This window comes from Geodermatophilus marinus (assembly GCF_003428645.1).
Taxonomy (GTDB): domain Bacteria; phylum Actinomycetota; class Actinomycetes; order Mycobacteriales; family Geodermatophilaceae; genus Geodermatophilus.
This window is the reverse complement of record NZ_QVQH01000008.1, coordinates 112505-169560: the sequence shown is the minus strand read 5'-3', so window position 1 is coordinate 169560 and position 57056 is coordinate 112505. Positions and strand designations below refer to the sequence as shown.

50 protein-coding genes (2 of these 50 running past the window's edge) are annotated in these 57056 nt (G+C 76.4%); 29 read left to right on the top strand and 21 right to left on the bottom strand.

Annotation, left to right across the window (positions count from 1 at the left end):
- From mmsA to araA, 6 genes are all read left to right on the top strand, one after another.
- On the top strand, positions 1-90 hold the end of the coding sequence (gene mmsA, locus D0Z06_RS11585) for a multiple monosaccharide ABC transporter ATP-binding protein (protein ID WP_117377531.1). Its footprint begins 1449 nt before the window's first position; the window shows 90 of its 1539 coding nt (coding positions 1450-1539); its start codon lies off the left edge, out of view; its stop codon occupies positions 88-90.
- Positions 87-1334 carry a multiple monosaccharide ABC transporter permease gene (gene mmsB / locus D0Z06_RS11580; RefSeq protein WP_117377530.1) on the top strand — a complete coding sequence of 416 codons (1248 nt, stop codon included), beginning with the start codon at positions 87-89 and terminating at the stop codon, positions 1332-1334. The genes mmsA and mmsB overlap by 4 nt, the downstream gene beginning before the upstream one ends.
- Positions 1335-1417: 83 nt before the next feature.
- Positions 1418-2437, top strand: a complete 1020-nt coding sequence (locus D0Z06_RS11575; RefSeq protein WP_233517612.1) for a LacI family DNA-binding transcriptional regulator — start codon at positions 1418-1420, stop codon at positions 2435-2437.
- Positions 2438-2574: 137 nt separating this feature from the next.
- The gene (locus D0Z06_RS11570) at positions 2575-4278 is read left to right on the top strand and encodes a xylulokinase (protein WP_117377529.1); all 1704 of its coding nucleotides are present in this window, start codon (positions 2575-2577) and stop codon (positions 4276-4278) included.
- The gene (locus tag D0Z06_RS11565; protein ID WP_233517611.1) at positions 4275-4970 is read left to right on the top strand and encodes an L-ribulose-5-phosphate 4-epimerase; all 696 of its coding nucleotides are present in this window, start codon (positions 4275-4277) and stop codon (positions 4968-4970) included. The genes D0Z06_RS11570 and D0Z06_RS11565 overlap by 4 nt, the downstream gene beginning before the upstream one ends.
- Before the next feature lie 11 nt (positions 4971-4981).
- Positions 4982-6496 (top strand): L-arabinose isomerase, encoded by a 1515-nt coding sequence (gene araA / locus D0Z06_RS11560; RefSeq protein ID WP_117377528.1) that lies wholly within the window; start codon positions 4982-4984, stop codon positions 6494-6496.
- 197 nt (positions 6497-6693) lie between these two features.
- On the opposite strand, the gene D0Z06_RS11555 is transcribed toward araA, so the two are convergent.
- Both D0Z06_RS11555 and D0Z06_RS11550 read right to left on the bottom strand, forming a co-directional pair.
- Positions 6694-7914 (bottom strand): arginine deiminase, encoded by a 1221-nt coding sequence (locus D0Z06_RS11555; RefSeq protein ID WP_117377527.1) that lies wholly within the window; start codon positions 7912-7914, stop codon positions 6694-6696.
- A 37-nt stretch (positions 7915-7951) separates the two neighbouring features.
- On the bottom strand, positions 7952-8428 hold the full coding sequence (locus tag D0Z06_RS11550) for a DUF7144 family membrane protein (protein WP_199522257.1): 477 nt from the start codon (positions 8426-8428) through the stop codon (positions 7952-7954).
- A gap of 145 nt (positions 8429-8573) precedes the next feature.
- Here D0Z06_RS11550 and D0Z06_RS11545 point away from each other — a divergent pair, with 145 nt between their 5' ends.
- Together D0Z06_RS11545 and D0Z06_RS11540 are read left to right on the top strand one after the other, a co-directional pair.
- On the top strand, positions 8574-9341 hold the full coding sequence (locus D0Z06_RS11545) for an SDR family oxidoreductase (protein ID WP_117377526.1): 768 nt from the start codon (positions 8574-8576) through the stop codon (positions 9339-9341).
- Between the two features lie 3 nt (positions 9342-9344).
- Positions 9345-9971, top strand: a complete 627-nt coding sequence (locus D0Z06_RS11540; RefSeq protein WP_117377525.1) for a hypothetical protein — start codon at positions 9345-9347, stop codon at positions 9969-9971.
- A 78-nt stretch (positions 9972-10049) separates the two neighbouring features.
- On the opposite strand, the gene D0Z06_RS11535 is transcribed toward D0Z06_RS11540, so the two are convergent.
- The gene (locus D0Z06_RS11535; RefSeq protein ID WP_158579955.1) at positions 10050-13439 is read right to left on the bottom strand and encodes a BTAD domain-containing putative transcriptional regulator; all 3390 of its coding nucleotides are present in this window, start codon (positions 13437-13439) and stop codon (positions 10050-10052) included.
- A 180-nt stretch (positions 13440-13619) separates the two neighbouring features.
- Here D0Z06_RS11535 and D0Z06_RS11530 point away from each other — a divergent pair, with 180 nt between their 5' ends.
- The gene (locus D0Z06_RS11530) at positions 13620-15086 is read left to right on the top strand and encodes an FAD-binding oxidoreductase (protein ID WP_117377523.1); all 1467 of its coding nucleotides are present in this window, start codon (positions 13620-13622) and stop codon (positions 15084-15086) included.
- 271 nt (positions 15087-15357) lie between these two features.
- Here the strand turns inward: D0Z06_RS11530 and D0Z06_RS11525 are convergent, their stop codons facing one another.
- Positions 15358-17070 carry an FAD-binding oxidoreductase gene (locus tag D0Z06_RS11525; protein WP_117377522.1) on the bottom strand — a complete coding sequence of 571 codons (1713 nt, stop codon included), beginning with the start codon at positions 17068-17070 and terminating at the stop codon, positions 15358-15360.
- A gap of 16 nt (positions 17071-17086) precedes the next feature.
- Between D0Z06_RS11525 and D0Z06_RS11520 the strand changes: the two genes are divergently transcribed.
- Positions 17087-18637, top strand: a complete 1551-nt coding sequence (locus D0Z06_RS11520) for a glycerol-3-phosphate dehydrogenase/oxidase (protein WP_304999757.1) — start codon at positions 17087-17089, stop codon at positions 18635-18637.
- Between the two features lie 52 nt (positions 18638-18689).
- Here the strand turns inward: D0Z06_RS11520 and D0Z06_RS11515 are convergent, their stop codons facing one another.
- Entirely contained in the window at positions 18690-19775 is a 1086-nt protein-coding gene (locus D0Z06_RS11515; RefSeq protein ID WP_158579954.1) for an aromatic acid exporter family protein, read from the bottom strand.
- A 99-nt stretch (positions 19776-19874) separates the two neighbouring features.
- On the opposite strand from D0Z06_RS11515, the gene D0Z06_RS11510 reads away from it, so the two are divergent.
- The gene (locus D0Z06_RS11510) at positions 19875-20672 is read left to right on the top strand and encodes a methyltransferase domain-containing protein (RefSeq protein ID WP_117377593.1); all 798 of its coding nucleotides are present in this window, start codon (positions 19875-19877) and stop codon (positions 20670-20672) included.
- A 145-nt stretch (positions 20673-20817) separates the two neighbouring features.
- Here D0Z06_RS11510 and D0Z06_RS11505 read toward each other — a convergent pair whose 3' ends face one another.
- Positions 20818-21645: an NAD(P)-dependent oxidoreductase gene (locus tag D0Z06_RS11505; RefSeq protein ID WP_158579953.1), complete on the bottom strand. Its 828-nt coding sequence runs from the start codon at positions 21643-21645 to the stop codon at positions 20818-20820.
- Between the two features lie 32 nt (positions 21646-21677).
- Between D0Z06_RS11505 and D0Z06_RS11500 the strand changes: the two genes are divergently transcribed.
- Positions 21678-22127: a MarR family winged helix-turn-helix transcriptional regulator gene (locus D0Z06_RS11500; protein WP_158579952.1), complete on the top strand. Its 450-nt coding sequence runs from the start codon at positions 21678-21680 to the stop codon at positions 22125-22127.
- Positions 22128-22196: 69 nt separating this feature from the next.
- Here the strand turns inward: D0Z06_RS11500 and D0Z06_RS11495 are convergent, their stop codons facing one another.
- On the bottom strand, positions 22197-22952 hold the full coding sequence (locus tag D0Z06_RS11495; protein WP_117377518.1) for a MerR family transcriptional regulator: 756 nt from the start codon (positions 22950-22952) through the stop codon (positions 22197-22199).
- 305 nt (positions 22953-23257) lie between these two features.
- Here D0Z06_RS11495 and D0Z06_RS11490 point away from each other — a divergent pair, with 305 nt between their 5' ends.
- The 8 genes from D0Z06_RS11490 to D0Z06_RS11455 all read left to right on the top strand — a co-directional run bounded on the left by D0Z06_RS11490 (position 23258) and on the right by D0Z06_RS11455 (position 29955).
- Complete coding sequence (locus D0Z06_RS11490) at positions 23258-23899, top strand: ABC transporter permease (protein WP_117377517.1); 642 nt, start codon at positions 23258-23260, stop codon at positions 23897-23899.
- Positions 23892-25073 (top strand): ABC transporter ATP-binding protein, encoded by a 1182-nt coding sequence (locus D0Z06_RS11485; protein WP_199522256.1) that lies wholly within the window; start codon positions 23892-23894, stop codon positions 25071-25073. The genes D0Z06_RS11490 and D0Z06_RS11485 overlap by 8 nt, the downstream gene beginning before the upstream one ends.
- Entirely contained in the window at positions 25070-25897 is an 828-nt protein-coding gene (locus D0Z06_RS11480; protein WP_233517610.1) for an ABC transporter permease, read from the top strand. The genes D0Z06_RS11485 and D0Z06_RS11480 overlap by 4 nt, the downstream gene beginning before the upstream one ends.
- A complete protein-coding gene (locus D0Z06_RS11475) occupies positions 25897-26874 on the top strand; it encodes a glycine betaine ABC transporter substrate-binding protein (protein WP_117377516.1) in 978 nt (325 codons plus the stop codon). The genes D0Z06_RS11480 and D0Z06_RS11475 overlap by 1 nt, the downstream gene beginning before the upstream one ends.
- A gap of 25 nt (positions 26875-26899) precedes the next feature.
- A complete protein-coding gene (locus D0Z06_RS11470) occupies positions 26900-27496 on the top strand; it encodes a DinB family protein (protein ID WP_117377515.1) in 597 nt (198 codons plus the stop codon).
- Between the two features lie 317 nt (positions 27497-27813).
- On the top strand, positions 27814-28008 hold the full coding sequence (locus tag D0Z06_RS11465; protein ID WP_117377589.1) for a hypothetical protein: 195 nt from the start codon (positions 27814-27816) through the stop codon (positions 28006-28008).
- Entirely contained in the window at positions 28001-28723 is a 723-nt protein-coding gene (locus D0Z06_RS11460) for a hypothetical protein (protein WP_117377514.1), read from the top strand. The genes D0Z06_RS11465 and D0Z06_RS11460 overlap by 8 nt, the downstream gene beginning before the upstream one ends.
- 326 nt (positions 28724-29049) lie before the next feature.
- Positions 29050-29955, top strand: a complete 906-nt coding sequence (locus D0Z06_RS11455) for a haloalkane dehalogenase (RefSeq protein ID WP_117377513.1) — start codon at positions 29050-29052, stop codon at positions 29953-29955.
- 16 nt (positions 29956-29971) lie between these two features.
- Here the strand turns inward: D0Z06_RS11455 and D0Z06_RS11450 are convergent, their stop codons facing one another.
- Together D0Z06_RS11450 and D0Z06_RS11445 are read right to left on the bottom strand one after the other, a co-directional pair.
- On the bottom strand, positions 29972-31438 hold the full coding sequence (locus D0Z06_RS11450; RefSeq protein WP_117377512.1) for a diguanylate cyclase domain-containing protein: 1467 nt from the start codon (positions 31436-31438) through the stop codon (positions 29972-29974).
- A 125-nt stretch (positions 31439-31563) separates the two neighbouring features.
- Complete coding sequence (locus D0Z06_RS11445; protein WP_233517609.1) at positions 31564-32163, bottom strand: TMEM165/GDT1 family protein; 600 nt, start codon at positions 32161-32163, stop codon at positions 31564-31566.
- Between the two features lie 355 nt (positions 32164-32518).
- On the opposite strand from D0Z06_RS11445, the gene D0Z06_RS11440 reads away from it, so the two are divergent.
- Entirely contained in the window at positions 32519-33595 is a 1077-nt protein-coding gene (locus tag D0Z06_RS11440) for an MFS transporter (protein WP_233517608.1), read from the top strand.
- Here the strand turns inward: D0Z06_RS11440 and larC are convergent.
- The 3 genes from larC to D0Z06_RS11425 form a co-directional block, all read right to left on the bottom strand.
- Entirely contained in the window at positions 33588-34760 is a 1173-nt protein-coding gene (gene larC / locus D0Z06_RS11435) for a nickel pincer cofactor biosynthesis protein LarC (protein WP_117377510.1), read from the bottom strand. The two genes, D0Z06_RS11440 and larC, sit on opposite strands and share 8 nt — an antisense overlap.
- A 136-nt stretch (positions 34761-34896) precedes the next feature.
- Positions 34897-37521, bottom strand: coding sequence for a diguanylate cyclase domain-containing protein (locus tag D0Z06_RS11430; RefSeq protein WP_233517607.1), 2625 nt, complete (start codon positions 37519-37521; stop codon positions 34897-34899).
- Positions 37522-37628: 107 nt separating this feature from the next.
- Complete coding sequence (locus D0Z06_RS11425; RefSeq protein ID WP_117377508.1) at positions 37629-39281, bottom strand: GGDEF domain-containing protein; 1653 nt, start codon at positions 39279-39281, stop codon at positions 37629-37631.
- A 117-nt stretch (positions 39282-39398) separates the two neighbouring features.
- Between D0Z06_RS11425 and pheA the strand changes: the two genes are divergently transcribed.
- Entirely contained in the window at positions 39399-40337 is a 939-nt protein-coding gene (gene pheA, locus D0Z06_RS11420) for a prephenate dehydratase (protein WP_117377507.1), read from the top strand.
- 477 nt (positions 40338-40814) lie between these two features.
- On the opposite strand, the gene D0Z06_RS11415 is transcribed toward pheA, so the two are convergent.
- The gene (locus D0Z06_RS11415) at positions 40815-42950 is read right to left on the bottom strand and encodes an MMPL family transporter (protein ID WP_233517606.1); all 2136 of its coding nucleotides are present in this window, start codon (positions 42948-42950) and stop codon (positions 40815-40817) included.
- A 65-nt stretch (positions 42951-43015) separates the two neighbouring features.
- Here D0Z06_RS11415 and D0Z06_RS11410 point away from each other — a divergent pair, with 65 nt between their 5' ends.
- Entirely contained in the window at positions 43016-43483 is a 468-nt protein-coding gene (locus D0Z06_RS11410; protein ID WP_117377505.1) for a MarR family winged helix-turn-helix transcriptional regulator, read from the top strand.
- A 121-nt stretch (positions 43484-43604) separates the two neighbouring features.
- Here D0Z06_RS11410 and D0Z06_RS11405 read toward each other — a convergent pair whose 3' ends face one another.
- The 4 genes from D0Z06_RS11405 to D0Z06_RS11390 form a co-directional block, all read right to left on the bottom strand.
- Positions 43605-43934 carry a GroES family chaperonin gene (locus D0Z06_RS11405; protein ID WP_233517605.1) on the bottom strand — a complete coding sequence of 110 codons (330 nt, stop codon included), beginning with the start codon at positions 43932-43934 and terminating at the stop codon, positions 43605-43607.
- A gap of 58 nt (positions 43935-43992) precedes the next feature.
- Complete coding sequence (locus D0Z06_RS11400) at positions 43993-44340, bottom strand: metallopeptidase family protein (protein WP_117377504.1); 348 nt, start codon at positions 44338-44340, stop codon at positions 43993-43995.
- A 10-nt stretch (positions 44341-44350) separates the two neighbouring features.
- Positions 44351-45784, bottom strand: a complete 1434-nt coding sequence (locus D0Z06_RS11395) for a GuaB1 family IMP dehydrogenase-related protein (protein WP_117377503.1) — start codon at positions 45782-45784, stop codon at positions 44351-44353.
- Between the two features lie 80 nt (positions 45785-45864).
- Positions 45865-46167 (bottom strand): lipopolysaccharide assembly protein LapA domain-containing protein, encoded by a 303-nt coding sequence (locus D0Z06_RS11390; RefSeq protein WP_117377502.1) that lies wholly within the window; start codon positions 46165-46167, stop codon positions 45865-45867.
- A gap of 162 nt (positions 46168-46329) precedes the next feature.
- Between D0Z06_RS11390 and serS the strand changes: the two genes are divergently transcribed.
- The 5 genes from serS (at position 46330) to D0Z06_RS11365 (ending at position 52358) form a co-directional block, all read left to right on the top strand.
- On the top strand, positions 46330-47625 hold the full coding sequence (serS, locus tag D0Z06_RS11385) for a serine--tRNA ligase (protein ID WP_117377501.1): 1296 nt from the start codon (positions 46330-46332) through the stop codon (positions 47623-47625).
- Positions 47622-48551, top strand: a complete 930-nt coding sequence (locus D0Z06_RS11380) for an HAD family hydrolase (RefSeq protein ID WP_117377500.1) — start codon at positions 47622-47624, stop codon at positions 48549-48551. Before serS ends, D0Z06_RS11380 begins: the two co-directional genes overlap by 4 nt.
- The gene (locus D0Z06_RS11375; RefSeq protein ID WP_117377499.1) at positions 48544-49347 is read left to right on the top strand and encodes an HAD family hydrolase; all 804 of its coding nucleotides are present in this window, start codon (positions 48544-48546) and stop codon (positions 49345-49347) included. The genes D0Z06_RS11380 and D0Z06_RS11375 overlap by 8 nt, the downstream gene beginning before the upstream one ends.
- Positions 49348-49590: 243 nt before the next feature.
- Entirely contained in the window at positions 49591-51219 is a 1629-nt protein-coding gene (locus D0Z06_RS11370; protein ID WP_117377498.1) for a HAMP domain-containing methyl-accepting chemotaxis protein, read from the top strand.
- 188 nt (positions 51220-51407) lie between these two features.
- The gene (locus D0Z06_RS11365) at positions 51408-52358 is read left to right on the top strand and encodes a slipin family protein (protein ID WP_117377497.1); all 951 of its coding nucleotides are present in this window, start codon (positions 51408-51410) and stop codon (positions 52356-52358) included.
- Here D0Z06_RS11365 and D0Z06_RS11360 read toward each other — a convergent pair.
- Both D0Z06_RS11360 and D0Z06_RS11355 read right to left on the bottom strand, forming a co-directional pair.
- The gene (locus D0Z06_RS11360; RefSeq protein WP_117377496.1) at positions 52327-52521 is read right to left on the bottom strand and encodes a DUF1707 SHOCT-like domain-containing protein; all 195 of its coding nucleotides are present in this window, start codon (positions 52519-52521) and stop codon (positions 52327-52329) included. The genes D0Z06_RS11365 and D0Z06_RS11360 overlap by 32 nt on opposite strands.
- A 13-nt stretch (positions 52522-52534) precedes the next feature.
- Positions 52535-53092 (bottom strand): bacterial proteasome activator family protein, encoded by a 558-nt coding sequence (locus D0Z06_RS11355; RefSeq protein WP_117377495.1) that lies wholly within the window; start codon positions 53090-53092, stop codon positions 52535-52537.
- Between the two features lie 88 nt (positions 53093-53180).
- On the opposite strand from D0Z06_RS11355, the gene D0Z06_RS11350 reads away from it, so the two are divergent.
- Positions 53181-54404, top strand: coding sequence for a cysteine desulfurase-like protein (locus D0Z06_RS11350; RefSeq protein WP_117377494.1), 1224 nt, complete (start codon positions 53181-53183; stop codon positions 54402-54404).
- Between the two features lie 394 nt (positions 54405-54798).
- Here the strand turns inward: D0Z06_RS11350 and D0Z06_RS11345 are convergent, their stop codons facing one another.
- Together D0Z06_RS11345 and D0Z06_RS11340 are read right to left on the bottom strand one after the other, a co-directional pair.
- Positions 54799-55791 (bottom strand): NAD(P)H-quinone oxidoreductase, encoded by a 993-nt coding sequence (locus D0Z06_RS11345; RefSeq protein ID WP_117377493.1) that lies wholly within the window; start codon positions 55789-55791, stop codon positions 54799-54801.
- 305 nt (positions 55792-56096) lie between these two features.
- Positions 56097-57056, bottom strand: the 3' portion of a protein-coding gene (locus D0Z06_RS11340; protein ID WP_117377492.1) for a 4-coumarate--CoA ligase family protein. Its footprint extends 639 nt past the window's final position; only the last 960 of its 1599 coding nucleotides appear in the window; its start codon lies beyond the right edge, outside the window; the stop codon is at positions 56097-56099.

Here is a 57056-nt window from a genome sequence, read left to right as displayed (position 1 = left end):
GGCCGGATCACCGGTCAGCTGCCCGTCCGCGAGGCCACCCAGGAGAACCTCATGGAGCTCATGACCAAGGAGAAGGAGCTCGCCGGATGACCAGGACCGCTCCTCCCCAGAACGAGGACGTCACCCCCGCGGCCTCGCCGGCCCGCTCGCTGCACACCGGCAGCAGCAACGTGCGGGACCTGCTGTCCCGCAACCTCCGGACCAGCGGCATCTACATCGCCTTCGTGGCGATCGTCGCGCTGTTCGCCGTGCTCACCGGGGGCACCCTGCTGCAGCCCGGGAACATCACCAACATCATCCTGCAGTACTCCTACATCCTGGTGCTGGCGATCGGCATGGTCATCGTGATCATCGCCGGGCACATCGACCTCTCGGTCGGGTCGGTGGTGGCGCTGACCGGTGCGGTCTCGGCGGTGCTGGTCATCCGCGAGGGGCTGCCGTGGTGGGTCGGCGTGCTCGCCGCGATCGCGGTGGGCCTCGCCGTCGGCGCCTGGCACGGCTTCTGGGTGGCCTACGTCGGCATCCCGGCGTTCATCGTGACCCTCGCCGGCATGCTGCTGTTCCGCGGTCTGACGCTGCAGGTGCTGGACAACATCTCGCTGTCGCCGTTCCCGCGGGAGTACACGCGGATCGCCGCCGGCTTCCTCAACGGCCTGCTCGGCGGGTACGGCTACGACGCCTTCACCCTGCTCATCGGGGCGATCGCCGTGGCCGGCTACGCGGTGAGCCAGTGGCGCGCCCGCAGCGCGAAGATCCGCTACCAGCAGCCGGTGGAGTCCTTCCCGCTGTTCGTCACCAAGATCGTCGTGGTCGGGGCCGTGGTCATGGCCTTCGCCTGGCAGCTGGCGCACGCCCGCGGCCTGCCGATCGTGCTGATCATCCTGGCGGTGCTGATCCTCGCCTACGGGCTGATCACGAAGAAGACCGTGTTCGGCCGGCAGGTCTACGCCATCGGCGGCAACCTGGCCGCCGCGACGCTCTCGGGCGTCAAGGTCAAGGCGGTCAACTTCTGGATCTTCGTGAACATGGGCTTCCTGTCCGCGATCGCCGGGATCATCTACTCCTCGCGGTCCAACGGGGCCCAGCCCGCGGCGGGCAACATGTTCGAGCTCGACGCGATCGCCGCGGCCTTCATCGGTGGCGCCGCCGTCACCGGTGGTGTCGGTACCGTCGTGGGAGCCATGGTCGGCGGCCTGATCATGGCCGTGATGAGCAACGGCATGCAGCTCATGGGGGTGGAGCAGCAGATCCAGTCGGTGGTCAAGGGCCTGGTCCTGCTGCTGGCCGTCGCGTTCGACGTCTACAACAAGCGCCGCGCCGGCGCCTCCCGCTGATGTCCGTCGCGGCCCCGCGGGGCACCCGCGGGGCCGCTCCGGGCGGGGGGCGGCCCGCGGCGGCCCGGAGAGGGGGGACGGCGGTGCACCCGCGCGGGCTGGCGATGTCCGACGTCGCCGCGCGCGCCGGGGTGTCCCACCAGACCGTCTCCCGGGTCATCAACGGCCACCCGAACGTCGCCCCGCACACCCGCGAGCGGGTGGAACGGGCCATCCGCGAGCTGGGCTACCGGCCCAACACCGCGGCCCGGGCCCTGGTCACCGGCTCGACCCGCACCTTCGGGTTCGTCGCGGTGAACATCAACCAGTACGGCCCGGCGCAGACGATGGTCGGCCTGGAGAAGGCCGCCCGCGCCGCGGGGTACTCGCTGTCGGTCACCGTCCTCGACGAGGCGACCGCGGACGCGATGCGCGACGCCGTCGACCGGCTCGTCGGGCAGTCGGTCGACGCCGTGGTCGCCCTGGGCACGTACGACGACGCCGCCGAGGCGCTGCACGAGATCTCCGCACCCGTGCCGCTGGTGTCGGTGCAGAGCGGTGGCTCGGCGGTGGAGCCCGCGGTCGGCGTGGACCAGGTGGCCGGCGCCCGCCTGGCCACCCGCCACCTGCTCGACCTCGGCCACCGGACCGTGCACCACGTGACCGGCCCGGCCGACTCGCAGGAGGCCCGCGACCGCGTGGCCGGCTGGCGGGCGGAGCTCACCGCGGCCGGGGCCGCGGTGCCCGAGGTGCTGCAGGGGGACTGGACGCCGTCCTCCGGCCACGCCGCGGGCAAGCGGCTGGCCGAGCGGGTACGCCGGGGCGTCGACGTCACCGCCGTGTTCCTGGCCAACGACCAGATGGCCCTGGGCCTGCTCGCGGCCTTCCACGAGGAGGGCCTGGAGGCCCCGCGCGACGTCAGCGTCGTCGGCTTCGACGACCTGCCCGAGGCGCCGTACTTCACCCCGCCGCTGACCACGGTCCGCCAGGACTTCGCCGAGCTCGGCCGTCGTGGCGTCGCCCTGGTGCTGGCCCGGCTCGAGGGGCGCGAGCTGCACCCCGACCCGGTGCCGCCCAGGCTGTTCGTCCGTGCGAGCAGCGGGCCTGCGCCGCACGGGACCTGACGCCGCCGCTCCTGTTAGCGCTAACATCGGGTCGTGCGCCGCACCCGGCGGTCGACCGGATCGCCGGGACCCGCCGGGGCCCGGCCCCGCTGGAACTGGAACCAGTCCTGTCACCGGGAACGGAAGGCACTCCTGACATGACGACGCACGCCGGCGTGCACCCGGGTGAGGTGATCACCGCGGGGCGCACGGCCCTGGGCATCGAGCTCGGGTCGACCCGGATCAAGGCCGTGCTGATCGGCCCGGACCACGAGTCCCTCGCCGTCGGCACCCACGACTGGGAGAACCGGCTCGTGGACGGGCTGTGGACGTACTCCCTGGACGCCGTCCGGGCCGGCCTGCAGGGGAGCGTCGCGGCCCTGGCCGACGACGTGCGGCGGCGCCACGGGGTGGAGCTGGCGGGCGTCGGCGCGCTCGGGGTGTCGGCGATGATGCACGGCTACCTGGCTCTCGACGCCGACGGCGAGCTGCTGACCCCGTTCCGCACCTGGCGGAACACCAACACGGGCCGGGCGGCGGAGCGGCTCACCGCGGAGTTCGGCCACAACATCCCGCACCGCTGGAGCGTCGCCCACCTCTACCAGGCGATCCTGGACGGCGAGGAGCACCTCGGCCGGCTGCACCACCTGACGACCCTGGCCGGCTGGGTGCACTGGCAGCTGACCGGCGAGCGCGTCCTCGGCATCGGCGACGCCAGCGGCGTGTTCCCGGTCGACAGCGGCACCGGCGGCTGGGCCGCCCCGATGCTGGCCCGGTTCGACCGGCTCGCGGCCGAGGCCGGGGTGGCGCTGACCCTGGCCGACCTGCTGCCGGCGATCGCGCTCGCCGGCCGGCCGGCCGGCACGCTGACCGAAGCGGGGGCGGCGCTGCTCGACCCCACCGGGCGGCTGCGGCCGGGCGCCCCGGTCTGCCCGCCCGAGGGGGACGCGGGGACGGGCATGGTGGCCACCAACTCGGTCGCCCCGCGCACCGGCAACGTCTCGGCCGGGACCAGCATCTTCGCGATGGTCGTGCTCGAGCAGGAGCTGGGCCGGGTGCACCGCGAGCTCGACCTGGTCACCACGCCGGCCGGGGACCCGGTGGCCATGGTGCACTGCAACAACGGGGCCAGCGAGCTCGAGGCGTGGGTCGGGCTGTTCGCCGAGTTCGCCCGCGCGATCGGCGCCGCGGCCGACCCGGCGTCGGTCTTCGAGACCCTGTTCGCCGCCGCGCTCGACGGTGCCGACGACTGCGGCGGGCTGCTCGCCTACAACTACCTCTCCGGCGAGCCGATCACCGACCTCGAGCAGGGGCGGCCGCTGTTCCTGCGGGCCCCGGACAGCCGTTTCGACCTCGCCACCTTCATGCGGACCCAGCTGTTCTCCGCGCTGGCCACGCTCCGGATCGGCATGGACGTGCTGCTGCAGGCCGAGGGCGTGCGGCTCGACCGCATGTTCGCCCACGGCGGCCTGTTCAAGACCCGGGGCGTGGCGCAGCGCTTCCTGGCCGCGGCGATCGACACGCCGGTCTCGGTCGGGGACGTCGCCGCCGAGGGCGGCGCCTGGGGCATGGCCGTCCTCGCCGCCTTCGCCACCCGGCGCGCCCCGGAGCAGGACCTCGCCGACTACCTCGGCACCGTCGTCTTCACCGGCACGGCCCTGCAGACCGCCGAGCCCGACCCGGGCGACGTCGCCGGCTTCGACGCGTTCGTGCGCCGCTACGTCGCCGCGCTCCCGGTCGAGCGGGCCGCCGTGGACCACGTGCCAACCGGCTCCCGGCGGGCCGGACCGCAGACCGCCGACGCCGACCCCGTGCCGTCCGCCCCGACGCCGCCCGTCCCGACCGAGGAGCAGCCCGCGTGAGCGCCACCGTGCCCGCCTCCACCCCCGCCCGCACCGAGCGGGGCACCCACCGCGCGCAGCGGGAGCACGTCGCCGCGCTGCACGCCTACCTGACCCGCTACGACCTGGTCACCTGGACCTCGGGCAACGTGTCCGAGCGGGTCCCGGGCGAGGACCTGTTCGTCATCAAGGGCAGCGGCGTGGAGTACGACGAGCTGACCTGGGAGGGCGTCACCGTCTGCGACCTCGACGGCAACGCCGTCGACGGGGTGAAGAAGCCCTCCAGCGACACCGACGCGCACGCCTACGTCTACCGGCACCTGCCCGAGGTCACCGGGCAGGTGCACACGCACAGCCCCTACGCCACCGCGTGGGCGGCCCGCGCGGAGGAGATCCCGTGCGTGCTCACCGCGATGGCCGACGAGTTCGGCGGCCCGATCCCGGTCGGCCCGTTCGCGCTCATCGGGGACGACTCGATCGGCCGCGGCATCGTCGAGACGCTCGCCGGCACGCGGTCGCCGGCGGTGCTGATGCGCAACCACGGCGTGTTCACCGTCGGCCCGTCGGCCAAGGCCGCGGTGAAGGCCGCCGTCATGACCGAGGACGTCGCCCGGACGGTGCACCTGTCCCGCCAGCTCGGCGACCCCCTGCCGATCGCGCAGGCCGACGTCGACTCGCTCTACGCCCGCTACCAGAACGTCTACGGACAGTGAGGAAGGCAGTTGTGACGCGCACGGACCCCTACGCCGGGGCAGAGGTCTGGTTCCTGACCGGCAGCCAGGGGCTCTACGGCGAGGAGACCCTGCAGCAGGTCGCCGAGCAGTCCCAGCGGGTCGCCGCCGCGCTGGACGCGTCCGCCGCGGTGCCCGCCCGGGTGGTGTGGAAGCCGGTGCTCACCGACGCCGGTGCGATCCGCCGCGCGATGGGGGAGGCCAACGAGGACCCGGCCTGCCTCGGCGTCATCACCTGGATGCACACCTTCTCCCCGGCGAAGATGTGGATCGCCGGGCTCGACGCCCTGCGCAAGCCGCTGCTGCACCTGCACACCCAGGCCGACGCCGCCCTGCCGTGGGCGACGATCGACATGGACTTCATGAACCTCAACCAGGCCGCGCACGGCGACCGGGAGTACGGGTTCATCCTCACCCGGCTGCGCCAGCCGCGGACGACGGTCGCCGGCCACGTGTCGAACCCGCGCGTGCAGGCCCGCGTCGGCTCGTGGGTGCGGGCGGCCGCCGGCGCCGCCGCCGCCCGGTCGCTCAGGCTGGCCCGGTTCGGCGACAACATGCGCAACGTCGCGGTGACCGAGTCGGACAAGGTGGAGGCCGAGATCCGCTTCGGCGTCTCGGTGAACACCTGGGGCGTCAACGACCTCGTCGAGGTGGTCGAGGCGGTCGAGGACGAGGCCGTCGACGCCCTCGTCGAGGAGTACGGCGACCTCTACGACATGGCCGCCGACCTGCGGCCCGGCGGGGCGCGGCACGGCAGCGTGCGCTACCAGGCGCGCGTCGAGGCCGCGCTGCGGACCTTCCTCGAGGACGGCGGCTTCGGCGCCTTCACCACCAACTTCGAGGACCTCGGCGGCCTGCGCCAGCTCCCGGGCCTCGCCGTCCAGCGGCTGATGGCCGACGGCTACGGCTTCGGCGGCGAGGGGGACTGGAAGACCTCGGCGCTGCTGCACGTGCTCAAGGTGGCCGGGCACGGGCTGCCGGGCGGCACCTCCTTCATGGAGGACTACACCTACCACCTCGAGGGCGGGTCGCCGAAGATCCTCGGGGCGCACATGCTCGAGGTCTGCCCGACGATCACCGCCGAGCGGCCCCGGCTGGAGGTGCACCCGTTGGGCATCGGCGGCCGCGAGGACCCCGCCCGGCTGGTGTTCACCGCCTCCCCGGGCGCCGGCGTCGTGGTCGGCTGGTGCGACCTGGGCGACCGGTTCCGCTGGGTGGCGAACGAGATCGACGTCGTCGAGCCCGACGAGCCGCTGCCCAACCTGCCCGTGGCCCGGGCGGTGTGGCAGCCGCGGCCGGACTTCGCGACCGCGACCGAGGGCTGGCTGTCGGCCGGCGGGCCGCACCACACGGTGCTGTCCACCCAGCTGGACGCCGAGGAGCTCACCGACCTGGCCGAGGTGTTCGCCACCGAGCTGGTGCTCATCGACGCCGACACCACCCGGCGGTCGCTGGCCAAGGAGCTGCGCTGGAGCGCCGCCTACCACCGCCTCGCCGGGGGCCTGTAGGAGCACCACGCCCGCCCCGCCCGTCCCCCCGCCCGCCCCGCCGGCCGCCGGCCGCCGTGATCATGGGCTTCTTGCCGGGCAACGCGCCGCGACACGGCGTGCCGGCGTGCCGGATGCCCATGATCACGGCCGGCGGGGGCCGGAAGGGTGGCCGGAGGGGGCGGTCCGGTGGGTCCCCGGGGCGGCCGGGGTGAGGGTCACACCGGGTCGCGGGCGATGGGGCAGGACATGCACCGGGGCCCGCCGCGGCCGCTGCCGAGCTCGGAGCCGGCGATGCGCACCACCTCGATGCCGGCGGCCTCGAGCGCGGCGTTGGTGACGGTGTTGCGCTCGTAGGCCACGGCCAGCCGCGGTGCGAGCGCGAGGGTGTTGTTGCCGTCGTCCCACTGCTCGCGCTCGGCGGTCACCGGGTCCAGGCCGGTGTCGATGACCCGCAGCCGGTCGATGCCCATCGCGGCGGCCGCCGCCCGCAGGAACGGCTCGGGCCCGCGGACGGCGAGGTCGGTGCCGTCGCCGTCGTCGGCCGGCGCGTCGCCGGCGGTGACCGTCCAGGCGACCAGCGAGTCGGCGACCGCCGGGTACATGACCATGGCGTCGACGTCGACCATCGTCGCGATGGTGTCCAGGTGCATGGTCGCCCGCTGCTGGGCGATGGGGACGACGAGCACCGTGCGCGCCAGCCCCCGGGCGAACACCCGCCGGGCCAGCCGCTCGGCCCCGCCGGGTGTGGTCCGCTCGCCGACCCCCACCGCGACCACCCCCGGGGCCAGGAGCAGCACGTCACCGCCCTCGAGGTGCTCCAGCGAGGCGTCGTAGAGCTGCTCGGCGCCGGCGAAGCGCGGGTGGTGGGCGTACACGGCGGCGGTGATCGTGCTCTCCCGGTGCCGGGCCGGCATGGCCAGCGAGGTGACCGCGACCTGGTCGCCCACCCACACCGAGGAGTCGCGGGTGAACAGCAGGTTGGGCAGCGGGGGGACGACGAACTCGCCGCGGTCCATGACCTCGTAGGCCAGCCCGCGGCCGCCCGGCAGCTCGTCGTGCGCGAGGCCCGCCACCAGCACGGTGGCGAGGTCCTCGGGGGCCAGGCCGGCCAGGTGCTCGCGGGTCACCCGCTGCAGGGTGGCGCCCAGCCGCGGGTCGTCGACGGCCGCGGTGACGAGCTCCGCGCGGGCGGCGGGGAAGGAGAGGACCTCGGCGAGCAGCCGGTCCAGGTGCAGCACCTCGACCCCGCGGGCGGTGAGCGCCGCGGCGAACGCGTCGTGCTCCTCCTGCGCCCGCCGCACCCAGGGCACGCCGTCGAAGAGCAGCTGGTCGTTGTTGCGCGGGGTGAGCCGGCGCAGCTCGGCGCCGGGGCGGTGCAGCACGACGGTGCGCAACCGGCCGACCTCGCTGGTCGCGCCGAGGGGGGCGGGGTCCATGCCGGAAGGCTGGCACAGGGCCGCCCCGCCGGCTCCGTCAGCGCGCGGTGCGGACCTCCTCGCCGTGCACCGTGATCGCGTAGATGACCAGGATGTTGAAGGCGATCATCATGACCGACCACCACGGGTAGGCGGGCAGGAAGGCCAGGTTGACCAGGATGACGAGGACGGCGACGGTGATGCCGGCCAGCCGGGCGAACGCGTTGCCGAGGGTCAGCCCCCAGCCGGTGAGGACGGCGACCACCCCGAGCGCCAGGTGCACCCAGCCCCACACCTCGAAGTCGGCGCTGACCACCAGCCCGCGCCGGGTCACCGCGTAGAAGTCGTCGTCGAGCAGCGCGGTGAGACCCTGCATCACGGCGAACACGCCGATCAGGCACAGCATCACCGCCGCGAAGACCAGGTAGGCCGCCCAGCCCCGCGCCCGGTCCCCGCCCGCCCCGTAGGTGCCGATCCCCGCCTGCGCCTGCCAGTTCGCCTCCCGGCCCGGCTGGGGGGTGCCCTGCGCTGCCATCGCTCCTCCTGGTGACGAGGTGGTCTCCGGGCAGCCTCGACCGGTCCAGCGGCGCCCGCCTCCTACCGCGCGGACGATCCGGGACCGGGCCGGATAGGGTCCGCGGGCCGGGGGACGACGGCGTCCGCCCGGGTGAGGAGGCGGCGTGGACCTGTTCGACCTGACCGGCAAGGTGGCCCTGGTGACCGGGGGCACCCGCGGCATCGGCCTGATGATGGCCCGCGGGCTGCTGCAGGCCGGGGCCTCGGTGTACATCAGCTCGCGCAAGCCCGAGGCCGGGGAGGCCGCGGCCGCCGAGCTCGCGCCGTTCGGGCGGGTCGGGTCGATCCCGGCCGACGTCTCGACCGAGGCCGAGTGCCTCCGGCTGGCCGCCGAGGTCGGCGCCCGCGAGGAGCGGCTGCACGTGCTGGTCAACAACGCCGGCGCCACCTGGGGCGCGCCGTTCGCCGAGTTCCCCGCCTCCGCCTGGGACAAGGTGCTCGACCTCAACCTCAAGGCGCCGTTCTTCCTGACGCGGGCGTTCCTGCCGCTGCTGGAGGCGGCGGCGAGCGACGACGACCCGGCGCGGGTGGTCAACGTCGGCAGCATCGACGGGCTGCACGTGCCCTCGCTGCCCACCTACTCCTACTCGGCCAGCAAGGCCGCGGTGCACCAGCTGACCCGGGTGCTGGCCCGCGAGCTCGGGCCGAAGCGGATCACCGTCAACGCCGTCGCGCCGGGGCCGTTCGAGTCGAAGATGATGGCGGCCACGCTGGCCGCGCACGGGGACGAGATCGCCGCCTCCTCGCCGCTGGGCCGCATCGGCCGCCCCGACGACATGGCCGGCGTCGCCGTCTACCTGGCGAGCCGGGCCGGCGCCTACGTCACCGGCGCGGTCATCCCCGTCGACGGCGGCCGGGCGACCACGCTGTAGCCCGTGCGCGCGGTCTTCGACGGCTGGATCCTCGGCGTCGGCTCCGCGTCGGGGACCCGCGTGGTCGTCGGGCACTGGCCCCGCTCGCCGCTGGGGCCCCTCTCCGACGTCATGGTGCAGCGGCCCGAAGGGCACCGGCTCCTGCTGGCCCCCACCGCCGCGGCCGCCGACTTCGTCGCCGCCACCTACTCCTTCGACGAGGTGCGGGTGCTGCCGGTGGCCGTGCGGCGCCCGGACCCCGCGACCTGGGCGGTGACCGCCGGGCCGCTGGACCTGCGGGTGCGCACCGGGCGCCGGCCGCCGCTGGGGTGGCTGCTGCGCGCCGTCCCCCCGCCGCTGGCCCGCGCGCCCCGCTGGATCGGCCTGCTCGACCGCCCGGCGCGGCTGCTCACCGGGCTGCGCACCACCGGCTCGGCCGGCGGGGGGCGGCAGGAGTGGTACGGCGTGCAGGACCTGCACGCGGTGACCGGTGTGGCCGGGACGTGGGACGGCGAGCCGCTCGGGGCGCCGGCCGACGTGCGCCCGCCGGTGACCTTCGGGTTCGGCTCGGTGCCGCCGCGGCCGTCGCTGGCGCGGGTGACGACGACCGTGCAGCTGCCCGAGGGGGCGTCCGATGATCAGGTGAGCTGATCATCGGTGGTCCTGGCTCACCACCGGTGGTGAGCCAGGACCGGCAACGACCAGCTCACCTGATCATCGGCGCGCCCGTCAGGCCGACTGCGGGGCGCTCGGCCGCCGGCGCCGGGGACGACGGGCGACCTCCTCGGGCACCCGCGCCAGGTGCGACCCGGCCAGCGCCACCTGGTGCGGTGAGCCGACCAGCCGGCCCTGGCGCTGCGCGCCCAGCCAGAGCTCGCGGGCGGCCACGGTGTCGCCGCTGCGCTCGGCGATCCGGCCGAGCAGCTCGTCGTAGGCGCCGAGGGTGAACGACGGCGTCCCGAGCACCGCCTGCCGGCCGCGGAACGGGTGCAGCTGCACGGTGGCCATCTCGATCTCCGGCTCGTCGCCGATCTGCAGCGCGACCTCGGCCTGCAGCAGGGTGGCCACGTCGCTGGCCCAGTCCCGCACCTGGGCCTGCCCCCACCGCTTGCGCAGCCGCCGGGCCTCGGCCGGGTCCCCGGACTCGGCGGCCGCCACCACGGCCATGAGCTGCAGCAGCGGGTTGCCCTCGTCGCCGGTCTCGACCAGCAGGTCGATCGCCTCGGGCAGGCGGTGGTCGCCCCGGCGCAGGGTGAACTGGTGCGCCGCGTAGGCGTGCCGGGCGTGCGGGGTGACCCGGCGGTAGAGCTCGTAGGCCTCGGTGGTCAGCTCCTCGGCGCGCGCGGCGTCCCCGCGCAGCCAGGCGGCGCCGGCCTGCTGCCAGAGCACGTGCGGGCGGACCTCCGGCCCGGAGATCGAGATGGACAGCCGGCGGCCGGCGTCCATGTCCGCCTCGAAGCCGCGCAGGTCGCCCAGGTGCAGCCGGATCGCCGCCCGGTGCAGCCGGGCGTAGAACTCGGTGCGCCGCGGCAGCCCGCGCCCGGCCAGCCCGAGCGCCTCGTCGGTGGCCGCCAGCCGCAGCTCGGCGGCGCCGGGGCGGCCCCACACGGCCAGCGAGTAGTTGTTCAGCGTGCGGCCCAGCAGGTCTGCGTCGCCGACGGCCCGGGCGAGCTCGACCGCCCGCTGCGCGTACCGCGGGCCCCGCTGCAGGTCGGCGCTGAACGCCAGCTCCACGCCCAGCGTGCCCAGCAGCCGGGCGGTGAGCCGGTCGCGCTCGGCGGGGGTGGCCTCGGGCGCGATGTCGTCGGCGTGCTCGAGCAGGTCCTCCAGCAGGGCCACCATCTCGTCGTCCACCACGCCGTGCGGGCGCCAGTTCCACAGCGTCGGCGAGCCCCACACCGCGGCGGACTCCAGCAGGCAGCGGCGGTCGCCCAGCTCCCGGGCGACGGCGAGGGCCTCGGCGACCACCTCCCGGGCCTCGGTGCGCGAGCCGCTGCGCAGCAGGTCGTTGCCGAGGGTGGTGAGCAGGTCGTGACGGGTGCGGGCGGCGTCGGGCGCGGTCGGGTCGAGCAGCGACACGGCGCGGCGCAGGTGGGCGGCGGCCTCGCCGTGCGCCAGCCGGGCGCGGGCGATCCGCGCGGCCTCGGTGGACCAGCGCCGGGCCGCGTCCGGGCCGGTCACCGGCACCGCCTCGACGGCGTGGTGGGCCAGCCGCTCGACCAGCGTGTCGTCGGGGCGCCCGCCGGCCCGCTGCTCCAGCGCGGCGGCGACCCGCGCGTGCAGGCGGGCTCGGCGCAGCCGGGGGAGGTCCTCGTGCAGCACCTCCTGCACGAGCGCGTGGGCGAACCGCCAGGTCCACGGGTGGGTGCCCTCGACCACCAGGCCCGCGGCCAGCGCGCCGTCCAGGGCGGCCAGGGCCTCCTCGGCGTCCACGCCGGCCGCCTCCAGCAGGTCCAGCGGCACCTCCCGGCCGGCGACCGCGGCGAGCTCCAGCACCTCGCGGGTGCCCGCCGGCAGCCGGCCCAGCCGGCCCCGCAGCACCTCCCCGACCGAGGGCGGCACCGGCACGCGGTCCAGGTGCAGGTCGCGGGCGCCGGCCATCCAGCGGGCCAGCTCGACGACGAAGAACGGGTTGCCCGCGGTGCGGTCGTGCACCGCCTCGGCCAGGGTGCGGTCGCCGACCGAGCCGAGCGGGCCGGCCATGAGGGCGGCGACCGCGTCGGTCGACAGGCCCGCCAGGCGCAGCCGGCTGGCGGCGGGCTCGCGGGCCAGCCGGGCCAGGCAGTCGGTGACCGCCTCCGGCAGGTCCTCCCCGACGGTGCGCACGGTGACCACCACCAGCAGCGGCGCCCGCGGCAGGTGGCGGGCCAGCAGCCCCAGCAGCTGCACGGAGGTGGTGTCGGCGCCCTGCAGGTCGTCGAGGACCACCAGCACCGGCCGGGTCGCGGCCGCGGTCAGCCGGGCGCGGAGGTCCTGGAACAGCCGGAAGCGGGCGGCGTCGGCGTCGGCCTCCTCGGGCAGCGGGTCCAGCTGCGCCTGGCCCAGCTGCTCGAGCACCTGCGTCCACGGCCACAGCGGCGGGGCTCCGGCGTCGTCCGCGCAGCGGCTCCAGGCGACCGACCAGCCGGCCGACCGGCCGGCGTCGGCGGCGGCCTCGGCCAGCCGCGTCTTGCCGATCCCGGCCTCCCCGCCGAGGACGACGACGCCGGCCCGCCCGCCGGCCGCGGCGTCCCGGGCGGCGCGCAGGTGGGCCAGCTCCGGCTCGCGGCCGACCAGGGTCTCGGCGCCCGGCGCGGCGGCGGGCACCGGCGCGGGCGGGGGGACGACGGAGAGCACCGGGCGGGGCAGCCGCTCGGTGAGCTTCGGGTCCTGGGTGAGCACCGCCCGCTCCAGGTCGCGCAGCTCCGGGCCCGGGTCGATGCCCAGCTCGTCGCGCAGCAGCTCGGTGCAGCGGCGCAGCGCGTCGAGGGCGTCGGCCTGCCGGTCGGCGGCGTAGAGGGCGGTGACCAGGCGGGCCCACAGCCGCTCGCGCAGCGGGTGCTCGACGACCAGGCGCTGCAGGTCGGTGACGGCGGAGTCCGCGCGGCCCACGGCCAGCAGCGCGTCGCAGCGCCGCTCCCGGGCGCGCACGTGCAGCTCGGTCAGCCGCAGCCGGTCGGTGGCCGCGGTCGGGGTGTCGCCGAGCTCGGGCAGCGGCTCGCCGCGCCAGAGCTCCAGCGCCCGGTCCAGCAGCGCCACGCCCCGGGCCGGGTCGCCGACCTCGACGGCGCGGTCGCCCTCCTCGACCAGGGCGGTGAAGCGCAGGGTGTCGAGGTCGGCGGCGTCGACCTGCAGCAGGTAGCCCGGCGGGCGGGTGAGCAGCACCTTCGGTGCCTCCCGCGGGCCGCGGTCGGGCTCGAGCACCCGGCGCAGGTGGGAGACGTAGGCCTGCAGGGTGCCGGTGACGGTCGGCGGCGGCTCGTCGCCCCACAGGGTGGAGACGATGCGGTCGACGGCCACGGCCCGGTTGGCCTCGGCCAGCAGGAGGGCGAGCAGCGCCCGGGGCTTGGCACCGCCGACGTCCAGCGGCGAGCCGTCGGGACCCGTGACCTCGAGCGGCCCGAGGACGCGGTATCGCACGGGGCGGGATCCTCCCAGGTCGGGGCCGCCCGCGGGAGGCCTCCCGGCACGCCGCGGTGCCGCTACCGCGCTCAAGCGCGCTGCAAGTCCCGGTCAAGTGCGCCCGGGCACGCTCCCGGCGTCCCGATCGAGCAGCCCGCGGCGAGAGCGCCGCGCCCGTCCAGCGAGGAACCGCCCGCCATGCCCCAGGCCCCCGCCACCGTCCCCGCCCCGCGCACCGCCGCCGAGACCGCGCCGGCGATCGGCGCCGCCGACGTCGACGCGCTGCGCAGCCGCGTGCACGGCCCGGTCTACGCCGCCGGCGACGAGGGCCTCGCCGCCGAGGTGTTCGCCTGGAACCTCGCCGTCACCCACACCCCGGCGGTCGCGGTGGGCGCCACCTGCGCCGCCGACGTCGCCGCCGCCGTCTCCTGGGCCGTCGAGCACGGCCGGACGGTCGCCGTCCAGGCCACCGGGCACGGCCCCGTCCGCAACGCCGACGGCGCCGTGCTGGTCACCACCCGCCGCATGCAGGGCGTGAGCATCGACCCGGTCCGCCGCACCGCCCGCGTCGAGGCCGGCGTGACGTGGGAGAAGGTGCTCGCCGCCGCGGCCGAGCACGGCCTCACCGGGCTGTGCGGCTCGTCCTCCGGCGTCGGCGTGGTCGGCTACACCCTGGGCGGCGGGGTCGGCTCGCTCGGCCGGAAGTTCGGGTTCGCCGCCGACCACCTGCTGTCGGTCGACCTGGTCACCGCCGACGGCGCGCTGCGGACCGTCAGCGCCGACACCGAGCCCGACCTGTTCTTCGCCGTCCGCGGCGGGAAGGGCAACGTCGGGATCGTCACCTCGGTGGAGTTCGAGCTCGTCCCGGTCAGCACGCTCGTCGGCGGCGGGCTGTTCTTCGACGCCGCGGACGCCCCCGCCCTCCTGCACGCCTTCCGCACCTGGGCGCCGGCGCTGCCCGAGGAGGCGTCCACCTCGATCGCCGTCCTCCGGCTGCCCCCGGCCGAGGAGCTGCCCGGGCCGGTGCGCGGGCGGACCGTCGTCCACCTGCGCTACGCGTACTGCGGCGACGACCTCGCCGAGGGCGAGCGGCTCGTGGAGCCGATGCGCGGGGCCGGGCGGGCGCTGCTCGGCGGGATCGGCCCGATGCCGACCACCGCGATGGACGCCATCCACATGGACCCGAGGGACCCGATGCCCGGCTGGGAGAAGGGCATGCTGCTCGCCGAGCTGCCCGCCGAGGCGGTCGACGCCTTCCTCGCCGCCGCCGGCCCGCAGGTCGACGTGCCGCTGGTCATGGCCGAGATCCGGCTGATGGGCGGCGCGCTGGCCCGGCAACCGAGGGTGCCGAGCGCGGTCGCCGGCCGCGACGCCGCGTTCTCCGTGCTCGTGCTGGGCCCGGCGGTGCCGGAGCTGGCCGAGGTGCTGCCGCAGGTGGGCCGCGGGGTCCTGGCCGCGCTGGCGCCGTGGGCCGCGCCCGGCTGCATGGTCAACTTCCTGGGCGAGGTCAGCGGCCCGGCCGAGGTGGCCGCCGCCTACCCGCCCGCCGTCGCCGAGCGGCTGCTCGCGGTCAAGGCCGCGGTCGACCCGACGGGCGTCTTCTCCCACGGGTACGCCCTCGACCCGGCCGCGCCGGCACCCGCCGTCCCGGCCGGGCGTGCCTGACCCCGGCCCCCGCCGGCTGCCCCGCTCCCTGCGCCGCCGGCGGCGGCCGGTGGCGGCGCCCGACCCCGGGGACGGCGAGCCCCGTCCCCGGCCCCCGGCCGACCCCGAGGCCGGCACCGACTCCTCCGGACCCGCCGTGGACCCGCGGACCTGAGGGGGCTCACCGATGATCAGGTCACCTGGTCATCGGGGGTCCTGGCTCACCACCGGTGGTGAGCCAGGACCCCCACCGGTGAGCCGACCTGGTCATCGGCGGCCCGGGCCGCGTGGCTCACTCGGGCAGCAGGACGCCGGGGTTGCAGATCGCGTTCGGGTCCAGCCGCTCCTTGACCGCGCGCAGCACCTCCACCCCCAGCGGGCCGATCTCGCGCTCCAGCCACGGCCGGTGGTCGGCCCCCACGCCGTGGTGGTGGGTGAGCGTGCCGCCGGCGGCCACCAGCGCGTCGGTGACCGCCCGCTTGGCGCCCAGCCACTGCTGCAGCGGCAGGGCGTCGTCCCGGTCGGCCAGCACGGTCACGTACAGCGAGGCGCCGGTCGGGTAGGCGTGCGACACGTGGCTCAGCACCAGCGGCTGCTTCCCCGGCCGGCCGAGCGCGTCGCACAGCGCCCGGCGGACGGCGTCGTACACGGTGGGCAGGGCCGTCCAGGTGGCCGCCGTCTCCAGGGTCTCCACCAGCAGGCCGGCGTCGAGCAGCGAGTCCCGCAGGTAGGGCGCGCCGAACCGGTGCCGCCGCCAGGACTCGCCGACCCGGCCGCCCAGCGGCGCCGCCCCGCCGTCGCGCAGCACCGACGCCGCCGCCCGCACGCGGGCCCGCACCAGCTGCGGCAGCCCCTCCCAGCCGACGACCAGCAGGCAGCCCGCGCCGCGCCGCCGGGCCCGCAGCGACCCCCGCAGCGCCCGGGCGCCCATCCCCGACGCCATGAGCAGGTTCGCCCGCGTCTCGTCGCCGTCCGACAGCCGGACGACGTCGGGCAGCAGGTCGTGCCGCGCCAGCCGCTGCAGCGCCGCCAGCCCGCCGGCCCAGGTCCGGAACGACCAGCCCTCGTACCGGACCGCCCGCGGTCGCGGCCGCACCCGCAGCCGCAGCTCGGTGATCACCCCGAGCGCGCCCTCCGACCCCAGCGCCAGGCCGAGCAGGTCCGGCCCGGCCGCCGACGACGGCGGCGAGCCCAGCTCCAGCACCCCCGCCGGCGTGGCCAGCGTCAGCCCGGCCACCAGGTCGTCGAACCGGCCCACCCCCGTGGAGGCCTGGCCCGCCGAGCGGGTGGCCGCGTACCCGCCGAGGGTGGCGTACTCGTAGCTCTGCGGCAGGTGGCCCAGCGTCAGCCCGTGCCCGGCCAGCGCGTCCTCGAGGGCGGGCCCCCGCATGCCCGGCCCGACCGTGACCAGCGACGAGGGGACGTCGACGTCGCGGACCGAGGCCATCCGCCGCAGGTCCACCGACACCGACGGGCGGTCGTCGACGTCGATGCCCGACAGCCCGCCGACCACGCTGGTCCCGCCGCCGTAGGGGACGACGACCACGCCCATCTCGCTGCACGCCGCCAGCAGCGCCGCCGTCTGCCCGGTGTCGGCCGGGGTGGCCACGGCGTCCGGGGCGTCGGAGGCGTCGCCGGAGCGCCGGCGCAGCAGGTCGAGGTAGCTGCGCCCACCGGCGTGCCGCAGCCGCGCCTCCCGGTCGGTGCGGACGCCGTCCTCGCCGAGCAGGTCGACCAGCCGCTGCCGGCCCTCCTCGGCCAGCCGGGACGGCGGCAGCCGGATCTCCCCCACCGGCGCCGGGCGGGTCGAGCGCGGGGTCCAGCCCAGCTCGCGGGCCAGGTGCCGGCGCGCGGCCTTGGGCAGCACCTCGGCGAGGTCGGGGTAGGGAGCCAGCTCCAGCGTGCGCGCCTCCCCGCCGCCGTCGCCGCTCGCCGGCACCGTCGCGTCGCGGGGGCGGGCCGGGGGGCCCCAGCCCTGGATGGTCAGTTCGGGCAGCTCGGGCACGGCTACAGTCTGCCGGGTGCTGGCGGCCGGCCCGGACTCCGCAACGGGTGCCCTCTCCCCGCGCCGCCGTGCCGCCGACCTCGACGCGGTCGCGGGCGCGGCGGTCGACCTGGTGGTGGTCGGGGCCGGGGTGACCGGTGCCGGCGTGGCCCTGGACGCCGCGAGCCGCGGGCTGTCGGTCGTCCTGCTCGAGCGCGTCGACCTCGCCGCGGGCACCAGCCGCTGGTCGTCGAAGCTGGTGCACGGCGGGTTGCGCTACCTGGCGCACGGGGAGGTCGCGCTGGCCCGGGAGAGCGCCCGCGAGCGCGCCGTCCTCATGGGGACGACGGCGCCGCACCTGGTCCGCCCGCTGCCCTTCCTCGTCCCGGACGTGGCCGGGTGGGACGCCACCGCCCTGGCCGCCCTCGGCGGGCGGCTCGGCGACGCGGTGCGCGCGTCGGTCATGGGCGGGCGCGGGTCGCTGCCGCGCACCCGGCGGGTCGGCCCGGCCGAGACCGCCCGGCTGGCCCCGGCGGTGCGCGGCCGGCGCGGCGGGGTCGTCTTCTGGGACGGCCAGCTCACCGACGACGCCCGGCTCGTCGTCGCGCTGGCCCGCACCGCCGCCGCCCTGGGCGCCCGCGTGCTCACGGGGGCCACGGTGCGGGCGGTGGACGGCGACTCGGTGCACGTCGAGATGGACGACGGCGAGGCGCTGCCGGTGCGCGCCCGGGCGGTGGTCAACGCGACCGGGGTGTGGGCGTCGACCCTGGCGCCGGGCGTGCGGCTGCTGCCCTCCCGGGGCTCGCACCTGGTGCTGCCCGCCGACCGGCTGGGCTCGCCGCCGGCGGCGCTCACCGTGCCGCTGCCGGGGTCGCGGTCCCGGTACGTGTTCGCGCTGCCGCAGCCGGGCGGGCTGGTGCACCTCGGGCTGACCGACGAGCCGGTGCCCGGCCCGGCGGGGGACGACGACCCGCGGCCGTCGCCGCAGGAGGTCGCCGACCTGCTCGCGACGGTCAACCGGGTGCTGGCCGACCCGCTCACCGAGGCCGACGTCCTCGGCTCCTACGCCGGGCTGCGGCCGCTGGTGCTGCCCGGCGGGCGCCGGGGGCGCGCCGCGGGCACCCCGCCCGGGGCGACGGCCACCGCCGACCTCTCACGCCGGCACCTGCTGGCCTGGGACGGACCGGTCCTCACCGTGGTCGGCGGCAAGCTCACCACCTACCGGGCGATGGCCGAGGAGGCGGTGGACGCGGTCGTGGCCCGGCTGGGCCGTGGGGCGGCGCGCTGCCGGACCCCCCGGTTGCCGCTGGTGGGCGCCGCGCCCCGGGTCGCGCTGGACCGGGTGGCCGCCCCGCCGCGGCTGGTGGCCCGCTACGGCACCGAGGCCCCCCTGGTGGCCGCGCTGGGGGAGGAGCCGGTGGTGCCGGGCCGGCCGGAGACCGTGGGGGAGCTGCGGTTCGCCGTCCGGGCCGAGGCGGCGCGCACCGTCGCCGACCTGCTCGACCGGCGGGTGCGCCTCGGGCTGGTGCCCGCCGACCGCGAGCGCGCCGTGCCGGTGGCCGAGGCGGTGCTGGCCGAGCGGGCCTGACCGGCCCCGGGCGCGGTCCCGCCCGGGCGCGGTCCTGCCCCGTCGGGAGCGGTCAGGCCTGCTCGGGCGCCGGCTGGTCCCGCTGGGCGTCGAGGGCCAGCAGCGCCCGCTGGATGCCGACCGCCACCGCGCACAGCGCCAGGTAGCCGGGGTCGTCGTCGACCGTCGTCCGCCGCAGCCGGTCGACCAGGGCGTCGAGCGCCTCGCTGGCCACCTGGACGCTGTGGTCGCGGCCGTCGGGGCGGACGCCGCCCTCGTCGTGGTACGGGGTGCGCACCACCCCCGCCAGCCCGTCGAGCGCATCGGCCAGCCGGGCCGCGGTGCCGAGGTCCGGTTGCTCCCCGCCCCGGCGGTGCGGCTCGTACTCGGCGACCAGCGTGGTGACGTCGTCCAGCAGGACGGCGACGCGGTCCAGCGCGCGCGACTCCTCCCGCACCCGGTCGGCCGACCGCCGCCACCGGCGCTCCCGGGGGTTGGCCCGCCGCGCCCGCTCGACGGTGCGCTCGGCGTCGCGCATGCGGTCGAGCGCGGTGCCCAGCTCGGCGCCGGCGCGCTGCTCCTCGTCGAGGGTGGGCGTGCGCCCGGTGCGCAGCTCGGTCGCCGTCCGCTCCAGCCGCCGGGCCACCAGGCCCCGGGTGCCGGCGATCTCGCCGGTCGCGCGGGTCAGCTGCAGCGGGGGGAAGACGTAGGTGAGCAGCACGCCGAGCGCGGCGCCGAACAGCACGAGCCCCGCGTAGGCGACCGCGTAGTCGAGCGGGTCGCCGGCCCCGAGCAGCAGCATGAACACCGCGGCCACGGGCACCCAGCTGGCGTTCTCGCCCAGCACCCGCCACTGCTCCAGGAGGACGGCGAGCACGACGACCAGGGCAAGGGTCAGCGCCCGCGGCAGGGGCTGCGTCGCCCAGAACACCGCGACCGCCAGGCCCGAGCCGAGCACGATGGCCAGCACGGTGCGCCAGGTGGCGCTCGCCGAGTCGGCCACGGTCGGGTGGACGGCGATGATCGCGCCCAGTGGCGCGTAGTAGGCGTAGTCCGAGAGCGGGGCCGGCAGCAGGAGGGCCAGCTGCCAGGCCAGGCCGGCGGCCACGGCCGCCCGGACCGCCTGCTGGACCACCGGGTTGCGCAGCAGTGCGGGCACCCCGTCGAGGATGTCCGCGCTCGCGTCGCCGGAATCCCGTCGTCCCAGTCGTCGGGACGGCGGTTCCACTGGGTGGACCACGTGCGGGAGGCTGCGGGCATGGCCGACACCTACACGCACGGGCACGCCGACGCCGTCCTGGCCTCGCACCGCCGGCGCACGGCGGAGAACTCCGCCGGGTACCTGCTGCCGCACCTGCGCCCGGGGCTGGACCTGCTCGACGTCGGCTGCGGCCCCGGCACGATCACCGTCGACCTCGCCGCGCGGGTCGCGCCGGGGCGGGTGGTGGGCCTCGACGTCTCCGCGGACCCGCTCGAGGAGGCCCGGGCGCTGGCCGGCCGGGCCGGGGTCGCGGTCGGGTTCGCGGTGGGTGACGTCTACGCGCTGGACGCCGACGACGGCTCGTTCGACGTCGTCCACGCCCACCAGGTGCTGCAGCACCTCACCGACCCCGTGGCGGCGCTGCGGGAGATGGCCCGGGTGTGCCGGCCCGGCGGGCTGGTCGCCGTCCGGGACGTCGACTACGCGGCGGTGACCTGGTACCCCGCCGACCCCGGCCTCGACGACTGGCTCGAGCTCTACCACCGGGTGGCCCGCCGCAACGGGGCCGAGCCCGACGCCGGCCGCCGGTTGCTGGCCTGGGCGCACGCCGCCGGGCTGCGCGACGTCACGGCGAGCACCGGGTCCTGGTGCTGGGCCGCGCCCGCCGAGCGGGAGTGGTGGGGGACGTCGTGGGCCGCCCGGGCGAGCGCGTCGTCCTTCGCCGAGCAGGCCGTGGCCTACGGGCTGGCCGACCGGGAGCGGCTCGAGGCGGTCGCGGCGGCGTGGCTGCGGTGGGCGGCCGCGGATGACGGCTGGCTCGGCATGCTGCACGGCGAGCTGCTGATCCGGGTGTGAGGCCGGCCCGCCCCCTGGCCCCGCCGACCTCGCGGAACGGGAAGCTCCTCGCCCGTCAGGGGCCGCGTGACACGGGTGCAGCTTCCTGTTCCGCGCCCCCCGGGGAGCGGTGCGGCGGCGCACGGGCGCGTCCGGGGCCGCGCGGTCAGCGGGCGGCGGCCACCAGCGGGGCCCGGCGCGGGTAGAGGTGCTGCTCGACGCAGTCGACGAGGAAGGCGGCCAGGTCGGCCCGGCCGATCCGGGTGCCCCGGCAGGACTCCGACGCGTGGTGCTCGACGCGGCCGGTGGCCGGGCCGTCGGTGAGCCGGGGCGGGCGGACCAGCGTCCAGTCCAGGTCGCTGGCGGCGAACACGGCGTGCTCGGCCGGCTTGTCCGCGACCACCGCCCCGCCCAGCCGCTGGACCAGCGCCGAGATCAGCCGGTCCCGGCGCGACTTGCGGTCGCCGGGCACGTCGATGCCGGCGCCGGAGACGCCGACGAACCGGGTCACCCCGGCCTGCTGCAGCACCGGTACCAGCGCGGCGGCGGTGTCGCGGTGCAGGGTGGGCTCCCTGCCCACCGGGCCGAGGGCGGAGACCACCGCGTCGACGCCCGCGGTCAGCTCGGTCAGGGCGCCGGCGTCCCGGGAGTCGCCGCGGACCACCCGGACCGACGCGGCGGCGTCCCCCAGCGTGGCGGGGTCGCGGGCGAGCACGGCCACGTCGTGACCGCGGCGGAGCAGTTCGGCGACGACGGCCCGGCCGGTGCGGCCGGTGCCGCCGAGGACGGCGACCTCCACGACACTCCTCCTGGGGTGGGTTCCCACGCCGCGCTCGCGGGTGAGGGTCTGCCGCTCGGTGGCCGGTGCCCGACCGGTGACCGTGCGGACGTCGTCGGTGAGCCCGGCGGCCAGCCCCAGCCGGGCGGTGGTGCAGATGGCGGCCGCGACGGCCCGCCCCACGGTGCCGGAGGATCCGGTGACCAGCACGACCACGTATGTATGGTACATGCACAGGGGGAGGGTGGGTGGCCGACGACTCCGACCTGGTCCGGGTGGACCGCGCGCTGCTGCGGCTGCGGCGGATGTGGGACGCCCCGGCCGGCATCGAGCACGAGGGTGCGCTCGTCGAGGGCTCCACGCTGCTGGTGTGCCTCGCCGTGGCCGAGGGGCGCGTGACCGGGGAGGTCGGGGTCGTGGAGGTGGCCGGCGCGCTCGGCGTCACCCACTCGACGGCCAGCCGGCTGGTCTCCCGCGCGGTCGGGGCCGGGATGGTGCGGCGGGCGCCGTCGTCCACCGACCCCCGGCGGGCGTCGCTGTCGACGACGCCCGCCGGGGACCGGCTGGTGAGCGCGTCCCGGGACTTCCGCACCGGGCGGCTGGCCGCGCTGCTCGAGGGCTGGACCGGCCGGGACGTCGCCGCCCTGGCCGACCTGCTCACCCGGTTCGCCGACGCGGTCACCGCCCCCCGCCCATGATCCCCGCGTGGCCCTCCTGCAGGGTCCCGCGGCGAGCTTGCGAGCCGTGGGGGGCAGGAGGGTCCTCTTTCAGCCGCCCTGGCGGGCGGCGTTGGCCTGGACGGCGGTGCTCACGTACCGCGCCAGGCCGGGCGCGACCCGCTCGTAGTGCGCGGTGAACCGCTCGTCCTCGACGTACATCCGGCCCAGGCCCGCGTGCATCCCGGGCGGGCAGTCGTAGAAGTTCCGGCTGATCTGCTGCCGGTGCTCCTCCGCGACGTCCATCGCCTGCGCGGAGTCGGCCGGGACGCCGGCCCGCATCGCCTCGGCGAAGCGCCGCTCGACGTCCTCGCCCTCGGCCTTGACCCGGACCCAGTCCTCCTTGGTGTAGCCGCGGGTGCGCCGCTGCGACTGCGCCCACGCCTCGGTGTCACCCCAGCGCTCCTCCGCCTCGGCCTCGTACTGCGCCGGGTCGTGCTCGCCGAAGACCTCGAAGCGCTCCTCCGGGGTCAGTGCGATCCCCATCTGCCTCGCCTCCATCTCCTTCTCGACGGCCGCGACCATCGCCCGCGTCCGCTCCAGCCGGTCGAGCAGCAGCCGGTGCTGGCGGCGCAGGTGCTCGGCCGGGTCGGCGGCGGGGTCGTCGAGCAGGGTCGCGACCTCCTCGAGGGGGAACCCGAGCTCGCGGTAGACCAGCACCCGGTGCAGCCGGTCCAGGTCCGCCGGCGCGTACCGCCGGTAGCCGGCCGCCGTCCGGCCGGACGGCGACAGCAGCCCGATGCGGTCGTAGTGGTGCAGCGCCCGGACCGTCACACCGGCCAGCGCCGCGACCTCGCCCACGTGCACGGTGCCCCTCCCTCCCTGACCCGTACCACTGAACGGCCTGACGTCGCGTCAGGGTCAAGCGGACACCGCGGGACCCGCCGTCCGCCACGGGGAGAGGCGTGGCGGACGGCGGGCGCGGCCCGGACCGTCACGGTTTCGCAACGTCCCCGGGGGTCGACGCGCTCGCCACCGTGTGACAGCGTCCGATCCAGGCGGAGCCGGCGCCGGCAGCGGCGTCGCGCGTCACCCCGGCCGTGGCGGAGGAGCCCCACGACCGGCGGACGGTGCCCGACCGCCGGCGTCCGGGCCCGGGAGGGGACGCGCCGATGTGGGACTTCGTGGTCGACCGTCGCGGTCAGATCGCCTACCAGGCCTTCCAGCACGTCAGCCTGGTCGTGCAGTGCGTGCTGCTGGGCACCGTCATCGCGCTGGTGCTGGCCGCCCTGGTCTACCGGAGCGCCGCGGCGACCTCCCTGGCCAACGCGGTGTCGGCGGTGGGCCTGACCGTCCCCGCCTTCGCGCTGCTGGGCATCCTGCTGGCCCCGTTCGGCTTCGGGATCACCCCGGCGGTCATCGCGGTGACCTTCTACGCCGCCCTGCCGGTGCTGCGCAACGCCGTCGTCGGGCTGGCGGGGGTCGACGGCGCCCTCATCGAGTCCGCCCGCGGCATGGGGATGAGCCGGCCGGCCACCCTGCTGCGGGTGGAGCTGCCCCTGGCCTGGCCGGTGATCCTCGCCGGCGTCCGGGTCTCCACCCAGATGGTCATGGGCATCGCCGCCATCGCCGCCTACGTGCTGGGCCCCGGCCTGGGCGGGTTCATCTTCACCGGGCTGTCCCGGCTGGGCGGGGCCAACTCCCTGAACTCCGCGCTGGTCGGGACGATCGCGATCGTCCTCCTGGCGCTCGTCCTCGACCTGCTGCTCCTGCTGCTGGGGCGCCTGACCACCCCGAGGGGTATCCGTGTCTGACACCCTGCCCGCGCCGCCGGCGCCCGCGCCCCCCGGCCGCCGCGTCAGCGGCGTGCCGATCCGGCTGGAGGAGGTCACCAAGCGCTACCCCGGCCAGGACCGGCCGGCCGTGGACTCGGTCTCCCTCGACGTCGCGGCCGGCGAGACGGTGATGTTCGTCGGCCCCTCCGGCTGCGGGAAGACCACCCTGCTGAAGATGGTCAACCGGCTGATCGAGCCCAGCGACGGCCGGATCCACCTCGGCGACGAGGACGTCACCACCCAGGACCCCGACCGGCTGCGGCGCCGGATCGGCTACGTGATCCAGGCCGGCGGCCTCTTCCCGCACATGACGGTCGGCACCAACGTCGGGATGGTGCCGCGCATGCTCGGGTGGGAGAAGGCCCGGGTGGCCGGGCGCATCGACGAGCTGCTCGACCTCGTCGGCCTCGACCCCGACGTCTACCGGGACCGCTACCCGAAGGAGCTCTCCGGCGGGCAGCAGCAGCGCGTCGGCGTGGCCCGCGCCCTGGCCGCCGACCCGCCGGTGCTGCTCATGGACGAGCCGTTCGGCGCGGTCGACCCGATCACCCGCCAGCGGCTGCAGGACGAGCTGCTGCGCATCCAGGAGGAGCTGGGCAAGACGATCGTGTTCGTCACCCACGACTTCGACGAGGCGGTCAAGCTCGGCGACCGGATCGTGGTCTTCGACGTCGGCGCCCGCATCGTGCAGTACGACACCCCGGAGGCGATCCTGGCCGACCCGGCCGAGGAGTACGTCGCGGACTTCGTGGGTGCCGGGGCCACGCTCAAGCAGCTCACGCTCACCCGCGTGCACAGCCTGCAGCTCCGGCAGGTGACGACGGCGTCGATCGGGGACGACGCGGCCGGCGCCGTGGCCCGCGCCCGCGCCGCCGGCGACGACTTCGTGGTCGTCCTGGACCGGCGGGACCGCCCGATCAGCTGGCCGACGCTGGCCGAGGTGAGCCGGATGAGCGCGATCCCCGACACGGTCGACGAGCGGCTGCCGGTGGTCGGCCTCCAGTCGACGCTCAACGACGCGCTGGACACCATGCTCGCCGCCAGCCAGGGCGGGGCGGTGGTCCTCGGCCGGCGCGACGGCCTGGCCGGCATCGTCTCGATCGAGACGATCATGGAGGCCATCCAGCGCGCCCGGCGGGAGACCGCCGGGTGACCGCCACGACGCCCGACCCGCGGGTCCGCCCCGACGTGGCCGCGGACCCCCCGGACGAGGCCGGCCCGGCGACGGGCGGGCGCCCCCGGGCCGCGACCCCGCCGGGCGGCTGGCGGGCCCTGGCCGTCCAGCCGGCGCTGGTCGTCCTCGGCGTCCTGGTGTTCGTGCTGTGGCGGGCCACCGCGACCCTCACCGAGACCGAGGCGCGCCAGCTCGGCGCCGCCACGCTCTGGGACAGCACCCTGCGGCACCTGTCGCTGACCGTCGTCTCGGCGGCGATCGTCCTGGCGATCGCGGTACCGCTGGGCGTCGCCCTGACCCGGCCGGCGCTGCGCCGGTTCACCCCGGTGGTCATCGGGGTGGCCAACGTCGGCCAGGCCGCCCCGGCGATCGGGCTGTTCGTGCTGCTGGCGATCTGGCTCGGGTTCGGCTACTGGACGACGGTCGTCGCGCTGGTCGTGTACTCGGCGCTGCCGGTCCTGCGGAACACCATGGTCGGGATCCAGGGGGTGGACCCGCGCCTGGTCGAGGCCGGCCGGGGCATGGGCATGAGCGGCCGCGCCGTGCTGCTCCGGGTCGAGCTGCCCCTCGCCGTCCCGGTCGTCCTCGCCGGCGCGCGCACCGCGCTGGTCCTGCTGGTCGGCACCGCGACGCTGGCCACCTTCATCTCCGGCGGCGGGCTCGGGGTGCTGATCAACACCGGCATCACGCTCTCCCTGGACTCCCTGCTGGTCAGCGGCGCGGTGCTCGTGGCCCTGCTCGCCCTGGCCGTCGACTGGCTGGGCCGGGTCGTCGAGCAGGTCGCCCGGCCGAAGGGGCTGTGATGAGGGCACCGGCCCGGGCGGCCGCGGCGTTGGCGGCGAGCGCGCTCCTGGCCGGCTGCGGCCTGCAGAGCGCCGGCACCTTCGTCCCGGACGCCGACCCCGCCGCCATCGAGCCGGTCGTCGACGGCGCGCCGATCACCGTCGGGGCCAAGAACTTCACCGAGCAGCTGGTCCTGGGCAAGATCGCGGTGATCGCGCTGCAGGTGGCCGGGTTCGACGTCACCGACCTCAGCGGCATCCCGGGTGCGGCCCCGGCCCGTGCCGCGATGCTCAGCGGCGAGACCGACGTGCAGTGGGAGTACACCGGCACCGGGTGGATCAACTACCTGGGCATGCCGGAGGGCATCCCGGACCAGCAGGCCCAGTGGGCGGCGGTCCGGGACGCCGACGAGGACAACGGGATCACCTGGCTGCCGCCCGCCGAGGCCAACAACACCTACGCCTTCGCCGTGCGCAGCGAGGCCGTCGACGACCTCGGGGGCGTGGCCACGCTCTCGGACATCGCCGAGCTCCCGGTCGAGGAGCGGACGTTCTGCCTCGAGTCGGAGTTCGCCACCCGCGTCGACGGCTTCGAGCCGATGCTCGAGGCCTACGGCATCCCGCTGGGCGACCCGCAGGGGGTGCCGCGGGACAACGTGAGCATCCTCGACACCGGCGCGGTCTACACCGCCACCGACGAGGGCGAGCTGTGCAACTTCGGCGAGGTGTTCACCACCGACGGCCGGATCGCCTCGCTCGACCTCACCGTGCTCGAGGACGACCGCGGCTACTTCCCCGCGTACAACATCGCGCCGATCGTGCTCACCGAGACGCTGCAGGAGTACCCGCAGATCGCCGACGTCTTCGCCGAGATCACCCCGCGGCTCACCGACGAGGTGATGATCGAGCTCAACGGCCGGGTCGACGTCGGCGGCGAGGACCCCGCCGACGTCGCGCTGGACTGGATGGTCTCCGAGGGGCTGGTCTCCCGGGGCTGATCCCCGGCCGTGCCATCGTGGCGCCGTGGACGAGAAGGCGACCCTGCAGCGGTACCTGGGCCTGCGCCGCGCGGACCTGCTGGCCAAGCTCGACGGGCTGGGCGAGTACGACGTCCGGCGGCCCCTGACCCCGACGGGCACGAACCTGCTCGGCCTGGTCAAGCACGTGGCCCACGTCCAGCTGGGCTACCTCGGCGACGTCTTCGGCCGGCCCGCCGGCCGCCCCCACCCCTGGGACGACGGCGGGGCGGGCGACGACGACATGTGGGCCCGCCCCGGCGAGAGCCGGGCCGACGTCGTCGAGCTGTACCGCTCCTCCGCGACGCACGCCGACGCCACGGTGGCGGCGCTGCCGCTCGACGCGGTCGGGGAGGTGCCGTGGTGGCCCGAGGAGCGCCGGCACCCGACCCTGCACACCGTGCTCGTGCACCTGGTCGTCGAGGTGGCCCGGCACGCGGGGCACGCCGACGTCCTGCGCGAGCTGCTCGACGGGTCGGCGGGCACGAGCCCGGCCACCCCGAACCTGCCCGAGCGCACCGCCGAGCAGTGGGCGGCCTTCCGCGACCGCATCGAGGCCGCCGCCCGGGACGCGGCCGGGGCGGCCCGGCACTTCTCGCCCTGAAGGCGGCTTCAGAGCGACACGCCTCACCCCGGCGCGTCGCCCCGGACGAGGCCCTGTACCGGGGACCCCACCAGGAGTCATCGGCTCACTTCAACCCCGAGACGGGTCGTCGGGAACCGTGGCGCCCGCTCGGTGACAGGTGCTCTACGAACGCCGGGGAGCGCAGTGCGGGCAGGTCGGCCCGGGCCAGGTGGCTGTCGCGTCTTGACTGACGGGGCTCACTCGATCTTGTGAGAAGCGATAGCGCTGCGACGTCGTTCTGTCGGTGGAAGGCTGTAGACAACGGTGTGCGTAAGTCGCGCCAGGCCGTGGAGAACATGTGGGAGGTCGAGATGTCGCCAGTCGTCACGGTGACGCGCTCGGAGCTAGAGGGTCGTCGTCGCGCGCTACTGGATGAACTGGGGCTGTCCCTCGAGGACTTCGAGGCCTTGGCCGAGACCCGGACCTTGACTGGCCACGAGTTCGACGTGAAGGAAGAGCTGGACGAGATCGCCTTCTTGCTCGGTGAGTAGTGCTGGCGAGCCGGCGGACTCCCTCGAGGCAGCGTCGGCAAAGTTCGCGACGGCGGTTCAGGAGACCCTCGACGGGGTGCTACCGGGTGAGAGCGAGATCATCTCGCGCCGAGCGCCGGACCTTGAGCGCTATGTCGTCGGGCCACAGGACCGAGACGGGGTCCTGCTGCTCGTCGGAGGCGAGCCGCTTGCCACGTTGAGTCTGTCGATATACCTCAGCCTGGACCGGAGCGGCACCTTCCTGAAAACGGTGCGATCCGACATGGCCGTGAAGTCCACGCTGGATCGGACGCCGCTCATCCGACTGGACTACAGAGCCGACATGGGGAGGGCGCCGGCTTCGCACTGGCAGGTCCACGCTGAACGGGGCGCCTTCTCGCATCTGCTCGCTCGTGCGCACGCAGTCGATCCCTCTCGTGTCAAGAAGCCGCACGATCTTTCGTCCCTGCACATTCCTGTGGGCGGTGAGCGGTTCCGCCCCTGCCTCGAGGACTTGCTGCAGTTCCTCGTTCAGGAGTGCGGCGTCGACAGCAACGACGGCTGGCTGGAGGTCGTGCAGCAGGGGCGCGAACTTTGGCGCCATCGCCAACTTCGGGCCACCATCCGGGATGCGCAGGAGGAAACGGCAGACGTCCTCCGTGGCCTCGGATGGGTCGTTGAGGCGGCGCCTGGAGTGGACTCAGAGGAGTACTCGCCGACATTCGTTCGGTGGTAGTGCAACGAGCCGTCTGCGAGGCCCGCCGGTGCGGAATGTCCAGGGGCGTGCCCGTTCCTGCGGCTTCCGCGTGCCTCACAGTGGGCCGCTCGAGGACACGTATGGCCCGTCCCTCTCGTCCTGGCGTTCCTGCTCAACGCTCAGGCAAGCCCTATGCCTTGACGGCATTCCCGCGGAAACGCCGCGCTCGTCGGGCCGGTCTCCTCTCGTGGGCCGCTCGGGGCGAACGCCGCCGGTGGCGGCGTCGGTCGTCGGCGAGGAGGTGGAGGGCCGGAGCCCGGCGCCACGGCGGGTGCGCGAGGCGGGGATGGGTGAGGATCTCCCGCATGGCAGCCGACGTCGTCCCGCCCGAGGACCCCTTCCCCCGTCAGCGCACCCGGGTGGACCGCCGCGGGGACGGCACCCTCGAGATGGCCTACGTCGACGTGGGGGAGGGCGACCCGATCGTCCTGCTGCACGGCAACCCGACGTCGTCCTACCTGTGGCGCAACGTCATCCCGCACCTGCAGCACCTCGGCCGCTGCCTGGCGCCCGACCTCATCGGCATGGGGGAGTCGGACAAGCTGCCCGAGCCGGGGCCGGGCACCTACTCCTTCGCCTGCCACGCCTCGTTCGTCGAGCACTTCCTCGACGCGGTGGGCGCCGAGCGGCGGGTCACCCTGGTGCTGCACGACTGGGGGTCGGCGCTCGGCTTCGACTGGGCGTACCGGCACCCCGACCGGGTCCGCGGCATCGCCTTCACGGAGGCGATCGTGACCCCGCTGACCTGGGCCGACTGGCCCGCCGACGCGCGGCGGATCTTCCGCACCATGCGCGGCGAGGACGGCGAGGCGGCGGTCCTGGACAACAACGTCTTCGTCGAGCGCATCCTGCCCGCGTCGGTGGCCCGCGGCCTCACCCCGGAGGCGCACGACCGCTACCGGCGGCCCTTCCCCGACCGCGCGTCCCGGTGGCCGACCCTGGAGTGGCCGCGGCAGATCCCGCTGGAGAACGTGCCACCGCTCGTCCGCGACCGCGTCTCCCGCTACGGGCAGTGGCTCAAGCACGCCGACGTCCCGAAGCTGTTCCTGAACGCCGAGCCGGGCTCGATCCTGGTCGGCCGGCAGCGGGCGTTCGTCCGGTCGTGGCGGGCGCTCACCGAGGTGACCGTCCCCGGCAGCCACTTCGTCCCCGAGGACTCCCCGCACGAGATCGGCCGCGCCGTCGCCGACTGGCTGACCGGCCTGCCCTGACGCCCGGCCGGGCGGGTCAGGCCGGCTGCGGGACCCGGCCCGGTTGCCCGGGCCGCGTCGCGGCGCCGTCGCGGGCCGCCTTGACGCGGTACATCGCCGCATCGGCCGCGGCCAGCGCGCTCTCGGGGGTGTCCTCCGCGGTGCACAGCGCCACGCCGACGCTCACGCCCACCCGGTGCCGGCTGCCGTCGGCGCAGGTGAACGGGCCGTCGAAGGCGCCGGCGATGCGGTCGCCGAGGGCCCGGCCGGCCGCCTCGGCGGCCACCCCGGGGCAGAGCACCACGAACTCGTCGCCGCCGATGCGGGCCACCGTGTCGTCCGGGCGTGCCGAGGCGGCCAGCCGCCGGGCGGCCTGCACCAGCACCTCGTCGCCGACGGCGTGGCCGTGCACGTCGTTGACCGGCTTGAACCCGTCGAGGTCGCAGTAGAGCACCGCCAGCGGGGCCCCGGTGCGACGGGTGGCCCGCAGCAGCTGCTCGAGCCGGTCGACCATCAGCCGCCGGTTGGCGAGCCCGGTGAGCGCGTCGTGCAGCGCGGCCGTGCGCAGCGCGGTCTCCAGCGCGCGCTGCGCGGTCACGTCGGCCATCGCGACGACCGCCCCGATCAGCCGCCCGGCGTCGTCGCGCACCTGGGTGCCCGAGGCCGTGACGAGACGGGGCGGCCGGTCGGGGGCGGCGATCCGCACGGTCGCCTCGCGCACCACGCCCTCGCTGAACACGCGGGTCAGCGGCACCCGCTCCGGGGCCATGGGGTGACCGTCGGCCTCGGTGAGGGAGAAGGTGGCGGGCAGTTCGCCCGGCGGGACGTCGGGCCGCGCGTCCATGCCGTGCCACTCGCGGCTGACCCGGTTGAACAGCCGGACCCGGCCGTCGGCGTCCGCGGCCACCACCCCGACCGGCAGCGCCTCGAGCAGCGCCCGGTTGAACGCCTCGGACCGGGCCAGCTCGTCGTCGGCGGCGGCCCGCGCGGCGGCCAGCTCCGCGGTCCGCCGCTCCTCCCGGCGCCGGGTGAGCAGGCGGAGGGCGAGGACGGCCAGGTCGGCGAGCCGGTCGCACTCGGCGAGGGTGAACTCGTGCGGCCGCTCGTCGTGGACGCACAGCGTGCCGACCGTCGTCCCGCCGACGACCAGCGGCGCGCTCGCGTAGGCGCGCACCCGGCCGCGGCGGCCGTCGACGAAGGGGTTGCCGGCGAACCCGGGCTCGGCGGCGAGGTCGGCGAAGGCGTAGACCCGCGGCGCCCACCCGGTGACGACGGCGCACAGCGAGTCCCCGCGCGGCACGCGGCCGTCGAACACGCCGTCGGGGGACAGGCTGTGCTGGGTCCGCGGGTCGAGGAGGTTGACCGTGGCCTGCGCGGTCCCGGTGACGGCCGCGGCGACGCGGACGAGCGCGGCCAGCTCGGGGTCGGCGGGGGCGCCCAGGAGGTCCAGGTCGGCCAGGACGTCGTCGGTCCGGCTGCGCGGCGGCTCGAGCAGCGCTGTCATGGTGCCCTCCTCCCGGACCCGGGCGGCGGCCTGCCGCCCGCGTCCCCCCTCCCAACGGCGGGGTCCGGGCGCCGGTTGAGCGGCGCTCCCCCCATGAGGTGACCCGCGGGCCGCCGCCTGCCCGGTCAGGTCAGGGCGGTCACCGTCTCCACCGCCGCGACCACGGCGAACACCAGGAACAGTGCCGCGGCCACCCGGCGGATGAGCGCCACCGGCAGCCGGTCGGCCAGCCTCGACCCCAGGAACACCGCCAGGCCCGAGACGACCAGCAGCGCCGCCCACGCGCCGAGGAACACCGAGACGGGTGCCCCGAGCCGGGCGGCCAGGCCGGCGGTGGCCAGCTGGGAGAGGTCGCCCCACTCCGCCGCGAAGAGGACGCCGAAGGAGATCGTGGCCGCGCGCAGGAACGACGTCCGTTCCCGTGCGTCGGCGGCCTCCCCGGCCTCCTCGGGGCCGCTGCCGGCCGCGCGCCACAGCAGGACGGCGCCGACGAGGAAGAGCACCGTGACCACCCCGCTGACCAGCGCCTCCGGGAGGAGGGAGAGCAGGCTGCCGGCCGTCACCGCGATGGCGACCTGCAGGCCGAAGGCGGTGCCGACGCCGACGAACACCGGCAGCGGGGCGAACCGGGTGGCCAGCACCAGGCTGGCGAACAGCGTCTTGTCCGGCAGCTCGACCGGCAGGACGAGGGCGAACGCGGTCGCCACGACGGTCAGGGACAGCACGGGGGTCCTCCTCCGCTCGGCGGCACGGCCGGGCGGGTGCGGGCCGCCTCCGACCGGCAGCCGCGACGGGTCTGCTCCGGTCGGAGGTCTCGCCCTCCCACGCGGTGCGCGGGCCCGCTGACCGGGCGACCGCCGCGGGGCGGGCGCCGGCGTGTCGACCAGCGGACGGGGGGCTGCTCCCCTTCTCGGCCGCCCACCCTAGCCGCAGCGGCCGGGAAAACCGGCTGCCGCCGGGGGTGAGCCGCGCTACGGTCCCCGCATGCCGTTCCGTTGACGCACGACCGCCCCCGCGCTGCCGCCCGCCGCCCGGCCGCTGGCCCGGCTCGCGGTGGGCTGGGCGGCGCTGTCCGAGCTGGTGCCGTACTACCCCCTGTACGCGCTGCTCTTCCTCGACACCGGGCTGTCCGAGGCGCAGGTGTCGGCGCTGTTCGCGCTCTGGTCGGTGACCGGGCTGCTGGCCGAGGTCCCCGCCGGGGTGCTGGCCGACCGGTGGTCCCGCCGCGGCGTCGTCGTCCTGGCCGGGGTGCTGCAGGCGGCCGGGTTCGTGCTGTGGACGGCGGCCCCCGGGCTCTGGGGCTTCGCGGTCGGCTTCGCCGTCTGGGGCGTGGCCGGGGCGATGGTCTCCGGGGCGAGCGAGGCGCTGGTCTACGACGGCCTGGCCGCGGTGGGTGCGACGCCGTCCTACGCCCGGGTCGCCGGGTGGGTGACCGCGGCCGAGCTGCTGGTCCAGGTGCCCACCGCCGTCCTGGCCAGCGTGCTGGTCGCGGCGGGCGGCTACGAGGCGGTCGGCTGGGCCAGCGTCGCGATCTGCCTGGCCGCCGCCGCGCTGGCCACCCGCTTCCCCGAGGCCCGGCACGTCGCGGACGAGGAGGACGCCGACGGCCTCGCCGGGGGGCTGCGGGAGACGCTGCGCCGGCCGGGGCTGCGGCTGGTGGTGCTGGCCGTCGCGCTGCTCGGCGGCCTGGACGCGGTCGAGGAGTACTTCCCGCTGCTGGCCGCCGGCGGCGGCGTCCCCACCGTCGCCGTCCCGTACGCCGTGCTCGCCGCCTCCCTGGCCGGGGCGCTGGGTGGCGCGCTGGCCGGCCGGGCCGCCGAGCTGCCCGACCGGGCCCTGCCGGTGCTGCTGGCCACCGCGGGGCTGCTCCTCGGCGCCGCCGCGCTCTGGGTGCACCCGGTCACGCTGCTCGGCGTCGCCGTCGGGTACGGCGTGTACATCGCGGTGCTGGTGGTGGGGGAGGCGCGGCTGCAGGACCGGGTGCCCGGGCGGCACCGCGCGACGGTGACCTCGGTGGCCGGGCTGGGGGTGGAGCTGGCCTCGCTGCCGGTCTTCGCCGCCTGGGCGCTGGGCGGGATCGGCGGCGTGGCGCTCGTCGTGCTCGCCGTCGTCCCGGTGGTGGCCGCCGGCGTGCGCCGCCGGGCACCGGTCAGCTGACCGGGTAGGCCTGCTCCGCCGCCGCCGTGGCCGCCCGCAGCACCTCCTTGACCGGCAGCCCCCGCTCGCGGGCCAGCGCGGCGACGTCCTCGAACTCGACGCTGACGTTGACCAGCCGCCCGCCGGCGACCGCGAGCTTCACGCCCACCCGGCCGCCGAGCACCGCCACCGACGTGCCCGCCCGCTCCAGCGCCACCTTGTCCACCGGCACCAGGCGCAGCCCGATGGTCGAGGTGGTGGCGAAGACGGCGGCCTGCACGGCGGCGACCGCGCCCGGGGCGCACAGCGCCGACAGGGTGTGCGCCGGCCGGCCCTTCTTCATCAACACCGGGGTCAGCCAGGCGTCGGAGGCCCCCGCGGCCAGCAGCGCGTCGAGGACGCCGGGCCACAGCCGCGGGTCGAGGTCGTCGACGTTGGCCTCGAGCACCACCGGCCGGGCGGGGGCCGGCGCCGCCGGCTCGCCCAGCACCAGGCGGACGACGTTGGGCAGCTGCTCGGGGTCGCGGGCCCCCGCGCCGGTGCCCACCCGCTGCACCCGCAGCGCCGGGAGGGCGGTCCACTCGTCGACGAGGTGGGCCAGCAGCGCCGCGCCGGTCGGCGTGCACGCCTCGGCGGGCACCGGGCCGGCGTGCACCGGGGCCCCGGCGAGCAGCTCCAGGACGGCGGGGGCCGGCACCGGCACCAGCCCGTGCGCGCTGCGGGCCGAGCCGCTGCCCAGCGCCACCGGCGAGGCGGTGACCCGGTCCAGCCCCAGGTGCGCGAACCCGGCGACCACGCCCACCACGTCGGCCAGCGCGTCGAGCGCCCCGACCTCGTGGAAGTGCACCGACCCGGGGTCGGTGCGGTGCACCCGCGCCTCCGCCCGCGCCAGCCGCTCGAACACCGCCAGCGCGCCGTCCCGGACCCCCGGTGCCAGCGCGGCCGCGCCCAGCAGGCCGCGGACGTCGGCCCAGGTCCGGTGCTCGGTCGAGGCCGGGGCGTGCACGTGCACGCGGGTCGCGCCGAGGCCGTGCCGGGAGACCTGCTCGGTGACCAGCCGGACGCGCTCGACCGGCAGCGCGGCCACCGCGGCGGCCGGGACGTCGAGCGGCACCCCGGCGTCGACGAGGGCGCCGAGCAGCAGGTCCCCGCTGCAGCCGGCGGCGAGGTCCAGCCAGGCGATCACACCGTCGTCCTGCCGGAGAGCGCGGCCGGGTGCCCTGGGCACAGGAAGCCATCCCCACGTCCGCGGGCCCGATGCGTAGGCATGGCTTCCTCTTCCTCACGGTCGGAGCGGGTGGGAGCGCGCCCCTGGTCGATCCCTAGCGCTGGCGGTGCGCCCGGCGCGCGATCCGGGCGGCGAAGACCCCCGCGGCGTGGCCGTTGTCGATGGTGCTGACCACCACGCCGGGCGACGCGGAGTTCAGCATGCTCAGCAGCGCACCGAAGGCGCCCAGCGTGCCCGGCTGCCCGGTCGAGGTGGGGACGGCGACGATCGGCACGTCGGTCATCGCGCCGACCAGCCCGGCGAGGGAGGCGTCGAGGCCGGCCACGACGACCAGGCAGTCGGCGTCGTGCAGCAGCGCGCGGTCGGTGAGCAGCGGCCGGACCCGGCTGCCGCCGACGTCGTCCACCCGCACGACCTCGGTGCCGGTGATCCGGGCCGCGAACGCCGCCTCGGCCGCGACCGGGGCGTCCGCGGCGCTGCCGCACAGCACCCCGATCCGCCCGACCGCCTCCGGCAGCGGCCCAACGGCGGCCGCCATCGCCGCGGCGTCGACGGTCGTGCGGCCGTCGTGCTCGCCGGCCAGGGCGACCAGGGTCTCCGCCGCCGCGCGGACCACCACCGCCGGCCGGTCCGGGTGCTCCCGCCGGGCCTGGCGCACCAGCGCCAGCACCTGCTCGGTGCTGCGGCCGGTCGCCCACACGACCTCCGGCTCGGCGGGGCCCTCCGGCGCGGCCGGCCGCTGCGGGACGGGCGCCTGCGGTGCCGGCGGCGGGGGGACCGGGCCCAGGGGCGGGTCGCCGGGCCCGCCCAGGCCCAGCGGCGGGTCCAGCAGCAGCGGTGCGAAGCCGTCGGCGGCACCGGCCGGGGCCGGCGGCACCGCGGGCGCGGCCGGCTCCGCGGGGGCGGCGGGTCCCGCGGCCGGGGGCGGCTCCACCGGGCGGGTCTGGGTGACCGCCGACAGGCGGACGACGCGGTCCCGGCCACCGCGCTTGGCGTCGTAGAGCACGCCGTCGGCGGCGGCGAACAGGGTGCGCCGGTCGTCGCCGCGGGTGGCCGAGGCGATGCCGACGCTGATGGTCACCGGCAGGTGCACACCGAGCGCGGGCCAGTCGTACCCGGCCACCGCCCGGCGCGCCCGCTCCAACGCCCGCTCGGCCTGCTCCGCGGTGGTGTCGGGCAGCAGCACGACGAACTCGTCGCCGGCCCACCGGCACACCTCGTCGGTGTCGCGCACCCCGGCCACCAGCAGCTCCCCGACCGTGCGCAGGACGGCGTCCCCGCCCGGGTGCCCGGCGGCGTCGTTGATGGCCTTGAAGCGGTCGACGTCGACGACCGCCAGCGCCGGGGTGGTCCCGGCCGACAGCAGGCTGTCCAGCCGGGCCTCGGCGTAGCGCCGGTTCGGCAGGTGGGTGAGCGGGTCCTCGTAGGCCTGGCGGCGCAGCTGCCCGGCGGCCCGCTCGGTCTCCAGGAGGCTCTTGCGCCGGCCGAACAGCTCCACCCACCGGGTGCGGCGCTCGTCGACCCGCTCCAGCTCGTCGGCGAGGTAGGCCTGCAGGTAGGGCAGCGCGCGCCCGGCGTCGTCCCGCTCGGCGTGCAGCGTGCACAGCTCGCGCAGCGCCGCCCGGCGCACCCGGGCCAGCCCGTGCTCGGTGGCCAGGGCCAGCGCGCGGGCCAGCTGCCGGTCGGCGCCCGTGCCGTCGCCCTGGCGGCGCAGCGCGCGGCCCAGCGCCAGCAGCGCGGCGGCCTGCAGGGCCCGGTCGCCGCTGGCCGTGGCCGTCCGGACGGCGGCGCGCAGCGGCCCGGCCGCCGCGGCGTGCTCGCCGAGACCGACCAGCGCCCCGCCGTGCACCACCTGGGCGGCCAGGACCGCGTCGGCGGCCTCGGGTGGCAGCAGCTCCAGCGCCCGCTCGGCCAGTTCCCGGGCCTCGGCGAAGTGCACGGCCGCCGAGCCGGCGTCGCCGTCGTCCAGCAGCGCCTCGCCGAGCTCCGCGCACAGCTCGCCCAGCCGGGCGGCGGTGCGCGCGACCAGCAGGTCCCCGCCGGCGGCGGCCGTCCCGTGCGCCCGGCGCTGGTAGTCCAGGGCCAGCGGCATCAGCTCGAGGTCGGCGAGCACGCCGGCCAGGGTGCACAGCGTCTCGGTGAGCAGCTCGGAGTCCGGCAGCGCCGCGTCGAGCAGGCTGGCCGCCTCGACCGCCTCGTCCATGGCCGCGTCGACGCGCCGGGAGAGGAGCTCGATGCGGGCGTGCCGGACCAGGCCGGCGGCGCGCTGCAGGTCGTCCTCCGTGGCGTCGAAGGCGGCCCGCGCCGAGCGGACCAGCGCGATCGCCAGCGCCGCCCGGGAGGCCGAGGTCGCGCGCGGGTCGTCGTCCTGCTCGTCGCCGAGCAGCCCGGCCACGCCGGCGTGCAGGTCCAGGGCCGGTGGCGAGCCGGTGCCGTGCGGCGGCTCGACCGGGTCGCCGACGAGGGTGAACCCGGCCACCCGGAGCCGGCGCACCAGCAGCTCGGCACGCAGCGTGTCGGCCCAGGCCCGGCCGAGGTCCCCGGGGGTGGCGTCGGCGACGACGGGGCCGTCGGCGTCGTCGGCCGAGCCGTCGCGGGGGGCCGGCGCCACGTACGGCGAGGGGTCGCTGCCGACGGCGGTCAGCAGCCGTTCGGCGTCGTCGAGCTGCCAGTTCGCCAGGGCAGCGGTCACCCGGTGGTGCAGGGCTCCCGGTGGCACCAGCGCACTGTGCACGCCGGTACCGACGCTGTCGAGCACCGACCCGGGGCCACGCCGCCGCGCGGGGGCTCCCGCGTCCGTCCCGTCACTGGTGCCCCACGACGCGCTCACGCCGCCCCCTCCGGGTCGGTGCGCCCGCCGGGGGCGCGCACCCGGTTGCGGCCGCCGCGCTTGGCGGAGAACAGGTGCAGGTCGGCCGCGTCGAACAGCGACCGCCAGCCGGCCGGCTGGCCGTCCGGTGCCGGCGCGGTGGCCACCCCGATGCTGACCGTCACCGGCTCGGGCAGCTGCAGGTCGCCCCAGTCGGCGTCGGCCACCGCGGCCCGCAGCCGCTCGACGGCGACCAGCGCCTGGCTCTCGGTCGCCGTGGGCAGGACGACGAGGAACTCGTCCCCGGCCCAGCGGTAGACCTCGTCCTCGGCGCGGCTGTGCTCGCGCAGCAGGTCGGCCACCCGGCGCAGCACCGCGTCGCCGTGGCTGTGCGAGGTGTCGTCGTTGACCGCCTTGAAGCGGTCGATGTCGACGACGGCGAGGGACAGCGGCTCCTCGCCCAGGCGCAGGCCGCCCAGCCGGCGCTCGGCGCTGCGCCGGTTGCCCAGTCCGGTGAGCGGGTCCTCGAGCGCGTGCCGGCGCAGGACCGCCGTCTGCCGCTCGGCCTCCCGCAGGCGGCTGCGCCGGACGAACATGTCCGCCCACAGCTCGCGGCCGCGGGCGTGCGCGCGTCCGCTGTCGGCGCGGTAGGCCTCCAGCCAGTGCAGCGCCTCGGCCGGGCGGCCCATGGCCGCGGTGCCCTGGCCGAGTTCGAGCAGGCACTGGCGGTAGCGGCGGCGGTCGGCGGTGGCGGCGAAGGCCCCGGCGGCGTCGACGAGCAGGTCGGTGGCCTCCGCGGCGTGCCCGCCCCCGGCCTGGGACCGGTCCAGCCGGGTCAGCACGCGGGCGAGGGCGAGGTCGGCGTACCCGCGCAGCCAGACCCCGCCGTCCCCGCTGATGCGGCGGTGCGCCCGCCGCATCGGGCCGAGGGCCCCGGCCACGTCGCCCTGGCCGGCGATCGCCCACGCCTGGACGACGTCGAGCAGGTCGCCGTCGGCCGGGTCGGGCTCCACGTCCAGCGCCCGGGCGCCCTCGGCGCAGGTGACCGCCGCGGTGGCGAGCTCCCGGGAGCGGCCGGTCTCGCCGCGCCGGTGCAGGGTCTGGGACAGCTCGGCCTGCTGCTGGGCGCACAGCTGCAGCAGCCGCCACCGGTCCTCCTCGTCCGGCAGCGCCTGCGCCTCCCGGGACCCGGTGAGCGCCTGGGCCACGGCCAGCTCCTCGAGGTCCAGGGCGGCCAGGGTCAGCGACAGCCAGCGGTGGGCCTCGTGCAGGTCCCGCGTCGGCTCGCCCGGCTGGTGCTCGGTGAGCAGGCTGGCGTCGATCGCCAGGAGCATCGCGGCGTCCACGCGGTCGGCGGTCGCCTCGACGTGGGCCAGGTGGGCCAGGGTGAGCGCGGTGCGGGCCGTCGGCAGGCAGGAGTCGAGCGCCGCGTGGGCCGCGGTGAGCGCGGTGGCGGTGGCCTCGGGGTCGGCGAGCAGCAGGCCCCGGCGGGCGTCCAGGACGTGCCGCCAGGCGGTCCAGGCCTCGTCGGTGCGCGCGGCGAGGGCGGCCGCGACGCGGTCGTGCTCGGCGAGGAAGGCGGCCGGGTCGCCGCGCTCCCCGGCCCGGAGCAGGCGCCGCAGAGCGACGTCCAGATCACTCTCGGTGAGATGCTCGGAGCCGGGGGTCACGCATCCCTCCCACGACGGTGGACCGCCCGGTGCGGCCGGGACTTCCGGGTGCGCCGCGGCTCCCCGGGTGGGACCTGCGTCGCCACCCGACCGCACTACCCTCGCCAGGTGCCTGCGATGCCGTCTGCGCGGCCCCCGACGCGGTTCGCCTACCTCGGTCCCGAGGGTACCTTCGCCGAAGCCGCGCTCCGCACCCTCGTCCCGCCGTCCGAGGGGGCCCGCGCCCCGGCCGCGGACGTGCCGGCCGCGCTGGCCGCGGTGCGCGAGGGCGCGGCCGACGCCGCCCTGGTGCCGCTGGAGAACTCGGTCGAGGGCTCGGTGCCCGCCACGATGGACGGCCTGGCCGACGGTGCGCCGCTGTGGATCACCCGCGAGGTGGTCCTGCGCGTCTCGTTCGTGCTCGCCGCCCGCCCGGGTACCCGGCTCGCCGACGTCGGCAGCGTGGCCAGCCACCCGCACGCCCTGGCGCAGACGGCGCGCAGCCTGGGCCGGCTGCTGCCCGGCGTCGTCCCCCTGCCGGCGACCTCGACCGCGGCGGCGGCGCGGCAGGTGGCCGAGGGGGCGGTCGACGCGGCGGTCTGCGCCCCCATCGCCGCCGACCGCTACGGCCTGACCGCCCTCGCCGAGGACGTCGCCGACCACCCCGGCGCGGTGACCCGCTTCGTGCTGGTCGCGCCGCCCGGGCCGCTGCCGGAGCCGACCGGCAACGACAAGACCTCGCTGGTCGCCGTCGTCGCCGACCGCACCGGCGCGCTGCTCGACGTCCTGCACGAGTTCGCCGTGCGCGGCATCAGCCTCACCCGCATCGAGTCCCGGCCCACCCGCGAGCGGCTGTGGGTCTACTCGTTCTCCCTGGACTGCGAAGGGCACGTCGCCGACGCCCGGGTGGGCGAGGCGCTGGCGGCCCTGCACCGGGTGTGCGAGGACGTCCGGTTCCTCGGCTCCTACCCCCGCGCCGACGACCGGCTGAACCGGCCGGTGGAGGAGGTGGCCAGCGACGCCGCCTTCGGGGAGGCCGCCGCCTGGCTGGCCGCGCTGCGGTCCGGCCGCACCTGAGGTCACCGTCCCCCCCGCCCCCGCCCCCTGCCGCCCGCCCCGCTCTCGCCCCCGCCGCCGCCCCTCCCCTCCCGCGGTGATCATGGGGTTCTTGCCCCGGGACACGCCGCCCTCCGCGTGTCGTGGGGCCACGACCCCGAGATCACGGCCGCGGGCGGGGGGCGGGACGGCCGGGGCGCGAGCGGGCGACCTCGGGCCGGGTGGGTTCGGCAGCAGGGTGTGATCCGTCGTGCGCCAGTCGGCGCGCTCCGGCGCGGGTCAACCCGCGCCGCCCGACGTGGAGCCGCGCTGTGACCCGGCTCCACGTCCGACGGTGCGTGTCGACCCTGGCGGCCGCGTGGAAGGGCAGCTGGTGTCGCTGAGCCTTGGCAGGCCAGCGCGCCCCGGCGGGCGCAGCCCGGGTGCTCTGCACGCCACCCCGTCCGGTGAGCAGGACCAGGCGGACCCACGCACATCTGTCGCACCCTGCTGCCGAACTCAGGCCGGGGTGAGCTCCCGCTCCCGCTCGGGCTCGGGACGGCGGCGGGACAGCCGGCTCGGCCACCAGGTCCGGTCGCCGAGCAGGTGCACCGCCGAGGGGACGACCAGCGAGCGGACGACGAAGGTGTCGAGCAGGACCCCGAAGCCGACCAGGAACGCCAGCTGCACCAGGAACAGCAGCGGCAGCACCGACAGCGCGCCGAAGGTGGCGGCGAGCACCAGGCCCGCGGAGGTGATGACGCCGCCGGTGACGGCCAGCGCCCGCAGGACGCCGTCCCTCGTGCCGTGCCGCACCGACTCCTCCCGGGCGCGGGTCATGAGGAAGATGTTGTAGTCGATCCCCAGGGCCACGAGGAACACGAAGCCGATCAGCAGGATGCCCGGATCGCTCCCGGGGAAGCCGAAGACGTTCTCGAACAGCAGCGCCGCCACGCCCACGGTCGCGCCGACGCTGAGGACGACGGTGCTGATCAGCAGCAGCGGGGCCACCAGGGCGCGCAGCAGCAGGGCGAGGACGACGGTGATCACCGCGAGCACGGTCGGCACGATGACGCGCAGGTCCCGGGCGGCGGTCTCGCGGGCGTCGAGGTTGCTGGCGGTGTCCCCGCCGACGAGGGCCTCGGGGTCGGCGGCGTCCAGCGCCGTGCGCAGCTCCTGCACGACGGTGATCGCCTCCGTGCTGTCGGGCGCGACGTCGAGGGTGACGTCGAGCCGGACCAGCCCGTCCACGACCACGGGCCCCGCGCCGGGCTGCGCCGGCCCCTGGGCGCCGGTGAACGGGGTGACCTCGGCGACGCCGTCGACGGCGGCGGCCGCCTCGGCGACCGCGGGCCAGGCGTCCTCCGGCGTGATGACGATCGCGGGGCTGGCCACGCCGGCGTCGAAGTGCCGCGCCAGCGCCTCCTGCCCGGCGACGCCGTTGGACTCGCCACGGATGGCGTCGCTGAAGGTGATGCCCTCGGCGTCGTAGGTCGGGGCGAACACGGCCGCGGCCACCAGGGCCAGCGTGCTGATCGCCAGCACCCGCCGCGGCCGGCGCCCGACGACGCCGGCGACCCACCGCCACAGGCGGCCCTCCCGGCCCTGGTCGCCGTAGCGGGGCCGGAACGGCCAGAACGCGGCCCGCCCGAGCAGGACCAGGGCGGCCGGCAGGAAGGTGAGCGCGGCGACCACGGAGAAGGTCACGCTGACCGCCGCGACCGGGCCGAGCCCGCGGTTGGAGGCCAGGTCGGAGAGGAGCAGGCACAGCACGCCCAGGACGACGGTCGCCCCGGATGCGGTGATCGGCTCCCACGAGCGGCGCAGCGCGGTCCGCATGGCCGCGTACCGCGACCGCTCCTGGTGCAGCTCCTCGCGGAACCGGGCCACCAGCAGCAGGCCGTAGTCGGTGGCCGCACCCACGACCAGGATCGCGGCGATGCCCTGGCTCTGGCCGTTGACGGTGATGACGTCGGCGTCGGCCAGCAGGTAGGCGACCGCGTTGGCCGCGGTCAGCGCCAGCCCCGCGGTGCCGATGACCAGGAACGGCAGGATCGGGCTGCGGTAGACCACCAGCAGGATGAGCAGGACGACGCCGAACGCGGCCAGCAGCAGCAGGCCGTCGATGCCGGCGAACCCGTTGGCGAAGTCGGCGAAGATGCCGCCGGGCCCGGTGACGTAGGTGTCGGTGCCCTCGACGGGGATGGTGGCGCGCAGGTCCTCGACCACGTCGACGATCTCGTCGCCGAGCTCCGGGCTCAGCGGCAGGACCACCTGCACCGCCTCGCCGTCCGCGGAGGGGATCGGCGGGGAGACCTGGCCGGCCAGCGCGCCGGCCTCCTCGGCGACCGCGGCGGCCTCCTGGGCCCGGGCGCCGACCTGCTGCAGCGTCGCGGGGTCCAGCGGCCCGTCCCCCTCCCACAGCAGGAGGGCCGGGATGGCCTGCGTGGGGGAGAACTGCTGCTGGAGCTCCGCCACGCGGGTCGACTCCGCGCTGTCGGGCAGGAAGGCGGCGGTGTCGTTCTCCTGGACGCCGGTGAGTTGGCCGCTCAGCGACCCGAGCGGTCCGGCCGCACCGAGCCAGAGGAGCAGGACGAGGGCGGGGAGCAGCCAGCGCAGCCGGGACATGGGCAGGTTCCCTCGATCGGCGATCATCTCGATGTTCGAGACAGTAGGGTGGGGGCAGCGGGGTGCGCAACCACGGAGGAGGTGGGGAGCGGGTGGACGATCCGCGGGCGGAGATCGCGCTGCTGCTCCGGCGGCTGAACGTCGAGCTGGACGCGGTGGCGGCGCGCTTCGCCGAGCTGCACGGCCTCGGCCGCACCGACGTGCGGGCGCTGGTGGCGATCATGGACGCCGCCCGCCGGGGTCAGGCGCTGACCGCCGGCGCGCTGGGGTCGGCGGTCGAGCTGAGCTCGGCGTCGGTGACGGCGCTGGTCGACCGGCTGGAGCGGGTCGGGCACGTGCGCCGGGTGCGCGACCCGGAGGACCGCCGGCGGGTCGCCCTGGAGATCTCCGACAGCGCGATGAGCGCCGGGGCCGAGTTCTTCGGCGGGCTGCAGCGCGACCTGGTGGCGGTGATGGGGGACTTCGACGAGGCCGAGCTGGCCGTCGTCCGCCGGTTCCTGCAGGAGGCGACCGGGGTGGTCGCCGGGCACGCGCGGGCCTCCGGGCCGCCCGTCTGCTGACCCGCCGCCGGCCCGCTGACCCGCCGCCGGCCGCGGGAAAGGATGCCTCACCCGCGTATCGGGCGCCCCGACGCGGGCACAGCTTCCTCTTCCGCGCCCGCGCCGCGCCCTGCACCCGCGGTCACAGGTAGAGGCCGGTGCTCTCCTCGATCCGCTCGGCCGCGACCGCGTGCACGTCCCGCTCCCGCAGGATCACCAGCTCCTCGCCGTGCACCTCGACCTCGTGCTGGTCCTCCGGGGAGAACAGCACCTGGTCGCCGACCTTCACCTGCCGCACGCTCGAGCCGACCCCGCGGGCCTCGCCCCACACCAGGCGCTTGGCCACCTGGGCGGTGGCCGGGATGAGGATGCCGCCGGTGCTGCGCCGCTCGCCGTTCTCCTTGCGCAGCGACACGAGGATGCGGTCGTGCAGCATCTTGATCGGCAGCCCCGAGCCCTTGACGTCAGCCACGGTGCTGCAGGCTACGCGCCGCCGCGGTCCCGGCCCCGCCCCGCGGGTGCCTGCCCCGTCAGCCCCAGCCGAGCTCGTGCAGCCGCTCGTCGTCGATGCCGAAGTGGTGCGCGATCTCGTGGACGACGGTGATCGTCACCTCCTCGCGCACCTCCTCGGCGGTCGAGCACATCGCGCAGATCGGGTCCCGGTAGACCATGATCCGGTCGGGCAGCGCGCCGCCGTACTGCCAGCCGCGCTCGGTCAGCGCGTGGCCCTCGTAGAGGCCGAGCAGCTCGGGGTCCTCGTCGTTGCGGTCCTCGACCAGGACGACGACGTTGTCCAGCAGCGCCATGAGCTCGGGCGGGACCTCGTCGAGCGCGTCGGCGACGAGGTCCTCGAAGACCTCGCGGGGCAGCGGCCTCACCGGCGCCGGCTCACCAGGACGTGGGCAGCGGGCGGCCCTCTTCGTACCCGGCCGCGCTCTGCACGCCGACCACCGCGCGCTCGTGGAACTCGTCGACCGTGCGGGCCCCGGCGTAGGTGAACGAGGAGCGCACCCCGGCGACCACCTGGTCGACGAGGTCCTCCACCCCCGGCCGGGCCGGGTCCAGGTACATGCGCGAGGAGGAGATGCCCTCCTCGAACAGCCCGGCGCGGGCCCGGTCGAAGCCGCTCTGCGCCGCCGTCCGCGCCTTGACCGCGCGCGCCGAGGCCATGCCGAACGACTCCTTGTACAGCCGGCCGGAGCCGTCGTCGTGGATGTCACCGGCCGACTCGTAGGTGCCGGCGAACCAGGAGCCGACCATCACGTTCGCCGCACCGGCGGCCAGCGCCAGGGCGATGTCGCGGGGGTGCCGCACGCCGCCGTCGGCCCACACGTGCTTGCCCAGCGCCCGCGCGGCGGCGGCGCACTCCTCGACCGCCGAGAACTGCGGCCGGCCGACGCCGGTCATCATCCGGGTGGTGCACATGGCGCCGGGCCCGACGCCGACCTTGACGACGTCCGCCCCGGCCTCGACGAGGTCGCGGGTGCCCTCGGCGGTGACCACGTTGCCCGCCACCACCGCAGCGGAGCCGGCCACCGACCGGGCCGCGCGCACCGCCTCGGCCGCCTTCTCCTGGTGGCCGTGCGCGGTGTCGACCACGAGCACGTCGACGCCGGCGGCCAGCAGCGCGCCGGCCTTGCCGGCCACGTCGCCGTTGATGCCGACGGCGGCGCTGGTGAGCAGCTGCCCGGCCGCGTTGACCGCCGGGGTGTAGAGCGCCGAGCGCAGCGCGCCCTTGCGGGTGATGACGCCGACCAGCCGGTCGCCCTCGACCACCGGCGACGCGCTGATCCGCTCCCCGGAGAGCACGTCGAAGATCTTCGGCAGGTCGGTGCCCGCGGGCACGGTGAGCGGGTCGGCGGTCATCACCTCGTGCAGCTGGGTGAACCGGTCGACGCCCTGGCACTGGCCGTCGGTGACCACGCCGACCGGGCTGCCGCCCTCGACGACGACCACGATGCCGTGCGCGCGCTTGGTCAGCAGCGACAGCGCCTCGGCCACGGTCGAGGTGGGGGAGAGGGTGATCGGGGTGTCGTAGACCGGGTGCCGGGCGTGCACCCAGGAGACGACCTCCCCGACGACGTCCACCGGGATGTCCTGCGGGAGGACGGCGAGGCCGCCCCGGCGGGCGATGGTCTCGGCCATCCGCCGCCCCGAGATCGCGGTCATGTTGGCCACGACGACCGGGATGGTCGTGCCCACCCGGTCCGGCGTGGTCAGGTCGACCTCGAGCCGGGAGCCCACCGTGGAGTGGTTGGGCACCATGAAGACGTCGGCGTAGGTCAGGTCGGTCGCCGGGCGGGTGCCGCCGAGGAAGCGCATGGGCCCATTGTCCCGCAGGACGCCCGGAGGCCGCGGGTCCCGCCGGCGGTCGCCCGGCCGGCGGCCCGGCGCGCAACCGCTCAGCCGGAGGGGGCCTCGCCCCTGCGGGTCGCGCGCCGGGCCACCCGGCGGCGGTGCCGGCGCAGGATGCCCGCGGCGATCCAGACGAGGGAGCCGAGCACCGCGACCACGATGGTGTACAGCCACAGCGGCCAGGTGAAGCTCCAGAAGAGCCACGTCGTCGTCACGTCCTGGCGGTTCTGCAGCACGAAGGCCAGCAGCGCCCCCCCGCCGGCCAGTCCGCCGATCATCGCCCAGCTGATCCGGAGGCCGGCAGCCCGGTCCCCGTTCCTCGGCCCGCTCACGGGTTGCTGCTGGCTCATGGCGCCTCCCCTCGACGTGCCGCCAGCGTCCCCGCGCCCACCCGGGTGGGGCGTCGTCCCGCGGGGATGAGCCGTGCCCCGGCTCCGCGGGTGCCCCCGGGCCCCGGGGAGGGGTCGGGGCGGCCGGGCGGTGACCGGGCGTCGCCCACCTACGATCGGGGGGTGATCGACCTGCGGCTCGTGCGCGAGCACCCCGACCTCGTGACGGCCAGCCAGCGTGCCCGCGGGGCCGACGAGTCCCGGGTCGACGAGCTGCTCGCCGCCGACGCCGCGCGCCGCGACGCCGTCCGCCACGCCGACGAGCTGCGCGCCCAGCAGAAGGCGGCGTCCCAGGCGGTGAAGAAGGCCGCGCCCGAGGAGCGGCCCGCGGTGCTCGAGCGGGCCCGCGCGCTGGCCGCCGAGGTCAAGGAGGCCGAGGAGGCCCTGCGCGCCGCCGACGCGGCCCTGCGCGCGGCGCACCTGCGGCTGCCCAACGTCGTCCACGACGGCGTCCCGCCCGGCGGCGAGGACGACGCGGTCACCCTGCGCACCGTGGGCGAGGTGCCGGGGTACGACTTCGAGGTCCGCGACCACCTGCAGATCGGCGAGGCGCTCGGGGCCATCGACACCGAGCGCGGGGCCAAGGTCTCCGGCGCCCGGTTCTACTTCCTCACCGGGCCCGGCGCGCTGCTGGAGTTCGCGCTGGCCCAGCTGGCGATCACCCGCGCGGTCGCGGCCGGCTTCACGCCCGTCGTCGCACCGGCCCTGGTCAAGCCCGAGGCCATGGAGGGCACCGGGTTCCTCGGCGAGCACGACGAGGAGGTGTACCGGATCGAGCGGGACGACCTGTACCTGGTCGGGACCTCGGAGGTGGCGCTGGCCGGGATGCACGCCGGCGAGGTGCTCGACCTGTCGAGCCCGCGCCGCTACGCCGGCTGGTCGTCCTGCTTCCGCCGCGAGGCCGGCTCCTACGGCAAGGACACCCGCGGCATCATCCGCGTCCACTGGTTCGACAAGGTCGAGATGTTCAGCTTCTGCCGCCCCGAGGAGGCCGCCGCCGAGCACCTGCGGCTGCTGGCCTGGGAAGAGGAGTTCCTCCGGGCCCTCGAGCTGCCCTACCGGGTGGTGGACATCGCCGCCGGCGACCTGGGCACCAGCGCGGCACGCAAGTACGACATCGAGGCCTGGTTCCCCTCCCAGGGCGCCTACCGGGAGCTGACCAGCACCTCGGACTGCACCACCTTCCAGGCCCGGCGGCTGAACATCCGCTACAAGGACGCCGACGGGCGCAACCAGACCGCCGCCACCCTCAACGGCACCCTCTGCGCCATCGCCCGCACCATCGCCTGCCTGCTCGAGGTGCACCAGCGGGCCGACGGCTCGGTGCACGTCCCGGCGGCGCTGCGTCCCTGGCTCGGCGGCGCCGAGGTGCTGACCCCCGGCATGGCGCTGGCCGCACCCGTGCCCCCGGCGGCATGAGCGACACCGCGCCCCGGGCCGTCCTGTCCGGGCACGTCCCCTCCCCGGACGCCGACCGGGTGGTGGAGCTCGGCGACCTGGGGGACTGGCGGCCGAAACTGGTGGCCAGCGACCTCGACGGCACCCTGCTGAGCTCCGACGGCGTGGTCAGCCCGCGCACCCGGGCGGCCCTGGACGCCTGCTGGGACGCCGGCGTCCCGGTCGTCGGCGTGACCGGTCGCGGGCCCCGGCTGCTCGACAGCGTGCGGGCCGCGCTCGACGGGCGGGGCATCGCCGTCCTCGCCCAGGGCGGGTTCGTCGTCGACCTCGAGCGCGACGAGGTGCTGCGCACCGTCGGGCTGCCCCGGGACGAGGCCATGGCGGTGATCGCGCGCATCGAGGCGGTCGCCGGCGAGCTGGTGGTCGCGGTCGAGGACGCCGCCGAGCAGGCCGAGGTGCACACCGCGCTGCGCGTCCAGCACGGCTTCAACTGGCCCTACCCCGAGCCCGCGCACCTGCTGCCCCGGCACCAGGTGCTGCCGCAGGGCGCCGTGCTCAAGGTCTTCCTGCGCTCGCCCTCGATCGGCCAGGACGAGCTGCTCGCCCGCGCCCGGGAGGTCGTCGACCCGGCCGACGCCGAGCTGACCCACGCCGGCCTCGGGTTCATCGAGGTCCTGCCGGTCGGCGTCACCAAGGCCTCCGGCCTGGCCATCGCCCTGGAGCGCTACGGGGTCGGCTTCGGCGACGTGCTCGTGTTCGGCGACATGCCCAACGACCTGCCGATGCTCGAGGCGGTCCGGGACGCCGGCGGACGCGCGGTGGCGGTGGCCAACGCGCACCCCGCCGTCCGGGCGGCCACGGAGGAGGTCACCGGCGGCCACGACGCCGACGGGGTGGCCCGCTACCTGGAGGCCCTGCTGCTCGACGGGAGGCGGCCCGGTGTCTGACTGGAGGCCCCGGCTCATCGCCAGCGACATGGACGGCACGCTCCTGCGCTGGGACGACACGGTCAGCGACACCACCGTCGCCGAGCTCGCGCGCTGGCGCGCCGAGGGGGTGCCGGTCGTCCTGGCCACCGGCCGCCCGCCGCGGTGGATGACCCGCATCCGGGAGGTGCTGGGGCACGGCACCGCGGTCTGCTGCAACGGCGCCGTCCTGCTGGACCTGGCGGCGTTCGAGGTCGTCGACGAGGACCCGCTCGCGCCCGACGTCCTCCAGGAGGTCACCGCCGAGCTCCGCCGGCAGCAGCCGGACACCTGGTTCGCCGTCGAGTACGGCCTGGAGTTCCGCCACGAGCCGGTCTACCAGCCGCGCTGGGACGTCGACGCCCCCGGCGTGGCGGTGGCGACGCTGGAGGAGATGGTCGCCGCGCCGGTGGCCAAGCTGCTGGCCCGCCACGAGTCCCTGGGGCGCGACGAGTTCGTGGCCCTGGTCGAGGCCGTGGTCGGCGACCGGGCCACGGTGACCCACTCCTCGGAGGACGCCCTGGCGGAGATCTCGGCGCGCGGGGTCACCAAGGCCACCGGGCTGGCCAAGGTCGCCGCGCAGCACGGCGTGGGCCCGGAGGACGTCGTCGTCTTCGGGGACATGCCCAACGACCTCGCCGCCTTCGACTGGGTGCGGGAGGGCGGCGGGCGGGCGGTGGCCATGGCGCACGCCCACCCCGACCTGCTGGCCGCGGCCACCGACGTCACCGGCACCAACGAGGACGACGGCGTCGCGGCCTTCCTCGCCGCCCTCTGATCCCCGCCCCGGGGTCCACCGGGTCCTCCCCGCCTCCGATGACCAGCTGACCTGATCCCCGGGACTCCTGGCTCACCACGGCCTTCGTCCAGGGCACCGCCCCGAGCGGGGCGAGGGGTGGGGAGGACAGGGTCCTTCTACGGCAGCGGTGAGCCCGGAGGCGGCCGTCCCGGCTCAACAGCCCGCGCGCGCTGCCGAAGTGTGCTGTGCACCCCCGCCCAGCCCCGGAAGGCAGCCGCACCCATGGAGCACACCCGGACGCCCGCCCGCCGCGACCCGGCCGAGGACGCCACCGGCAGCCGCTGGGGCCTGCGCACCCGGCTCCTGGGCGCGGTCCTCGTCGTCGCCCTGACCACCCTGGGCGTCGGCCTGTTCGGCATCCAGCGGATGTCGGCGCTGAGCGCGCAGGCCGAGCGCGTCCACACCGAGGGCGCCGTCCCGCTCGACGGGCTGCGGCAGCTGCAGGCCGACTGGTGGGAGCTGATGGCGCACACCGCTCGCGCGAACATCCCCACCCTGCCCCCCGAGTCGCTCGCCACGTCGCAGCAGAACGCCGCGGCGGTGGGGGCGCGGCTGACCGAGCAGACCGCCGCGGTGGCGGCGATGCCGCTCTCGGCCGACGCCCGGGAGGCCTTCGACCGCTTCCAGCCCGCCGTCGAGTCCTACCTGGCGGTGCTCGGGCAGATGGTCGCCGCGCGGGGCACCAGCACCCCGGACCAGCTCCGCGGCATGGTCGCCCAGCTCACCGAGCAGGAGGCCGTGATCAGCGGGTCGATCGCCGCGGCCACGGCCGCGGCGAGCGCGCAGGCGGTCGGCACCGCGGCGGACGCCGAGGACGCCTACACCGCGGCGCGCACCCTCACCCTGGTGATCATCGCGCTCGGGCTCGTGGTCTCCGTCGCGCTGGCCTCCCTCGTCGCCCGCGGCGTGACCCGTCCCGTGCAGCGCATCCGGGAGGTCCTCGGCCGGGTCGCCGCCGGTGACCTCACCGTCCGGGCCGGCCGCACCGGCGGCGCGGAGCTGGGGGAGATGGCGCGCTCGCTGGACGACACCCTCGACGCGCTCGGCGGCGTCCTCACGCTGGTGCACGACTCCTCCCGGCGGCTGAACGACGCGTCGGCGGAGCTGAGCGCCGCCTCCGGCGCGATCGCGGACAACGCCCGCACCGCGGCCGGCCAGGCCGACGTCGTCGTCGCCTCCTCCGGCGAGGTGGCCGCCAGCGTCGACACCGTGGCGGCCGGCTCCACGCAGATGGAGTCCGCGATCCGCGAGATCTCCCGCAACGCGACGGAGGCCGCCCGGGTGGCCGGTCAGGCGGTCGGGGTCGCCGAGAGCACCACCCGGACCGTCGGCAAGCTCGGCGACTCCTCGCAGGAGATCGCCACCGTGGTGAAGCTGATCAACGGCATCGCCGAGCAGACCAACCTGCTCGCGCTCAACGCCACCATCGAGGCGGCGCGTGCCGGCGAGGCCGGGAAGGGCTTCGCGGTGGTCGCCAGCGAGGTCAAGGAGCTCGCGCAGGAGACCGCCCGGGCGACCGAGGACATCTCGCGGCGGGTCGAGACCATCCAGGGCGACACCGCCGGGGCGGTCGAGGCCATCCGGCAGATCAGCACCGTGATCGGGGAGATCAACGACTTCCAGGCGACGATCGCCGCGGCCGTCGAGGAGCAGACCGCCACCACCGACGAGATGAACCGCAACGTGGCCGAGGCCGCCACCGGGTCGCGGCAGATCGCCGCGGCGATCACCGGGCTGGCCGCCGGCACCCAGGAGACCAACGCCCGGGTGGAGGACGCGCAGCGGGCGGCCGAGGAGCTGGCCCGCATGAGCGGTGACCTGCGGGACGCCGTCCGCCGCTTCACCGTCTGACACCCGCGCGACGTGGTCACGGGGTCCGGGGGACGGCTCGCCGACGGCGCCCGGTGCACCTCCCCCGGACCCCCTGACCGTCGTGGCAGCCCGCCCCGCGACCTGGGAGGATGGTGGTGGACGGGCCGGCGCTCCAGGTGCCGTGGGAACGTCCTGACGACGCCGCGCCGGCCGGGAGGAGGCCGGCCATGGATGTCGCCCTCATCGTGCTGGCGGTCGTGGCCGTCGTCGCACTCGTCGTCCTGGGCGCGAGCGTCCGGATGGTGCAGCAGTACCAGCGCGGGGTGGTGCTCCGCTTCGGCCGGTTGCTGGAGGGCGTCCGGGAGCCGGGGCTGCGGCTGCTGATCCCGTTCGTCGACCAGATGACCAAGGTGCCCGTGCAGACCCTGGTCCTCGACGTGCCCTCGCAGGGCACGATCACCCGGGACAACGTGACCATCGGCGTGGACGCCGTCGTCTACTTCCGCGTGGTCGACCCCGTGAAGGCGGTCATCAACGTCGAGAACTACATGATCGCCACCTCGCAGGTCTCCCAGACCTCGCTGCGGTCGGTGATCGGCCGGGCGGACCTCGACACCCTCCTGTCGGACCGGGAGGCGATCAACGCCGAGCTGCGCGCGGTCATCGACACCCCCACCGAGGACTGGGGCATCAAGATCGACCGGGTCGAGGTCAAGGACATCTCGCTGCCCGAGGGCATGCGGCGGTCCATGTCGCGGCAGGCCGAGGCCGAGCGCGACCGGCGGGCCCGCGTCATCTCCGCGGACGGCGAGCTGCAGGCCTCCAGCAAGCTCGCCCAGGCCGCCGACGCCATGAGCGCCACCCCCGGCGCCCTGCAGCTGCGGCTGCTGCAGACCGTCGCCGACGTCGCGTCGGAGAAGAACAGCACCCTGGTCATGCCGTTCCCGGTCGAGCTGCTGCGCTTCTTCGAGCAGGCCGCCGGGGCGCAGCAGGCCCCCGGGGCCCAGCAGGTCGAGAGCGCCCGGGACGCCGCGGGCGACGGTCAGCCGGAGGTCGGGGAGGAGACCGAGGAGGGCACCCGCGCCCTGCCCGCGGCCGTCCCCGAGGGGCGCGTCGACGGGCTGACCGGCGCCACCACCGCGGGGCTCACCACAGACTCCGCGGCAGGTCGGCGGTGAGCTCGGCGAGGTCGCCGCGGGTGCGGGCCGCGTAGGCGGCCCGCACCCGCTCGTCGAACTCGTCGACCGTCAGCCGCCCCTGGGTCAGGCCCCGCTGCAGCTGGCGCACCGTCTCCTCGCGCTCGGCGTCGGACGCGCGGACCGCCTCGTCCCCTGCTGGCACCGGCCCTCCCCGCTCACAGGTACTGGCCGCCGCCGGGGCGCAGGTCGGGTTGCTGCGGTGGCTGCGAGCCACCCGGCAGCGCCCGCCGGCGCATCTCCTCCAGCTGCGCCCGGGCGGCCATCTGCTGGGCGAACAGCGCGGTCTGGATGCCGTGGAAGACGCCCTCGAGCCAGCCCACCAGCTGGGCCTGGGCGATGCGCAGCTCGGCGTCCGACGGGGTCTGGTCCTCGCTGAAGGGCAACGTGATCCGCTCCAGCTCGTCGCGCAGCTCCGGGGCCAGGCCCTGCTCGAGCTCGCGGATCGAGGAGGCGTGGATGTCGCGCAGCCGCTGGCGGCTGGCGTCGTCCAGCGGCGCCGCGCGGACCTCCTCGAGCAGCTGCTTGATCATCGTACCGATCCGCATGACCTTCGCGGGCTGCTCGACCATGTCGCCGACGGCCCCGGCGCCCTCGCCCGGCTCGACGTCCCCGCCCGGCGCCTGCGACATCGGCATCGTGCCGACCGGCCGGCCGTCGGGGCCGACGACGACGACCTGCTGAGGGCGATCACTGCCGTTTCCCGGTGCGGTCATGCACCCATCCTGCCCCGCCCGGTCGGCCCGCGAACGCGGCCCCTGCGCACCCGAGCCCGGCGGCCGCCCAGCGTCTACGGTTCCACCCATGGCGTGGGGGGAGGCACGGCTGGACGTCGCCCGCGTCCGCGGTCTCTTCCCGGGGCTCTCCGACGGGTTCGTGCACGCCGACGGCGCGGCCGGCGCCCTGCTGCCGGAGAGCGTCGTGCACGCGGTGAGCTCGGCGATGCGGGTGCCGGTCGCCGGCCGGGGCGGTGTCTTCCCCGCCTCCGGGCGCGCCGAGGGGCTGGTCTCGGCCGCGCGCGCGGCGGTCGCCGACCTGGTCGGCGGGGCGCCCGGGGGCGTGGTGCTCGGCCCGAACCCCACCGCGCTGACCTACACCTTCGCCCGGGCGGTCGCCCGCACCTGGCGCCGCGGCGACGAGGTCGTGGTCAGCCGGCTCGACCACGACGCGAACATCCGGCCCTGGGTGCAGATGGCCGCCGAGCGCGGGGCCACCGTGCGCTGGGCGGAGGTGGACATCGAGACCGGGGAGCTGCCCGACTGGCAGTACGACGACCTGCTGACCGAGCGCACCCGCCTGGTGGCCGTCACCGCGGCCAGCGACGCCCTCGGCACCTGCCCGGACGTGCCGGCGATCGCCGCCCGGGCGCGCCAGGTCGGCGCGCTGGTGCACGTCGACGCCGTCCACGCCGCGCCGCACGCGCTGCTGGACCGCGCCGTGCTGGGCGCCGACTCGCTGACCGTCTCGGCCGACCGGTGGTGCGGCCCGCGCGTGGCGGCGCTGGTGGCCGACCCCGGCCTGCTGGAGGAGCTGCAGCCCGACAGGCTGCTGCCCGACCCGGACCGGGTGCCGGAACGGTTCGAGACCGGCGGCCTCCCGTTCGAGCTGCTCGCCGGCGTCACCGCGGCGGTCGAGCACCTGGCCGGGCTCGCCGACGGCGCCACCGGCTCCCGGCGGGAGCGGCTGCGCACCTCGATGGCCGCGGTCGCCGCCTACGAGGGGGAGCTGTTCGCCTGGCTGGACGAGGCGCTGCGGGCGATGCGGCACGTGCACGTCCTCGGGGAGGCGCCGCGGCGCACGCCCACGGCGTCGTTCACCGTCGAGGGCATGCGCGCCCGCCAGGCCGCCGCCGAGCTGGCCCGCCGCGGCATCTGCGCGTGGGACGGCGACTTCGCGGCCCGGGAGCTGTTCGACGCCCTCGGCGTGAACGAGCAGGGCGGCGCGGTCCAGCTGGGCCTCATGCACTACAACACCGCGGAGGAGGTCGGCTACCTCGTCGACGCGGTGGCGGCGCTGCGGCCGAGGTGAGCCCGCGGGCGGGCTGCCCCGGGTCGCGCCGGGGCCTCGGCCCTACGGGTGGGGCGACCACTCGCGCGGTGCCCGGCCCTGCCGTCCCGCGAGGGTGCGTATCTGCTCCGCGCTCGGGCTGCAGCCGTTGGGGCAGTCGAACTCGACGGGTCGAGCGCTGGACCAGCCGACGGCCGCGACCCGCCGGCAGACCGGGCAGTCCTCCCAGGTGACCCGTTCGCTCACGTCCAAGGTGCTGTCCTCCCGTGGCATGGCGCCATCCGGAACGGGGGACCGGCCGCGTGGCTCCGGCCCAGGTCCCCCCGCGACACGGCGTCCATCGGCTCCGAGCCCCCCTCTGAAACGCCTCGCCGCGGGTGAGCTCGTTCCGGTACGCGCCCGTGCCGGGAGGTCCTCAGCCGTCCGTCAGCAGCAGCACCTTGCCGACGTGCTCGCTGGCGTCGACCACCCGGTGCGCCTCGGCGGCGCGGGACATCGGCAGCCGCCGGTCCACGATCGGCCGGACGACGCCCCGCTCGACGTCGGGCCACACGTCGTGCAGCACCGCCGCCACGACCTCGGCCTTGCTGCCGGGGCCGGTCGCCGGCCGCCCGCGCAGCGTCGTGGCGTGGATGGTGCCCCGCTTGCGCATGAGCGTGCCGAGGTCCAGCTCGGCCTTCGTCCCGCCCTGCATCCCGATGCACACCAGCCGGCCGCCGGCCGCCAGCGCGTCGACGTTGCGGGCCAGGTACTTGGCGCCCATGTTGTCGAGGACGACGTCCACCCCCGCGCCGTCGGTCTCCTCGCGGACCCGCTCGACGAAGTCCTCCTCGCGGTAGTTGATGCCGACCTCGGCGCCCAGCTCCCGGCAGACGTCGAGCTTGGCCGGCGTCCCGGCGGTGGTGAACACCCGGGCGCCGGCCCGGGCGGCCAGCTGGACGGCCATCGTGCCGATGCCGCTCGAGCCGCCGTGCACCAGGAAGCAGTCACCCCGGCGCAGCCCGGCGAGCATGAACACGTTGGACCACACCGTGCACACCACCTCGGGCAGCGCCGCCGCGGTCGCCAGCTCCACCCCGGCCGGGCGCGGCAGCAGCTGGCCGGCCGGGACGGCGACGCGCTCGGCGTACCCGCCGCCCGACAGCAGGGCGCACACCTCGTCGCCGACCGACCAGCCGGTGACCCCCTCGCCGACCTCGCTGACCACCCCGCTGCACTCCAGGCCCAGGACGTCGCTGGCCCCGGGGGGTGGCGGGTAGTTGCCCGCCCGCTGCAGCAGGTCGGCCCGGTTGACCGCCGTGGCCACCACGTCCACCAGTACCTCACCGGGCCCCGGCACCGGGTCGGGCGCCTCCCCCCACACGAGGACGTCGGGGCCGCCGGGCTCGGAGAAGGTCACCGCACGCATGCCCCGACCTTAAGAGGACCCCCGTGCCCCCCACCGCTCGCAGGCTCGCGGCGGGACCCTGCACGGGGGCCGCCCGTGCCCCCCACCGCTCGCAGGCTCGCGGCGGGACCCTGCACGGGGGCCGCCCGTGCCCCCCCACCGCTCGCAGGCTCGCGGCGGGACCCTGCACGGGGGCCGCCCGTGCCCCCCCACCGCTCGCAGGCTCGCGGCGGGACCCTGCACGGGGGCCGCCCGTGCCCCCGCCGAACTCGCGGGGGAGCTTCGGCCGCGGGGCCGGCCGGACGCACCGGCCGGCCCCGGGTAGGTCAGGCGCGGGCCTTGAGGTCCTTGCGCAGGATCTTGCCCGCCGCCGACTTCGGCACCTGGTCGATGAACTCGACGAAGCGGATCTTCTTGTGCGGGGCCACCTTGCCGGCCATGTACTCCATGACCGCCTGCTCGGTGACCTCCGAGCCGGGCGTGCGGACCACGAAGGCCTTCGGCAGCTCCTCGCCGCTCTCCTTATCCGGGACGCCGATGACCGCGGCGTCGGCGATCTCCGGGTGGCCCAGCAGCACGGCCTCGAGCTCGGCGGGGGCGACCTGGTAGCCCTTGTACTTGATCAGCTCCTTGACCCGGTCGACCACCGTGTAGCGGCCGTCCTCGTCGACGACGGCGACGTCCCCGGTGCGCAGCCAGCCCTCGGGGTCGAGGGTGTTCGCGGTGGCCTCCGGGTTGTTCAGGTAGCCCTTCATGACCTGCGGCCCGCGGACCCACAGCTCGCCGCGCTCGCCGGCGGCGGCGTCCTGCCCGGTCTCGGGGTCGACCAGCCGGCACTCGGTGTTCGGGACGGCGTAGCCCACCGAGCCCTTCGGCACCGCGGAGGTGACGCCGGCCGGCTCCTTGCCCTCGTCCGGCGTGGTGTGCGAGACCGGCGACAGCTCGGTCATGCCGTAGCCCTGCGCCACGGTGACGCCGGTGCCGGCGCCCTTGCGCAGCCGCCGCTCGGCGGCGAGGGCCAGCTGCTCGTCCAGCGGGGCGGCGCCGGAGGTGATCGAGCGCAGCGACGACAGGTCGTAGGAGTCGACCAGGGGGTGCTTGGCCAGCGCGAGCAGGATCGGCGGCGCCACGAACGCCCGGGTGATCCTGTGGTCCTGGATGGTGCGGAGGAAGTCCTCCAGGTCGAAGCGCGGCAGCGTCACGACCGCGCCGCCCCAGGCCAGGCCCTGGTTCATCAGGACGGTGAGGCCGTAGATGTGGAAGAACGGCAGGACGGCGATGATCCG

Coding starts and splice junctions, on each gene's coding strand:
- D0Z06_RS11465 (WP_117377589.1), top strand. CDS start 27,814: ATGTGGGAGGTCGAGATGTCGCCAGTCGTCACGGTGACGCGCTCGGAG.
- mmsB (WP_117377530.1), top strand. CDS start 87: ATGACCAGGACCGCTCCTCCCCAGAACGAGGACGTCACCCCCGCGGCC.
- D0Z06_RS11345 (WP_117377493.1), bottom strand. CDS start 55,791: ATGCGTGCGGTGACCTTCTCCGAGCCCGGCGGCCCCGACGTCCTCGTG.
- D0Z06_RS11475 (WP_117377516.1), top strand. CDS start 25,897: ATGAGGGCACCGGCCCGGGCGGCCGCGGCGTTGGCGGCGAGCGCGCTC.
- D0Z06_RS11570 (WP_117377529.1), top strand. CDS start 2,575: ATGACGACGCACGCCGGCGTGCACCCGGGTGAGGTGATCACCGCGGGG.
- D0Z06_RS11455 (WP_117377513.1), top strand. CDS start 29,050: ATGGCAGCCGACGTCGTCCCGCCCGAGGACCCCTTCCCCCGTCAGCGC.
- D0Z06_RS11390 (WP_117377502.1), bottom strand. CDS start 46,167: ATGAGCCAGCAGCAACCCGTGAGCGGGCCGAGGAACGGGGACCGGGCT.
- D0Z06_RS11350 (WP_117377494.1), top strand. CDS start 53,181: ATGGCGTGGGGGGAGGCACGGCTGGACGTCGCCCGCGTCCGCGGTCTC.
- D0Z06_RS11395 (WP_117377503.1), bottom strand. CDS start 45,784: ATGCGCTTCCTCGGCGGCACCCGCCCGGCGACCGACCTGACCTACGCC.
- D0Z06_RS11530 (WP_117377523.1), top strand. CDS start 13,620: ATGCCCCAGGCCCCCGCCACCGTCCCCGCCCCGCGCACCGCCGCCGAG.
- D0Z06_RS11415 (WP_233517606.1), bottom strand. CDS start 42,950: ATGATCGCCGATCGAGGGAACCTGCCCATGTCCCGGCTGCGCTGGCTG.
- D0Z06_RS11355 (WP_117377495.1), bottom strand. CDS start 53,092: ATGACCGCACCGGGAAACGGCAGTGATCGCCCTCAGCAGGTCGTCGTC.
- D0Z06_RS11450 (WP_117377512.1), bottom strand. CDS start 31,438: ATGACAGCGCTGCTCGAGCCGCCGCGCAGCCGGACCGACGACGTCCTG.
- pheA (WP_117377507.1), top strand. CDS start 39,399: ATGCCGTCTGCGCGGCCCCCGACGCGGTTCGCCTACCTCGGTCCCGAG.
- D0Z06_RS11370 (WP_117377498.1), top strand. CDS start 49,591: ATGGAGCACACCCGGACGCCCGCCCGCCGCGACCCGGCCGAGGACGCC.
- D0Z06_RS11365 (WP_117377497.1), top strand. CDS start 51,408: ATGGATGTCGCCCTCATCGTGCTGGCGGTCGTGGCCGTCGTCGCACTC.
- D0Z06_RS11490 (WP_117377517.1), top strand. CDS start 23,258: ATGTGGGACTTCGTGGTCGACCGTCGCGGTCAGATCGCCTACCAGGCC.
- D0Z06_RS11550 (WP_199522257.1), bottom strand. CDS start 8,428: ATGGCAGCGCAGGGCACCCCCCAGCCGGGCCGGGAGGCGAACTGGCAG.
- D0Z06_RS11510 (WP_117377593.1), top strand. CDS start 19,875: ATGGCCGACACCTACACGCACGGGCACGCCGACGCCGTCCTGGCCTCG.
- D0Z06_RS11380 (WP_117377500.1), top strand. CDS start 47,622: ATGAGCGACACCGCGCCCCGGGCCGTCCTGTCCGGGCACGTCCCCTCC.
- D0Z06_RS11555 (WP_117377527.1), bottom strand. CDS start 7,914: ATGGACCCCGCCCCCCTCGGCGCGACCAGCGAGGTCGGCCGGTTGCGC.